The sequence below is a fragment of the Bradyrhizobium sp. Mp19 genome (genome assembly GCF_029952935.1).
GTDB classification, from domain to species: domain Bacteria; phylum Pseudomonadota; class Alphaproteobacteria; order Rhizobiales; family Xanthobacteraceae; genus Bradyrhizobium; species Bradyrhizobium elkanii.
In genome coordinates, this window is sequence record NZ_JASAUT010000025.1 from 1 (window position 1) to 56,180 (window position 56,180).

Sequence of the window (56,180 nt, forward strand, 5' to 3'; positions counted from 1 at the left end):
TGCCATGATGCGAGACCGAAAGCCCTACCTGCAGACCAAACCAACATAACAGTTGCCGGCCTTCGCCGGGACGACGCGAAGGAAGCCGAGCTTCACGTGACCGAAATGGATAGAGACGCGGCCGCGCTCGAGCTATTGCGCGCCCGGCGCTTCAGCATCGGCCTTCACGTCGCGGCCGAAGCGATCCTTGCCGCTGAGCCTGGCCTTGCCGCCATCGAACGACAGCAGCCATCGGCGGTCGGTATCGCCGCCGACCAGACGCAGGTCGATGGCGAATGTCTGGTTGTCCTGCCACGTCCCTTTCAGCGCCATCACGCCGAGCGCCGTTGGCTGACCGAGACGGTAGGCACCGTCGAGCCCGATCGGTCCCGGAAGTGTCGTCGCCGGCTTTGCCGGATCCGGCGTCGCCGTTTCCAGCTCGTAGTGCGCGGGCTGATCGGTCAGATACAGCGTCAGCGCCCGCAAGTTGAAGCCATTGGCCGGGAAGCGCCAGGTCTTGCCGGAGATGGCGGCGGCCGTCTCGGGCACGGCACCGACGGCCGACGGCTTTTCGGTTGCGATATCGCGCAGCGCGCTCGCGAGTCGGTTGCCGCCGACGGAGTTCACCGGCAGCGCCGTGTCGGATTTGACCGCGCCTGAAATCTCATCGGCCATTCTGCCGAACGAGCAGTAGTCGCGCGCGGTCACGACCGTGACGATGTCGAGCGCGGGAAACAGCATGACGAGCTGGCAGCGGTCGCCGACCGCCATGACAACCTGCCGCTGCGGCATCACCCAGAAGAAATTGGCGTAGCGCAACGATGGATCGAACGAGGCGTGCATCTCCGTCGTCGCGTGCCTGATGCGGTCGACCCAGCCGGTCGGCAGCAGCCGCTGCCCGTCCCATTCACCGTTATGCAGATAGAGCAGGCCGATCCTGGCGGCGTCGCGCGGCGCGAGCTGAAGCCCGCCGCCGCCCTGCGTCAGTCCGGGGCCGATGCTGTGCCAGTACGGCGCGGCTATCCCGAGCGGGCGAAACAGTTTCGTCACCGCATAGTCCCGCGCGCTCATGCCGGTGAGCTTGTTGATGATCGCGGCCAACAGCTGCGCATTGCCGGTGTTGTAATAGAACGCCTCGCCCGGCGCCTTCGCCATCGGGCGGTCGAGGATGAACTGGATCGCATCGGGGCTGTGACCCCACTCGATCAGCGAGTCCGGCCGGCCACCCTCGACGCCTTCGGTCCAGGCCATTCCCGAGGTCATGTCCAGCATGGTCTGGACCGTGATCGCCCGCTTGCGGTCGTCGAGATTGGCGATGGTGCGATCGCCGAAGAAATCCACCATGCGATGGTCGAGGCTGTCGAGCACGCCATCCCTGAGCAGCATCGCGACCAGCGTTCCGGTCACTGCCTTGGTGACGGAATTGAAGAGATGCGGGATCTCCGGCGTGTAGGGCGCATAGTAGGCGTCGAGCACGATCCGGCCGTGCCGCGCGATCAGGAGGCTATCGAGACTGTGGTCCGCGCCAAAATTGACGAGCCGCGCCAGCGCGGCGGAATCCATCCCCTGCTCTTCCGGCGTCGAGGTCGGCCACTGCGAGGTCGGCCGCACCGGCTCGGCGGCACCTTGCGCCTGGGCCGCGCCCGACAAAGCCGAGGCTGCAAGCACGAGCCCCGCAAGCATCGGCAGCGCCAAACGTTGAACCTGCATCAGCGTCTCATTGCGACACGGCGGAGAGCCGCACCATCCGCGATCCCTCGCACGCTTGTCAATCGTCGCCACCACCGCGCGCCAATCGGGACAGCGGCAAGCCGTCTAGCGCTGCCGCTGCGCGAGATAGAATCCGGCCAACACAGCGGCCAACCCGGCCGCCTGCAGCGTGGTCGGTGGCTCGCCGATCAGGAGCCATCCCAACAGCAGGGTCAACACCGGCACGGTCGCAGGAAACACGGCTGCGCGGGCAACGCCGAGGCGCTGGATCGACACCGCGAACAAATACATCGCCACGGGCCCGGCCAGGATCCCCTGGGCGATGGCTTGTAGCGCGTTTTCATGCAGGCCGATGGAAGCATCGCGAGCGAGCCCACCCGAGGCGGCATACAGTGGAAACAGCGAGAGCGACAGCACGCTGATGACGCTGGCCACGGAGAACGCCGAGACACGCCAATGGCGCACCAGCGTGGCGAAGCCTGCGAACATCAAGCCGGTCGCAACGAAGATCAAGTCGCCCATCACGGCGCTCGGCCCCATATGGCCGATCGACTCGCTGCCGATCACGGCGAGTCCGACGACGATGACGACAGCGCCGGCTGCCCGCGAGAGCGAGACCGATTCCTTCAGCAAGACGACCGCGAGAAACAATCCACCCAGCGTCGCGCAGGACGGTTGGATCACGCTGCCATGCCCCAGCGGCACGAACATGAAGCCTACATAGCTGATCAGCGACATCACCGGCCCGCCCAGCAGCATCAGCGCCATGCCGCGGCCCCAACCGATGCCGCAGAGGTCGCGGAGGCCGGCGCGCACAACGAGCGGCAGGAAGGCAATGCCCGACCACAGGAAGCGATGCATCAGCAGGTCGACGGGCGTGAACCCGACCTTCAGGCCGTGCCGCGTCGCCACGAAGCCGAGCGCCCAGCACAGCGCCGCACCGAGGCCGCAGGCGACCCCGAGCAGGATGGCTTTCGTATCCGGAAGGGTTTTAGCCTTGGCATTGGCCGGACGTTCGTTCATCGCGAACGACTACGTGAGCTGCCGAGACGGATCAACCCATTGAGGTGCAGGGCTGATTGGCGCAACGCTGCCAGCGTCCGCTTGGGCTGCGCGGTGACGTCACTCCGCGCTGCCGCGATGTCCGCTCTGGCCAAAGGGCGACCTTGCGGCCGGTCGCTCTAGGCGAAGCTGACCTTCACAGACAAGAAGTGCGACTTACTTCCGCGGCTCGACCACCGTCTTTGTCGATCCGTCCGGCGCTGCCTGCATTCCCGGCGGGCTTTGACCTTGCGGACTTTCCGGCGGCGCACCACCCGATCTTGTTTCAAGCGGCCCGGTCCATCCTTGTGGCTGCAATTGACCTTTTTCTTCCGGTGCCGAGCGTCCAGTTGCCGTGTTCACGTCCTTCTCGGGATCGGGCTGGGCTATCGCAAATCCACACGACAACGCCCAGCCAATCGTCGTCATCAGAATGATCCGCATTCGGACCTCCCTTGGCTGATCGTAGCAAACCGGCTGGAGCGGCTTCAGTTCCTTGCCGAAGGAGGCGGCAGAACTGGCGACAGACGATGTCCGCTACGGGTTAAAGGCCGACATCATTCCGCGCCGCCGCGAATTCCATCTTGAGCCAGGAGCTGGCGCTCGGATGTGCGGCATCAATCTTAAGCTGCGGGCGAGCCGCTGCGTTGAGGAAACAGCCGAGGTGCGCCCTCAGGAAGTAACCCGTAAGCCTGGAGCACGCCGTAGACGAGCGCTGCTAGAATGATGAAACCGACGATGCGATTGAGTTTGAACACCTAACCTCGAAGCTCTTCGTTGCCAAACGCGATATTGGCTGAGATGCACCACTCACAGCAAGAGCGTTGAAGTCGCGAAGATCAACGTGGCTTTGTGCAAATGGGCCACCAACGTAAACAAGGCCTTCAGAGATCAGGCGGCGCTGTAGCCGCCGTCGACCACGTGCGATGCGCCTGTCATGAACGACGCCTTGTCCGAGCACATCCAGACCACGGCTTCGGCGATTTCCTCGGGCACGCCGAGGCGACGGACCGGCACCTTGGCGATGATCTCGTCGTAGCGTTCGTCCATCGTCTCCTTGGTCATCGGCGTCTTGATGTATCCGGGATTGACGCAGTTCACGCGGATGCCGTCCTGGGCATATTCGATCGCAGCAGACTTGGTCAGCCCGACGACACCATGCTTGGTCGCGACATAGTGGCCGGACGTCGCGAGGCCGACCAGGCCTGCGATCGACGCCGTGTTGACGACGGCGCCGCCACCGCCCTGTTTGAGCATTTGCGCGATCTCGTATTTCAGGCACAGGAACACGCCCATCAGATTCACCGAGAACATCTTGGCCACCGAGGCCTGCGTGAGCTCATGAATGCGCTGGCCGCGCGGGCCGACGGAGCGCCCGGCAACGCCGGCATTGTTGAACGCGCAATCGATGCGCCCGAATGCCGAAACCGTGCGCGCCACCATGTTCGCGACATCGGCCTCGTCGGTGACGTCGCCCTGGATCGCGATCGACTGGCCGCCGGCGGCATTGATAAGAGCGACTGTCTCGTCGATGCCACCCCTCGAGAGGTCCGACACCGCCACACGCGCACCTTCACGCGCCATCGCGATCGCCGTCGCCCGGCCGATGCCGGAGCCGCCGCCCGTCACCAATGCAGCCTTGCCGTCCAGAATGCCCGCCATGAGAAACTCCTCTAAAGCGCGACGCGATCGGATCGAATCGTCATCGCGCGGTCTTTATTCCTTGTTTGAGCATGATCTCCGCGCAAACGCGGTACCGCGTTTGCCGCGAGGGAAAACCGCTTCGCACTTTTCCGGATCATGCTCTAGCGCTTGCCTTCGATTGCGATCTCGACGAGGTACGGCCGCTGCGCCGCGACAGCCTTTGCAACGGAACCGGCAATGTCGTCGGCCTTCTCGACCCTGACCGCCTCGACGCCCATGCCGGCCGCGAGATGCACGAAGTCGAGCGTGGGGCCGGTGATATCCATGTTCTGATAGGGATGCTGGGTGCCGGCCTCGAAGTTCTGCCGCCAGACGTCCACATTGTGCTTGAGGATGCGGTACTCGCGGTTGGCCAGCACCACGAACACGATCGCAAGCTTGTGGTGCGCGGCAGTCCACAGCGCCTGGATCGCATACATCGCCGAACCGTCACCGGAGATGGCGACCACCGGACGGTCCGGCATCGCGACCTTGACGCCGATCGCGCCGGCGAGGCCCTGGCCGATGCCGCCGCCGCGACCGCCGAAATAATCGCCGAAGCCGCGATAGTCGAAGGCGCGCGCGAGATCGAGGCTTGCCGTGATGCTTTCATCGACGATGACGACATCATCGGGCAGGCCGCGACGCAGCTCCGCCGTGACGCGCGGCATCGCGGTCGGCTGGCGGTCCCAGCTTTTCTCGACCCGCGCGCGGTAGGCCTCTTTCTCCTTCGCCTGCAATTCGGCCAACGCGGCATTGCGGTTCTGCGCAGCTTGCCTGAAGTCCGCGCCCGCCTTTGCACGCACCGCATCTGTCAAGGCACTGACGCTGGCGGCGATATCGCCGACGATCCCGGCATCGAGCCGGTTGTTGAGCGCGAGGCGTTCGGCCGAGGCTTCGATCTGCAGCACGGACGCGCCGCCAGGGATGTGGCCACCAGGCGCAAACCAGATGTCCTCAAAGAACGGACCGCCGATCAGCAGCACGAGATCGGCATCGCCGAGCGCCTTGCGCACCTGCCGGGCGTCGCCGGGAAGCGACTGACGATAGCTCGGATGGCTGGTCGGGAACGGCGCGTGGTGGCGGAGCCCCTCGAACCACACGGTGGCGCCGACCGCTTCCGTGAGCGCCACCAGCGCCTGCTCGCCGCCCGAACGTGCCACGTCGTCGCCGGCGATGATGGCCGGCTTTTTCGACTTCAGAAGCAACGCGACAAGCGCTTCGATGCCGGCCGGATCGGGGCGCGTCGAGCGCCACAGATTATCCGGCGGCGACGCGTCGACCGCGGTCTCCTGTTCCATGACGTCGATCGGCAGCGACACGAACACCGGCCCCTGCGGCGCATCGGTCGCCACCTTGAACGCGCGTCGCATGATCGGCGCGATCTCGTCGGCACGCTCGATCTGCACGCTCCACTTGGTCACCGGCGCCGCCATCGCAACAAGGTCGTGGCCGAGCAGCGGGTTGTTGAGCCGCATTCGGGTATCCTGCTGGCCGGCCGTGACGACCACGGGCGAACCCGCCTTCAGCGCGCCGTAGAGCGAGCCGATGCCGTTGCCGAGGCCGGGAGCGACATGCAGGTTGGCGACGGTGACGCGCCCCGACGCCTGCGCGTAGAAACTGGCGGCGCTGACCGCGACACCTTCATGCAGCGCCATGATGTATTCGAGTTGCGGAAATGCCGGCAGGCTATCGAGCAGCGGCGTTTCGGTCGTGCCGGGATTGCCGAAGATATGACGCACGCCGTGCGACACGAACGATTCCATCAGCACACGACGCCCGCGCATTCGCTCCCTCTCGATTGTTCTGATCCGTTTTGCGCATCATCGGCCGGGGAGCGGCCCATGGCAACCGTGCGAGGCGGTTGGCATCCGCGCGGCCGGCTGCGTCTTCCGCATGGCTTCAAGGCGCGAACGCGCCAGCGAGGCCGCGGCCCTGCCACTTCCGCGGCCAAAGCAGCCACGAATGGAAAGGGCCACCGTTTGGGTGGCCCCTTTGCCTATTTCTTGAGGTTGGCGACAAACAGCTTGGCGGCTTCGGCCTTGGATTCCTGATCGGCCTTGGCGTCGTATCTGAGCGGCAAATTAAACTTCTTGCCGAGCTCGGTAGCCTCGGGATTGGTGAATGCGTGTACCGCGCCGGGATACTCGATGATGCGGTAATCGGCCTTCGCCGCGTCGAAATCCTTCTTCAGCGCATCGTACTGCTCGCGCTTCACGAACGGGTCGTCGGCGCCGTTCAGGATCAGGATCTTCGCCTTGACGGTGCCCGGCGCCGGTGCGGGGGTGTTGAGACCGAGCGAGGCGTGGAAGCCCGCGACGGCGGCGAGATCGGCGCCAGTGCGCGCCATGTTCAGCACCACCGCGCCGCCGAAGCAGTAACCGACGGCGCCGATCCGCTGCGGATTGACCGAGGCCTGCTTGGCAAGTTGCTCGCGTGCGGCGTTGAAGCGCTGCTCCATTACCTTCGGGTTCTTCATCACCGAGCCCGAGAGCGCGCCGGCATCCTTCGGGTTGTCGGCAGTCTTGGCGTCGCCGTACATGTCCGCGATGAAGGCCACGTAGCCCTGCTCCGCGAACTTCCGCGCCTCGTTATGGATATGCGGGGTGATGCCCCACCATTCATGCACCATGACGATGCCGGGCCGCTTGGCCTGGGTCGCGTCGTCATAGACAACGAAGCCCTTCATCGTGGTCTCGCCGTCGCTGTAGGTGACCGGCTCTTCCTTGACCGCTGCGTGTGCGCTCGCGACCATCGCGATGGCGCAGAGTGCTCCCACTATGTTCGTTATGATCGTTCGCATGCTGACCTCCTGCGGGTTTGGCACGACGCGACATTGGCATACCAGCGAATCCCGCGCTAGGCTTGGAAAGCGGAGCCGCTTTGCTCCGCAGGCTGCGCATCATCTCTCGAGCGCGCGTGCGCCCGGCCCGCGGCCGAGCGCGCCGACATTTCTGTCGGTTGCTGATGTGTGAACGACGTTGCGTCAAGCTCAGCGCGTCGCCGTTGCTGCGCTTGTCGCGCTATCGACGAACGCAACCGGCGTTCCCTTCGCGACACCGGCCGCGACGCGCTGCGCGTCCCAGTTGGTGAGCCGGACGCAGCCGTGGGACTCCGCCTTGGAGACCTTGCCGGGATCGGGGGTGCCGTGAATGCCATAGCCTTCTCCCGAGAGGTTGATCCAGACCACACCGACCGGGTTGTTCGGACCGGGCCTGATCGTGAACGGCGTCTTCGATCTGACGCCCTTGAATGCGTATTTTGGATTGTAGCGATAGGTCGGGTTCTTGTTGATCGCCGTCACCTTCAGCGTTCCGCTCGGCGTCGGCTTATCCGCGCTGCCGACCGTCGCAGGATAGAAGCCGAGGAGCTTGCCTGCTGCATCGAACGTGCTGAGCGTCTGCCGCGTCTTGTCGACCTCCACGCGCGCGATCGGCGGCGGCTTTGCGGTATCGACGACGTTCGCAACCGCAATGGTCTCGCCGGCCTTGTCGAACTTCCGGCCCGGATTGAGCGCCTGAAGCAGCGCCTCGCTCATGTGGAATTTCTCCGCGAGCGCTTCGCGCGGACTGGTGTAGCCCAGCGCCGGCAGGCTCTTCATGCTTTCCATCTTCGCGGGGATCCTCTTCACGAACGGCCCCTTCACGTCGGCATCGATGATCGTGTAGCTGACGATCGCAGGCCCGTCGCTGGCGGCGGTGAGGCTGCTCCAGAGCTCCGGCGTTGTCGCCTTGTCGAAGGACAATCCATTCGCCTCGGCAAACGCCCTGAGCGCCTTCTGCGCGTTGTCGCCAAGCTTGCCGTCGATCTCGCCGGGAGAAAAATGCGCGCGGTCGAGCAGGATCTCGAGCCTGGCAACGAAGGCGCTGAGCTGACGACGGTCCGGCAATTTTACCGGCGGCGCCGCCTCGTCGTTGATCGCGGCGGCATCAAGACCCGCGGCCACCGTCGGCGCGGCCGACACAAGCAAAAGGACAAGAGCAAAACGCGCAACGGAAAACGGTCGGAACATCGCGTATCCCAACGTGGCTACCTTCCGTAAAGCTACGGAAAGCCTCGAAGTTCCAATGCGAACAGCGGCGAAGTTCCGCGGCGGAACAGCTGATATCGCGGCTTCGCCGCAATCGACTCGCCAAAAAGTCGCGATCCGAAGTGCATTTGCGCGCAACCCACATCACAATTCAGGTCTCTGGAAGCAAATGCGATTTGTCATCGCGGCGCTTGCCGCGTTTCTTGTCTTGATGCTCGATTTCGATCGTTCGCCCGGCTCGATCAACGCCTCAACCCAAGCCCCGACATTCTCGCGCGACGCGACATCGGACGCCGTTCCGTTCGCCGCGCGCTTTATCGAAAGCGCTGATGCCAGCGAAGCGCCCGCTGCGACGGACGCGGACAAGAGGCCCGCGCCTGCGGCGCAGCCGGGCGACGCCGCGGCCGAGCCGCAGCTGTCCGCGATCGACAAATTCTGCCACAGCCTGAAGGATGCGGCGCAGGCGAGCGAAATTCCCGTTGCGTTCTTTGCGCGGCTGATCTGGCAGGAGAGCCGCTTTCGCTCGAACGAGATCAGCCATGCCGGCGCGCAGGGCGTTGCGCAGTTCATGCCGGAGACGGCGGCCGAAGTCGGGCTCGACGATCCCTTCGGTCCGCTGAAGGCGTTGCCCGCATCCGCAAGACTGCTGCGCAAGCTGCGCGACGATTTCGGCAATCTCGGCCTGGCGGCGGCCGCCTATAATGCTGGCAGCGGCCGCGTCCAGAAATGGCTCGCCCGGCAGAGTGAGCTGCCGCGCGAGACCCGCGACTATGTCCGGATCATCACCGGTACCAAGGCGGAGGACTGGATCGAGCAAGCCGACACGCTCGCCATCCGCATCGACTTGCCGGGCGAAGCGCCGTGTGAAGGCATCGGCGGCCTCTCGAAGGCGAAGGACGTCGCCTTCGTCGCGGCGTCGCCGGCGTCCGCGGTGACGACGATCATCCGCAAGGCCGAGGCCGCGCGAGAGGCGGCAAGGTCGGTCGCCGGCCGCGCGCGCAAGCGGCTCGCGCTCGTGCTCGGGAAGAGCTCGTCGGGCGCGGCCCGGCTCGGCAAGGCGCGCCGGACCGTTGTCGCCGCCAGGGCAAAACCGGCGAAGGGCCGGGCCGTTCACGTCGCCTCGCGCGCACGTTCGTCGAGTTGAGGCCGCGTCACGACGCGTGCACCGCCGCAAATGCGGGCCGGCCACATTTCCGCTCAGGAAACTGAGCGCACTGGTGTATGTTGCCGGTCGTTTTCAGATCGGTTGCTTGCAATTCATTTTCCAGTGGGCGTTGTCATGACGTTGATCGATGGTTTGGGCTATCTGGCGTCGGCGCTTGTGTTGCTGACGTTCTGCATGAGTACGATGTTGAGCCTGCGCGCTGTCGCGATATTCAGCAATCTGGCGTTCATCAGCTATGGATTGGGCGACGGGATCTACCCGGTGCTCATCCTGCATATCATTCTGCTGCCGCTGAACGTGGTGTTGCTGTTCCAGATGGTTCGGCTACTTCGGAAAGCGAAGCGTGCTGCAGCGACGGACCTTTCTCCGAACTGGCTGCAGCCGTTCATGCAGCCGAAGCATCTCAAGGCGGGAGAAACGATCTTCCGGAAGGGCGACGACGCCGACCTGCTGTACATGGTCGTGTCCGGCGAGGTCAGGTTTCCCGAGATCGATCGCGGGGTATCGGCGGGCGAACTGTTCGGCGAGATCGGGCTGTTTTCGCTCGAGCGCCGCCGCACGCAAACGGCGCTCGCTGCGACCGATGTGGATCTGCTCTGGATCAGTGACGGCGCGCTGAGGAAGCTGTGCGAGCGCAACCCGGGACTGTCGCTGTATTTCCTGCGCTTGACGGCGACGAGGATGACGGAAAACGCAGCCCGCGCAATCGGGGTCGGCGCGGTGGCGCCCAATCCGGCGTGATGCGCGCCGCCTCGCTTTGCCGGCGCTACGGCGCTGACGAAGCCGCAAGGCTCGGCAGCGGCGCAAACTGCATCTCAGCAACGGCCGAGCCGGCGTATGCACTGGCGATCAGGATCATGACTCGAATGGCGACGAACATGGTGCCTCCTCAGTCTTGTTGTTGGCCTCTCAATGCCAGAGACTTCTTTCCCGCCGGTGAGGAAAGCTGGTTGCCGCAACCTTGAAGGCATTGGTAAGCGAGCCGTTTACGCAAGCCTCTGTTCATGAGTTGGGAACCGTATCGGCCGATCGACCGGAGCGCTAAACGCGCGGTTCACCGTCGCCGGGCATTGTCCGCCTCAATCAAGAAGGCGCAAGCACAATGCCGATTTTCAGGACGATCCTTGTTGTCGTATCGATTTTTCTTGCCGGTTTGTATGTCTACGACAGCTGCCGCAGTGATGGGCTCGCCATGCCGGTTTCGGTAAACGAAGTCCTTGCACGGCGCTGGCCGGAACCGGACGCGTTTCATCCGACGGCAGCCCCTGTTTCCGTGGCCGCCGGCAACGTGACGCCGGCCGCGCGCGTTAGGGAAACGTTTGCGATGTTCATCCCCAAAGATGCGCGACGCCATCCGATGCAGCGCAGCCTTTAACGGCCACGAGTCAGCCCAGCGATGCGCCGGCCTTGGCGCGGCTTATTCCAAGCGTCACGATGCGCTGCAGGAGATCCGGATAGTTGAGCCCGTCATGTCCGGCGGCCGTCGCGAACTCCTGGCTCTTGGCGATCTCGGGATTGGGATTGGCTTCGATGAAATACGGAACGCCATTGGTGGACAGGCGGAAGTCGATGCGCGCATAGCCGTCGAGCCCCAAGGTCCGGTAGATGCGCTTCGCCAGCCGTTGAATATGGGCGGATAGCTCCGGCGTGAGGTCCTCGGCCGGGCCGTCGACAATCCCCACCCGCTCCTGATAGCTGGTATCGTGCTTGACCTTTTCGGTGGCGATCTGGCGCGCAGCAGGGCCGCCCATGCTGCCGAATTTCAGTTCCCACACCGGCAGCACCCGCAGCCGGTTGTTGCCGAGCACGCCGACATAGAGCTCGCGTCCCTCGATGAACTGCTCGGCGATCGCGGCCGTTCCGATCCGCTCATGGATGAAGGCGACGCGCTCGGCGAGCTTCTCGTCGGTATCGACGATCGACGCCTGCGAGATACCCAGCGATCCATCGCTGCTCAGACTCTTGACGATCAGCGGCAGCTCGAGACGCGGCGGCCGCTTGACCTTGCGGCGCATCGGAAACACGGCGAAGGCCGGCACCGGGATCCGGCGATGGTGCACCAGCGTCTTGGACAGATCCTTGCCGCGCGCCAGGATCAGGCCGCGCGGGTTGCACCCGGTATAGGCGATCTTCATCAGCTCGAGATAGCTCGCGATGTGCTGATCGTACACGACGTCGTAGTGAAACTCTTCCAGCAGCGTGAACACGACGTGCGGCTTGAAGCCCTCGATCTCGTCGCGCACCGGCTTTATTTCCTCCTGCACGCCGAGCGGACGAACCTCATGGCCGGCCGCGCGCAGGGTGCTCACGACGTCGTATTCCGTCTTCCACTCGTTGATCTCGCGCGCGCTGTATCCATCGCTGGAGTCGGGCGGCACACAGTCCGGGTGCATCAGCACCAGAATGCGAAGCTGTTTCATAGCGCGATCCATTTCCGGCGCGACGGGCCGAACAGCGCGTGCATGGTCTTGGCGGTCAGCAGAATGGTGAAGTTCGTCACGAGCTTCTGCTCGGGGCCGACGGCACGCAGATTGAGCTCGCGGCAGCGCGAGATCATGTCGTCGAGCACGGCATCGAGCGTCAACTGGTTCTCGCCCGTCCACCGCGCCACCAGCTGCCTGATCTGGGCGCGGTGCCGCCTGATGAAGGCCGCGGCCGGCGGACGCCGATAATGCCGCGGATCGGCGGAGAACAGCTTGGAGAGATCGCGGTCGTAGGTCTTCGGCGGCGTGAAGGCGTAGAATGCCTGCTTCTTCCTGTAGTGCTCGGCGAGCGTTTGCTTGAGCGTGTGCAGCGGATCGACTCGTTCGCGCGTCGCGAGCAGCGGCCGCTTGCCCGCGATCTCGCCCATCAGTTCGTCGACATATTCGAGCTTCTTCAGTGCGGGCCAGCCGGCATAGCGCGTCCGCCAGTTCGAGCGCGGCCGCAACCACACCGCGAAAGTCTCGGCGAAGTCCTCGTCCGGATGGCTCTGCGCGTACCAGAGCCGAAGATGCTGGACATAATTGCGGCTGGCCGGATTGGGCCGGTAGTAGCGCGGGTAGTGCTGCGACGACGGGCCGAACAGCTGCTGCCAGCGCCGGCGGCGCTGCAGCTGGTAGCCGTGCTGTACGGCATGCCCCGCCTCGTGGCGAAGAATGGCCATGCACTCGGACCACGACGCGCCCTCGACGTCGAGCATCATCTTCTTCTCGAGCTTCATCAGGCGGGGATGGGCGAGGTAGAACGGGATCGCGATGCCGGGCACATCCGCCGGGCTGAACCATTCGCTCGATATCCATGTGTGCGGCCGCAACCGGACGCCGCGCTCCTCGAGCTCTTCATAGAGCGTATTCACACAATCGGCGAGCCAGGTGCCCTCGACGGCAACCCTCAGACGGCTGAGCGGTTGCGCGAGCAACTGCTCGTCCGTCAGCTTTTCCCAGTCAAATTTGTGGCGCTGCATGGGCTTCCAAAGTCTAAAACAAATCGGACTCTGAATGGTGTCATAGGTTGCCGCCGGCAACAACCGCCGGGCCTTCGCGCCGGGCCCCCGGCCAATGTCGGCATCGGGCCGGACCCGGCCCGAGCGTCCGCGTTGGGCGGCGGGCAGCGCGCCGAGCCCGATTCGCCGGCTCAAGGCGACGCTCATCTTGCGTCCTAAGGCTTGACCCAGCGTTGCACGGCCGCGGCCGTATCGGCCGGCCTGGTGTTGAAGCAGATGGCGGCATCGGGGGCGAGCCGGTGCACCAGATTGAGGATCGTCTCGAACAGCAAGAGCCGCTCCGGCGGCTCGCGCAGCCCGGCACCGATCACGACGCAGTCGTAGCGGCGCGCGTTGAGGGCCGCCGCCGTCACGGCTTCCGCCGTATCGCCGAGGTCGATCAGGCAGCTCTCGACGTCGTAGCCGAGCGTCCGCAGGCCCTCGATCTGCGCGTCGAGATAGCTGCGCACCAGTTCGGGCGTGAACTGCGGCATGACGGACAGATCGACGAAGGTCGGGTCGAGGCCGATCGCCAGCACGGATGGCTTCGTCATGGTGACAGTTCCCGGTCCAAAAGGATTTCGTCCGAGCATGCCGCAGGTTTGAGTCGAAATCGCGGACACGACGATCCGCAGCAACCTTGTAGCCCGCATGAGCGAAGCGACACCCGGGGTCGCTCGTGGCAAAGACCCGCATGTCGCTTTGCTCATGCGGGCTACATGGTCTCACTTCGTCGAAATCGCGGAGCCGTCAGCGGCAGCCATGATCCTGCGCGGCACGGGCGGCGATCGCGGCGCGGCGTTTGAGGAACTCACGCTCGCGCGAATTGCCGGCCAGCGCGGCGGCGGCCTCGAACGCGGCATGCGCCTCCGCGAAACGGCTCAGCTTATGCAGCAGATCGCCGCGCACGCTCGGCAGCAGATGATAGGATTGCAGCGCCGGCTCATCCGCGAGGCCGTCGACGATCGCGAGCGCGGCAAGCGGCCCCTCGGCCATGCCGATCGCAACCGCGCGGTTGAGCTCGATAACGGGAGAATCCAGCAGCGCGGCGAGGTCGCCGTACAGCGCGGCGATGCGGCGCCAGTCGGTCGCATCAGGCATGTCGGCCTCGGCGTGGCAGGCGGCGATCGCGGCCTGCAACGCATAGAAGCCGCCGGCGCCGCCGAGCTCGCGGGCGCGCGCCAACGCGAGCTGCCCGCGGCGGATCTGCAGGCGATCCCACCGCGCGCGGTTCTGGTCCATCAGCAGGATCGGTTCGCCGGACGCATCGGTGCGCGCCGCCATCCGCGAGGCATTGAACTCCATCAGCGCCAGCAGGCCATGCGCCTCCGGCTCCGATGGTGCGATCGAGGTCAGCACGCGGCCCATGCGCAGCGCCTCGTTGCAGAGCTGCGGCCGCAGCCATTCGTCGCCGCTTGCCGCGGTATAGCCCTCGTTGAAGATGAGATAGACGACCTCGAGCACGGAGGCGAGCCGCTCCGACAGCTCCTCGCCGCGCGGCGTCTCGTAGGCAAGACCCGATTCCGACAGCGTGCGCTTGGCGCGCACGATGCGCTGCGCGATGGTCGCCTCCGCCTGCAGGAAAGCGCGCGCGATCTCCTCGGTGGTGAGGCCGCAGATCATTCTGAGCGCCAGCGCGGCACGCGCCTCCCGCGACAGGCGCGGATGGCAGGCGGTGAAGATCAGCCGCAGCAATTCGTCACCGATATCGTCGTCGAGCGCGGAATCGAAATCGGGCATGGTGTCCTGCTCCCGCGCCAGATCATGCGCAAGCATGCCGTGCTTTTCGGTCAGCATGCGGTTGCGCCTGATCTGATCGAGCGCGCGCCGCTTGGCGGTTGCCATCAGCCAGGCGCCGGGCTTTTCCGGCACGCCACTGAGCGGCCAGTGCTCGAGCGCAGCGACCAGCGCCTCCTGGGTCAGGTCCTCGGCGAGCGGCACATCGCGCAGCATCCGCGACAGGCTGGTGATCAGCCGCGGCTGCTCGATGCGCCACACACCGAGGATGGTGCGCTTGACGTTGTCCTCCGTCACGCTGGCCTCCGGCATGCGGTCAGCGCGACCGTCAACACTCCATGAAGGGGCGAACCTCGCATGACAATTCCCAGTCCGGCATGTGGTCAAGATGAAGCTGCATGAACTCGACCGCGCGTGCCACGGCCTCCTCCTTGTCCTTCAGCTCGAACACGGCGTAGCCGCCGACCACCTCCTTGGCCTCCATGAAGGGGCCGTCGGTGACGGTGAGCTTGCGATCCTTGATCTTCACCTCCGCGCCCGCGGTGCGCGGCAACAGCGCGCCGGTGTCGAGCATCCGGCCGGCTGCGATCTCGCGTTCGGCGAGCTTGCCGATTGCCTCGCGCAACGGCGGATTCGGCAGCATCGGCTTCTCGGCCACGAGGACATACATGAAGCGCATCGTGCTGCTCCTTTTACGCGCCGCACTGGCCGGCAAAGCCGGCGAAGGGGCGAACCTCGCAGGTGCCCTCCCAGCCCGGCATATGCTCCTTGTGCAGCTGCATGAACTCCACCGCGGCGGCGACCGCCTCTTCCTTGTTGCGGAGCTCAAAGATCGCGTAGCCGCCGATCATCTCCTTGGTCTCGACGAAGGGCCCGTCGACGACGTTGAGCTTGCCGTCGGTGATGCGGACCTGGGCGCCCATCGCGACCGGCAACAGCCCGCCGGTGTCGATCATGCGGCCTGCCTTGATTTCCCGCTCGGCAAGCCTGCCCATCGCCTCCATCAGAGCCGGCGTCGGCGGGCCCGGGGGCTGGGGCGAGGTGACGATATACATGAAGCGCATCGGAAAACTCCTGTTGGGCGAGACGCGGCGATGATCGCCGCAAGACCGGCTCGCTATGGGGAACGACGATCCGGGAGGGGGTGAATCGACAGGGGGCGTGAATTATTTTTTCGGGCAAAAGCAGATCATACCGGCCCCATCGTCGTCCCTGCGAAAGCAGGGACCCATAACCACTGGGTTGAGTTGCTGAAGCGAGCCGTGGCCACAGCCGCGCAAAACCAACCGGCACCGTGGCTATGCGTGCCTGCTCCCGTGCGCAATTGCGCACTAGGCAGGGACGACACGGAGCTTGTGGCAATCCCGTAGCCCGGGTGAGCGAAGCGATACCCGGGAGCCGCGCGAGACACCCGCATATCGCTTGCGCTCATGCGGGCCACGAAGCAGCACCCGACCTACTGCTCCCGCAGCATGATCAGCGGGTCGGCGCTGTCGGGGACGCGGCGCCACTGGGCGTTGTCGTCGGCCTCGAACTGCCAGGTCTCGCCCTTGGCCGACATCAGGATCATCTGGCCGTGGTCGAGCCGCCACATGGTCGGGTTGAAGGAAGCGACCGCCGGATCGCATTTGCCTTTCAGGAACACCTGGAAATTGTCGTTGCCGGCGTCGGTGTTGGTCAGCACCAGCGTGCAGATCGCCTGGCCGTTGCCGCGCACCATCGACCAGTCGCCGATCATCTGGTCCATCGACTTGGCGAGCGAGCGCGCCGCGGCAAGGTTTTGCAGGATATAGACGCCCTCGTTGGTGCGCATGCCTTCGAAGATGCCGGTCTCGACCTCGGTGAAATCGATCACGGCCTCGCCGGCCGCGTTCTGCAGCCGCACGATGTCGCCGAGGCCCCTGATGCTCCAGCCGGTGATGTCCTTGGTGAAGGGCAGCGCGGCGGCGCAAGCGGGCTCGAGCTCGAGCTTGAAGCCTTGCTGCGCCGTATCGCCCTTCAGCGTCACGACGCAGGTCTTGCTGCGCTCGGTGGTGGCGAGCTCCCACTGCCCGATCATGTCCCTCTTCAACGTCGTGACGTCCTGCGCGGCTGCCGGACCGCACGCGGCCAGCAGCAGACACAGCACGGCATTGAAGCGGGACAACGACATCAGCGATCCTTGACCGGCGTTTCGGCAACCGGTGTCAGCGGCGGCTTGCCGGCGAACCAGTTCTTGATGTTGTCGACCACGAGCTGGTCCATCGCGTTGCGCGTGACCACCGAGGCCGAACCGATATGCGGCAGCAGCACGACATTCTGCATCGCCTTCAATTCGTCCGGCACGTTCGGCTCGGCCGCGAACACGTCGAGACCGGCGGCCAGGATGGTGCCTGACTTCAGCGCAGCGACCAGCGCCGGCTCGTCGACCACCGAGCCGCGCGCGACATTGATCAGCACGCCGCGCGGGCCGAGCGCCTTCAAGACGTCGGCATTGATCATCTTCGCCGTCGAGGCGCCGCCCGGCACGATGACGACCAAAGTATCGACCGCCTTCGCCATCTCGATCAGATCGGGATAGTGCTTGTAGGAGACGTCCTTGGACGGATTACGCGAGTGATAGGACACCGGCACCCGCGAGGCTTCAAGGCGGCGCCCGATCGCCTGGCCGATCCGGCCCATGCCGACGATGCCGATCTTGCGGTCGCGCAGCGAGCCGACGCTGAGCGGATAATTCTGGGTCTGCCAGAGCCCGGAGCGCACATAGCGGTCGGCCTTGACGAATTCGCGCAACGTCGCGATCAACAAGCCCATCGCGACGTCGGCGACCTCCTCGGTCAGCACGTCGGGCGTATTGGTGACCACGATATTGTGATCGCGCGCATAGGCGGAATCGACGTGGTCGTAGCCGACGCCGAAGCTGCCGATGATTTCCAGCTTGGGAAACAGCGCCAGCGCGGTCTTGTCGGTCGCCATCGTGTGATAGGTGACGGCGATGCCGCGGATCTTGGCCATCGTCTCGGGCGTCAGCCGCTCGAGGTCGCCGCGGCTCTCGGCGCGGTGCAGCACGTATTGATCGGGAAAGCCGTTTTCGAGGATTGGCCGGATCGGTCCATAGATCAACAGATCGATCTTTTCGGAAGAAATCGGGGCCATCAACTGTCCTTTCCTAACGCGCTTTCGTGCCAACGCCGCAACAACAGGTGCGAAACTAGCGCCAGCAACCCATAGATGACAATCCCGGCCAGCGATAGCAGCAGAAGTGCTGCGAACATGCGGGGAATATTCAGCCGGTAGCCTGATTCAGCGATCCGGAAGGCGAGGCCCGAGCCGGCGCCGGCGCTGCCCGCCGCGATCTCCGCGACCACGGCGCCGATCAGCGACAGCCCGCCGGCGATGCGCAGGCCGCCGAGGATATAGGGCAGCGCCGCGGGCAGCTTGAGGAACAGCAGCGTCTGCAGCTGTGAGGCGCCATAAAGTTGAAACAATCCGGCGAGGTTGCGATCGACCGAGTTGAGGCCGAGCGTCGCGTTCGACAGCACCGGAAAGAACGCCACGATCCAGGCGCAGACGATCACCGCGGTCTGCTGCTGCAGATAGATCAGGAGCAGCGGCGCGATCGCGATCACGGGCGTGACCTGCAGCACCACGGCGTAGGGGAACAGCGAATATTCCAGCCATTTCGACTGGTTGAACAATAGCGCCAGCACGACGCCGCCGATTGCGGCGGCAACGAAGCCTTCGAGCGTGGTCAGCAGCGTGACGCCGAGCGATTGCGACAGCACCGGCCAGTCCGCGACCAGCGTCTTCAGCACCAACAGCGGACTCGGCAGCACGTAAGGTTGGATGCCATAGCCGCGGACGATGGCTTCCCAGAGCACGAGGCCAGCGGCGAACACCGCAAGCGGCAGCAGAAAACGGACGAGAAGTCGGGAGGCCAAGCGGTCTTAGGAAGACAAATATGTCTGGCAACTCCTTGGCTCACAGAACGACATGGCTACGATCCGACTTGAACGCGGCATATTCGGCCGAGGTGCGGAACTCCTCGCCGCGCGGTTCCGGCGAGGTGATGCGAAACTCGGCGCCGATCCGGCCCGGGCGCGCGGTCATCACGATCACACGCTCCGACAGATAGACCGACTCGAACACCGAGTGCGTCACGAAGATGACGGTCTTGTGCAGACTGCGCCACAGCGACAGCAGGTCGTTGTTGAGGCGAAAGCGCGTGATCTCGTCGAGCGCCGCGAACGGCTCGTCCATCAAGAGGACATCCGGATCGGTAACCAGCGCGCGCGCCAGCGACACCCGCATCTTCATGCCGCCGGACAGTTCGCGCGGATAGGCCCTCGCGAACTCCGCAAGCCCGACCTGATCCAGCGCCGCATCGATGCGCGCATCGGCGTCGGTCGTAGGCAGCCGGGCAAGCTTCAGCGGCAGGCGGACATTGTCGCGCACCGTGGCCCACGGCATCAGGGTCGGCTCCTGAAACACGAAGCCGATGCGGTGGCTGCCGCGCTGCTCCGCGCCATGATGCGAGACCTCGACCGTGCCGGCGCTCGGCGTGGCGAGACCTGCAATGAGCCGCAGCGCGGTGGACTTGCCGCAACCGGAGGGCCCGAGCAGCGAGGCGAACTCGCCTCGCCTCACATCGAGGTCGAGCGGCCCGAGCGCCCTCACACCGTTGTCATAGGTCTTGCTGACGCCGCGCAGGCGCACGGCGAGGTTACTGGCATCGGTTTCCAGCACGGCGCTCTCTACCATCGACGGTGGAATAGCGGTGAGCGCAGCCGAGCTGAGAAAGACACCTCTCTACGCGGCGAACAACGTGACGACCGCATAGGAGACTCGGGAGGCAGCGGCGGTCGGCTCCCTCTCCCGCTTGCGGGGGAGGGCTGGGGTGGGGGCTCTCTCCGCGAGTCGTATCGGGGAGAGAGCCCCCACCCGGCCCGCGCTACGCGCGCGCCGGCCTCCCCCGCAGGCGGGAGAGGCGAAGGAAGCCCGCGGGCGAGCTTCACGGACGCCATGCGTGCTTTCTCCTATCAACGGAGAGGTCGACTGCCGATGCTGAAACAGATCGGATCATGGTCAGTTCTTCGGCCGGCGCTCGGCGCCGACCGCCTTGTTGACGAAGCGCAGCGTGTAGCCCTGACGATAGTCGATGGCGCTCTTGACCACGCCGGCACGCACCATCTTGTCGAAGAAGCTCGCCATCCGCTCATCGGTCATGGCGCCGATGCCGTTCTTGATGGAATCGCCGGAATCGACGATGCCGTGCTCGCGCATCTTGGCGACGCAATAGGCGAGCAGCTCGTCGTTCATGTCGGGATTGAGCTTCTTGATCATCGCATTGCCGGCCGAGTTGTCGCCGTAGACGTAGTGGTACCAGCCGACGATCGAAGCATCGACGAAGCGCTGCACCAGGTCAGGCTTCTTGTCGACCAGGTCGCGGCGGGTCTCGATCAGCGTCGAGTAGGAGTTGAAGCCGTAATCGGCGAGCAGCAGCACGTTCGGCTTGAAGCCGGCGGCCTTCTCGACCGCGAAGGGCTCCGAGGTGACGTAGCCCTGCATCGCAGTCTGCTTGTTCACGATGAAGGGCTGCGGGTTGAAGGTGTAGGGCTTCACCTTGTTCTCGTCGAAGCCGTATTCGGACTTCAGCCACTGGAAGTAGCTGGTGATGCCCTCCTTCGAGATCAAAAGCGTGAGCGGCTTCAGATCCTCGATCTTTGTGGCCTTGACCTCGGGATGAGTGAGGAAGACCTGGGGGTCCTTCTGGAACATGGCGGCGACGGCGACCAGCGGCACGTTGTTGGTGACGGCGTCGAAAGTCTGCAGCGAGTTCGCGCTCATGAAGAAGTCGAGCTTGCCCGCGATCAGCAGCATGCGGTTGTTCTCGTTGGGACCGCCGGGCACGATGGTGACGTCGAGGCCGTATTTCTTGTAGGTGCCGTCGGCGAGCGCCTGGAAGAAGCCGCCATGCTCGCCCTCGGCGACCCAATTGGTGCCGAACGAGACCTTGTCCAAGGTCTTGTCTGAGGTCTGCGCCCGCGCCGGGGCGAGCGCCGCGGCAACGCAAAGCGCGGCGGTCAGAAGGCTTGTGGTTAACGCTCGCAGCAAAAAGGCCGGGATCATGGTTGGACTCCGTCGATCATTATGGCCCATGATGGAAGGCGGGAAGACGTGGACCGCGCCCGGAGACGCGAACCCGTTATGATGTTAAACAAACTAGCCTGCAAATCCATCCCGTGAAACGCTTGTATTGAAACGACCGGCTTGATGACTTCTCAGCTTCCGCCCCGCGACTGGACCGCCATCCACTGGCCCGATATCGCCAAGGATACGGCCGCGCGCTGGATCGCGGTGCTGCCGCTGGCCGCGACCGAGCAGCACGGGCCGCATCTGCCGCTCGGAACCGACGTCTTGATCGGCGAGGCCTATCTTTCGCGGGTGCGAGAGTTGCTGCCGGCAACCATGCCCGCCACGTTCCTGCCGTTGCAGCCGGTCGGCATCTCAACCGAGCACATCGATTTTCCGGGCACCTTGACCTTGCCGACCAACGTGGCGCTGAAGAGCTGGATGGCGCTCGGCGAGAGCGTGGCGCGCGCGGGCGTCAGGAAGCTCGTGATCGTGACCAGCCATGGCGGCAATTCCGCCGCGATGCAGCTGGTGGCGCAGGATCTGCGCGCGCACCATCAGATGCTGGTGGTGACCACGAGCTGGTCGCGTTTCGGCACGCCGGACGGGCTGTTCGACGCCGGCGAACTGCGCCACGGCATCCATGGCGGCGCGGTCGAGACCTCGATCATGCTGGCGAAATATCCGCACGCCGTGCGCAAGGATGCGATCGCGGACTTCAAGCCGGCCAGCGTGCAGATCGAGAAGGATCATCGCTTTCTGTCGACGCAGCGGCCGGCGCCGTTCGCCTGGCAGGCGCAGGACCTCAATCCGAGCGGCGCGATCGGCGATGCGACCAAGGCCTCGGCCGAGAAGGGCGAGAAGCTGATCGAGCACGGCGCGCGCGCGTTCTGCGAGCTGCTTGCCGACGTCGACAGGTTCGATCCCAGCGTATTTCGCGGCAGCTGACCCGGCATTGCTTCGCGCGGTCGCAGCACTATCGCATATGGCCTTCAGCGGCCGCACGCGCCCGGCCTCGTGGTTCGAGACGCGCCGCGAGCGGCGCTCCTCACCATGAGGGTCCAGGATTTTGCCGCGAAAAAAGACCTCATCCTGAGGAGCCCGCCAAAGGCGGGCGTCTCGAAGGATGGGCCGCAGGGGCACCGTCCACCAGATTCCCGCATATGATGGCCCCGCGGCAGACGCGACGAAACAATTCGCGAAACCATATTTCCGCCCCGATCTTCGAACCGGAACCGGACAGCCTCCGTCCAACGGGCATGCGGACCACACCGGCGCCGCCCCACAGGATGGAGTATTCCATGTCGATCAAGACCAAGTTCGCCGCCCTCGCCCTCACCGCGCTCGCCGTGACCGGCACGATCGCGTCCACGACGTCGCAGGCTGAAGCGAAGCCCTATGGCTGGGGCTGGGGCGTTGGCGCAGGCCTCGTCGGCGCCGCCGTTGTCGGCAGTGCGATCGCGGCCAGCGACGGCTATTACTACGGCGGCGGCTATCGGCGCTGCGGCTGGGTGCGCCAGTTCGACTCCTACGGCAACTACATCGGCCGCGTGCGCTCCTGCTACTGATCGACTGGTTCTTTAGGACTGCGGATCCTGCGTTCGGCACGGGTCCTCATCCACCCCGTGTCGCAACCGACCCGTCCGGTGATCCCCCCGGGCGGGTCAATTCTTGAACGCAGCGATCACAGATACTTCGCGACCAGCCTGAAATCGCGCAGCACGGCGCGCCCTTTCGGCCCAGATGCCTTCAGCGTCTCCTCCAGGCTGTGACCGATGTGATCGTGGATCAGCGCCTTCTTGGCGCTCTCGATCGCGCTCTCCACCGCCTGCAATTGCTGGGCGATCTGCGCACAGGGCCGGCCCTGCTCGATCATCTCGACGATGGTGTCGAGGTGGCCGTTGGCGCGCTTCAGGCGCCGGGCGATCGCAGCGTGCGGATGGTCGTCGGACATCTGGCTCTCCTATCCTCCCGGGAGGATAATCATGATCCTCCCCGGAGGATAGCGGAATCGGCTTGACAGGCGATTGTCGCGGGCGTAGTGCCCGATGAGCGGAACGTTCGTTCCGCCCCGGGGTTCTAGCCCCGGAAACAAGTCGATCCACGAGCCAGCACAGAAGGCACATGGGCAGTAGCAACTCAGGCGACAGTAGACCGGCGATGCCGGGACTGGTGACGCCGCAACACAGCAAGATTGATCGCGCAGATCTCGCCTGCGTGGACGGGTGGTCGCGCCCAAGCTGACCACTGCTCCTCACCGGCCTGCCGCGACCAGCGGAAGTGGAGGTGAGCGATGTTCGAAAAGCTCGCAAAATTCCGGCAAGCAAGCCCGCGGCGCGTTGCCGCGGCGCATGCCGCCGCCGGCCGCCGTTCATTGCAATGACAACCTGCCGGGCTTTCGCCGCCTGGCCGGCCGCCGCCGGCATCCAACCCCGGCCTGTCATTGGGTCCTGATCGACGGCCGCCTGGAATGCCGGTGGATCGTCGATGATACCAGCGGTGATCTCGATCAGCAGCGACGCGCCGCGGCAAAGCCGCGGCTGTGCGCCTAGGCCGAGGATGAGGGTGGCTTGATAACGACGGTGCTGCCGCTCCTTCTCCCCGTTCTTACGGGGAGAGGGTTGGGGTGAGAGGCCGTCTCCGCGCATGCGGTGATAGCCGAGTTCGCGGAGGCTCTCCCTCACATCTGACGATGCGATCCGACCTCTCCCCGCACGCGGGGCGAGGTGAAGCGGCACCCGCTGCTCGGTCAGAAATAGTCGTCTTGGTTTAGGAGGCCGACATGGACGAAGGACCTAGTCCTCCCGTTGCGCGCCATCGCGGCGCGCCAGCGGGACCATTGAACTGCATCAGATCTGGAAATGCCGCTGCTCACGGTAGCGGAGACGTGCGCGCCTGACGGGGCCTGCGTCCTCCCGCCGTGCCGAAAGGCGGCGAGGAGACGCGAAATGACCGAAAGCAAGACCACACAAACCGCCATTCTCGATAGCGCGCATGCCAGCGACATCCACGGCGCGCTCGGCAGCATCGCTCGCGACGACATCGCGCCGCGCGCGACCTTGCTGGCCCGCCTGAAGACGCTGCTGGCGATCGTCGGCCCCGGCCTGATCGTGATGGTCGGCGACAACGACGCCGGCGCGTTCGGCACCTATACCCAGGCCGGACAGAATTACGGCACCACGCTGCTGTGGACGCTGCTGCTGCTGATCCCGGTGCTCTACGTCAACCAGGAAATGGTGGTGCGGCTCGGCGCGGTCACCGGCGTCGGCCATGCGCGGCTGATTTTCGAGCGCTTCGGCAAGTTCTGGGGCGCCTTCAGCGTCATCGACCTCCTGGTATTGAACGCGCTGACCATCGTCACCGAGTTCATCGGCATCACGTTTGCACTTCACTTTCTCGGCGTCTCGCAGTTCTGGGGCGTGTTGGCCTCGGCTGTTATCGTGATGCTGGCGGTCTCGACCGGCGACTTCCGCCGCTTCGAACGCTTCGGCATCGTGCTGGTCGCAGGCAGCCTGCTGCTGGTGCCCGTGATCTTGATGGTGCATCCGCCGATTGGGCAGATCTCGGCGGACTTCTTCGTGCCGAAGATGCCGCAAGACGCCAAGCTCGGCGAGGTGCTGCTGCTGATCGTCGCCATCGTCGGCACCACGGTGGCGCCGTGGCAATTGTTCTTCCAGCAGAGCTACATCGTCGACAAGCGGATCACGCCGCGTTTCATCCGCTATGAGCGGATGGATCTGTGCATCGGCATCGTGCTGGTCGTGGTCGGCGCGGTGGCGATGATCTCGTTCTGCGCGGCAGTGTTCGCCGGAAAGCCCGAATTCGGCAATTACACCGATGCGCTGGGGACCGCCATGGGCCTCGAGACATATGCCGGCCGGCTGCCGGCGGTGCTGTTCGCCCTCGCGCTGCTCGATGCCTGCATCATCGGCGCTGCGGCAGTTTCGCTCGCGACCGCTTATGCGATCGGCGACGTGTTCGCGGTCAAGCACTCGCTGCACCGCAAGCCGTGGGATGCGAAGGGCTTCTACAGCGTCTATTGCGGACTGATCGTGCTCGCCGCCGTGCTGGTGCTGACGCCGGGCACGCCGCTCGGGCTGCTCACAAATGCGGTGCAGACGCTGGCCGGCGTGCTGCTGCCGAGCGCGACCGTGTTCCTGCTGCTGCTGTGCAACGACCGCCACATCCTCGGGCCATGGGTCAATTCCACCAAACTCAACCTGTTCACCGGCGCGGTGGTCGCGGGGCTGGTGATGCTGTCGGTGATCCTGACCGCGGCGGTGCTGTTCCCCGATCTCGGCGAAGCCTGGATCATCGGCATCCTCGTCGGAGGCAGCCTGCTCGCACTCGCAGTCACCGCGGCCGTCAAGCTGTACGAGATGTCGGCGCGCGGAAACGCGTCGTTCCGCTTCAAGCGCAAACCACCGCTGGTCAACCGAGACAGCTGGCGGATGCCGCCGCTTGATCGGTTGCCGGCGGCGCGGCTCAGCCCGCTGAGCCGGATCTGGATGATCGTGCTGCGCGGCTATCTCGTCGTTGCCGCCGGCCTCGTGCTGCTGCGGATCGTGCAGCTTGCCACGGTGGGGGCGTGACTGCGCTCAGTCGCAGCCGGCGATGGGGCGCGATCATGCTGTTCAAGCTGGCGAGCGCCATCCTGCGCGGCGCGGCCGCGCTCCATCAGAGGCGTGTGGTCTCGGGCGCCGGGCTGCGGACGGCGCTGTCGATGGCGCGGTGTGTTGAACGGGCCGGCGCGCGGGTCGTGCTCGGCAGGACATCGCAGCGGGCATTCATCAGGACAAGGGACAAGGACAATGGTGGCGTCGATTGAACGGTCGGGTCTCGACCGATTTGCCACAGACACGTGGTCGATCGCAGCCGATGTGGCCTGCCGCCTCGCGCTGTTACGCGACTGTCACGGTGGCGTGCAAATCGGAACGGTATTGGGCGCACCTCAGTTGCTATTGCGAATTATTTGCAATAAGCAACCGGGGATGCTAGGTGCTGATCTGGCTTTGGATGGGACGACACAGATCGGACCGGGGACGGCGGGCGATGATTTCAAATCTCGGGTGGCAAGCGGCCGCCAAATCTGCAGTGATGCCGGGCGAAATCGCCACTTGTTCGCGGAAAGCCGCGTCATGACCTGCGTCCGCCTCTTCCGGGTCCAGATCGCCGCCGGCGCCGCGCTCGGTGCGGCAACCTTCGGCGCGCCGGCGACCGCGGCCGATCTGGCCCTCAAATCTCCCGCCGCCAGAGCGGTTTACAGCTGGACCGGGTTCTATGTCGGCGCCCATGTCGGCTATGGCGACGGCACGCTGGGTCCCGGCACCAATCCGATCCTGGAACAGGGCGTGTTCTTTCCGCCCACCATCACCGGCGGGATCGGCGGCTTCCAGGTTGGATACAACAAGGAATTCGCCAACCGCTTCGTGCTCGGCGTCGAGGCGGATGCGACCTTCACCGGCCCGACCGATCTGCCGCGGCGGGTGCTCGGCCCCTTCAATTCGTCGATCGACTATGTCGGCACGCTGCGCGGCCGCGCCGGCTACTCTTTCGGCACCTGGATGCCTTACGTGACCGGCGGTTTCGCCTGGGGCCACAGCCAGGTTCGGGTCAACGACGCCGCGGGCGAGGTGATCTCGGAGCCCGGCCAGTACCAGACCGGCTGGACCGTCGGCGCCGGCGCCGAATTCGCGGTGAGCGGCAATTGGACCGCCAAGGTCGAATACGACTACGTCGACCTGTCGCGCCGCACGCTCGGGCTCAATGATTTCGGCATGCCCGGCGTCAGCATCGACCCGCGCATCCATTTGCTGAAATTCGGCCTCAACTATCAGCTCGGCGACTCGCCATGGTCGGCGACGCCGACGCGCACCGCGCTGCCCGAATCGAGCGACTGGAGCGTGCACGGCCAGACGACGCTGCTGCCGCAGATCTATCCGTCCTTCCGCTCGCCCTATGCCGGCACCAACAGCCTTCCCGGCGCGGGGCAGTTGCAGCAGACCTGGACCACGACGGCGTTTCTCGGCGTGCGGCTCTGGGAAGGCGGCGAGTTCTACTTCAACCCGGAAACCGCGCAGGGCTTTGGCCTCAACGGCACGCTCGGCCTTGCCGGCTTCTCGAACGGCGAAGCCCAGAAGGCCGGCGCGCCGTTCCCGAAGATCCGGCCGCAGCGCTACTACTTCAAGCAGACCTTCGGCTTTGGCGGCGAGCAGGAAGACGTCGCCGACGGTCCCAACCAGATCGCCGGCAAGCGCGACATCGACCGCCTCACGCTCGTGGTCGGGCGCTTTGCGGTCGGCGATTTCTTCGACGGCAATTCCTACGCCAAGGACCCGCGCGCCGATTTCATGAACTGGGCGATGTGGGCGTCCGCGGCCTACGACTTCCCGGCCGACCTGCCCGGCTACACCCGCGGCGCGGTGGTCGAGCTCAACCGCAAGGATTGGGCAGTGCGCGCCGGCGTGTTCCAGGTGCCGAACGCACCGAACAGCGACGTTTTGGTGTTCGACACCGGCGGCGCGGTGGTCGAGTTCGAGGGCCGCTATTCGATCTTCGATCAGCCCGGCAAGCTGCGCGTCGGCGTGTTCGGCAACCGCGGCAACACCGGCAATTACGCCCAAGCGCTCGCGATCGAGGACGCCAATCCGGGGCTCGACATCAACGACGTGATGGCCGGCATCCGCAAGGACAATCTGAAATACGGCTTCTATCTGAACGGCGAGCAGCAGATCGCGACCGATGTCGGCCTGTTCGGCCGCCTCAGCTGGAACGACGGCCGGACCGAGATCCTGTCGTTCACCGATGTCGACCGCAGCGTCTCGGGCGGCGTGTCGATCAAGGGCAGCAGGTGGGGACGGGCGAGCGACACGATCGGTATCGGCGGCGCGATCAACGGGCTGTCATCAGCGCATCGCGACTATCTCGCCGCCGGCGGCCTCGGCCTGCTGATCGGCGACGGCGCGCTGAACTACAGCCCGGAGCGGATCTTCGAGACCTACTACGCCTATCAGGTGAACAAGAACCTGACGCTGACCGCGGACTATCAGTTCATCACCAACCCCGCCTACAACGCCGACCGCGGCCCGGTGCACATCTTCTCCGGCCGCATCCACGGCGAGTTCTGAGGCGCGATACGCCCCGTCGTCCCGGGCAAGCGAAGCGCGACCCGGTACCCATAACCACCGCTGATTGTCGTTAGAGCGAGCTGGGGCGACAGCGAATCCAACCACAAGGTCCTGTGGTTATGGGTCCCGGCTTTCGCCGGGACGACAGCGAGTTTGCATCGCCAGCGCGCAGCTTCTGAATTGGTTTGGGCAGAATTCCCCCTCTCCCCACTCAGATATATGTAGACCCCCCGGGCTTGCCGCAAGCCCGGGGTCATCCCGTAGAACGCGCGCCCAATCGAACGGAGGAGTGCGGGATGCGGGAACATGCTGTCGTGATTGTAGGCGGAGGTCCGACCGGGCTGATGCTGGCGGGCGAGTTGGCGCTGGCGGGAATAGATGTTGCGATTGTCGAGCGGCGCGCGAGGGAGGACCTGATCGGCGCGCGCGCCGGCGGCCTGCACGCGCGCACCATCGAGGTGCTCGATCAGCGCGGCATCGGCGATCGCTTCGTCGCGCTGGGAACGCGCCATCCGGCGGTGCTGTTCCATTCGCACCTTGTTCCGCTTGAGATCACCGACTTTCCGACCCGGCGCAATTTCACGCTGGGGCTGTTCCAGACCCATATCGAGCGCATTCTCGGCGAATGGGTCGGCGAACTCGCGGTGCCGACCTATCGCGCGCGCGAGGTGACCGGCTTCACGCAGAACGAGGCCGGCGTCGGCGTCGAACTATCGAATGGCCAATTGCTCCGGGCGCAATATCTCGTCGGCTGCGACGGCGGTCGGAGCGTCGTCCGCAAAGCGGCCGGCATCGAATTCGCCGGGTGGGATCCGACCATGAGCTGGCTGATCGCCGAGGCCGAGATGTCGGGCGAGCCCGAATGGGGCTTTCGCCAGCACGACACCGGCACCTCGGCGATCGGCAAGGCGGAAGATGGCCGGCGGGTGCGGCTGGTGCTGACCGAGCGGCAACTCGGCACCGAGCGGGAGCCGACCTTGCGCGACGTCAGCGAGGCGCTGGTCGCCGCGTACGGCAGCGATTTCGGCATCCACAGTCCGGTCTGGATCTCGCGCTTCACCGACATGACCCGGCAGGCCGTGACCTACCGCAAGCAGCGCGTGCTGCTGGCCGGCGACGCCGCCCATGTGCATCCGCCGATGGGCGGCCAAGGCCTCAATATCGGCGTGCAGGACGCGGTGAATTTGGGCTGGAAGCTCGCCCAGGTGGTCAAGCAGATCGCGCCGGACAACCTGCTCGACACCTACGAGGCCGAACGGCATCCGGTGGCGCGCCGCGTGCTGCGCAACACCATGGCGCATGTCGCGCTCAACCGCACCGATCCGCACACCAGGGCGTTGAACGAGATCGTCTCCGACCTGCTGCGCATGGACGAGCCGCGCAGAAGCTTTGCCGCGATGATGTCGGGCCTCGACCTTCACTATGATCTTGGCGACGGCCATCCGCTGCTCGGACGCCGCATGCCCGATCTCGATCTCGTCACCGCCGACGGCCCGATGCAGCTCTTCGCGCTGCTGCACCGCGCGCGGCCGGTGCTGCTGAATTTCGGCGCGCCCGGCGGCATCGCCATCGCGGGATGGACCGACCGGGTTCAGCTGGTCGATGCCGCGTATCGCGGCGCATGGGAGCTGCCCGCGCACGGCACGGCTTCGCCGCCGACCGCGGTACTGGTGCGGCCCGATGGCTATGCGGCGTGGGTCGGCGAGCGAACGCAGGCCGGGCTAACCGAGGCGCTGACCAAATGGTTCGGCGCGTCCGCTGGTACGTAGCGAGCGTAGCCCGGATGGAGCGAAGCGTAATCCGGGATCGATCGATCCGCACAGAGCGTGGCCCCGGATTACGCTGCGCTTCATCCGGGCTACGGATTTGCCCCCCTACCCCGCCGGCTGGAACGAATCCGCGCGCGCCATCGCCCAGGCGTCGCGGAAGCGGCGGTCCTGGGTGCCTTCGAGCAGTTCGCCGGGGCGCAGCGTCGGATAGAGCTCGGCGAAGGAAGAGACCTCGGTGGTCGAGCTCCGCTGCGAGAAGTGGATCGGGCGCAGCTCCTTGGTGTGCTCGAGGCCGGCGGCGGCGAGCAGCTCGGTCAGCGCGTGCAGGGTCGAGTGATGGTAGTTGTACACGCGCTCGATCTTGTCGGGCACATAGAGCGCGCGGTTGCGGATCGGGTCCTGCGAAGTGACGCCGGTCGGGCAGCGATCGGTGTGGCAGCTCAGGGACTGGATGCAGCCGAGCGCGAACATGAAGCCGCGCGCGGAATTGCACCAATCGGCCCCGATCGCCATCGCGCGCGCCATATCGAACGCGGTCGCGATCTTGCCGGAGGCGCCGATCTTGATGCGATCGCGCGCGCCGATGCCGACCAGCGCGTTGTGGACGAAATTGACGCCCTCGCGCATCGGCATGCCGAGATGGTCCATGAACTCGAGCGGCGCGGCGCCGGTGCCGCCTTCATTGCCGTCGACCACGATGAAGTCGGGATAGAGCCCGCTCTCGTGCATCGCCTTGCAGATCGCCAGGAATTCCCAGGGATGGCCGATGCACATCTTGAAGCCGGCCGGCTTGCCGCCGGACAGCTTGCGCATCCGGGCAACGAATTCCATCATCTGCAGCGGCGTCGAGAACGCCTTGTGATAGGCCGGCGAGATGCAGTCCTCGCCCATCGGTACGCCCCGGATCTTGGAAATCTCCTCGGAAACCTTCGCCGCCGGCAGCACGCCGCCGTGGCCGGGCTTGGCACCTTGGCTGATCTTGAGCTCGACCATCTTGATCTGGTCGTCGCCCGCGACGCTTGCGAAGAGATCCGGATTGAAGGTGCCGTCGCGGTTGCGGCAGCCGAAATAGCCGGAGCCGATCTCCCAGATGATGTCGCCGCCCATCTCACGATGATACGGGCTGACGCCGCCCTCGCCGGTGTCGTGGGCGAAGCCGCCCTTCTTGGCGCCGGCATTGAGCGCCCGCACCGCGTTCGGGCTCAGCGCGCCAAAGCTCATCGCCGAGATGTTGAAGACCGACGCCGAATACGGCCTGGTGCAGTCGGGGCCGCCGACCGTGATGCGGAATTTCTCCTCGGCACGCGGCTTCGGCGCCACGGAATGATGCATCCACTCATAGCCCTCGCGGTAGACGTCCTCCTGGGTGCCGAACGGCCGCTTGTCGAGCACCATCTTGGCGCGCTGATAGACCAGCGCGCGGGTGTCGCGCGAGAACGGCATGCCGTCCTTCTCGCTCTCGAAGAAATATTGCCGCATCTCCGGGCGGATTTCCTCGAGCAGGAAGCGCATATGCGCCGAGATCGGGTAGTTGCGCAGCACCGCGTGGTTCTTCTGGGTGAGGTCGCGGATGCCGAGCAATGTCAGCGCGCCGAAGATGACCAGCGGAATCAGAACGATCTTGAAGACCTTGTGATCAAAAATTCCGACCAGCAGCAGCAGTGCGGTGACGACGGCGCAGATGGTCAGCACGATGAAGCGTGGCGAGAACGGAAGCAGCATCGTATCCATGAAATTCCTCCGGTCTGGCCAAACACCCTGTCGGCCGCGAGCCTAATCCAACTCGCGGAACAAGTGCACTACGGTTATACGGCCGAGCAGTCACAGATGTGACAACCGCCCGAATGGGCGGGTGCGGATACCGGTCAAATTGAAACGGTATCGCCTTTTGCACTGCAACGGAGCGCAGCGGATGCGATAACCTGCCGTCGCAGGAGCGCGCTGCCAAAATATCGAAAACAACCCCATGCACAGTAGCCGGCGACTGCCGGCGTTCGATACGGCAACTTGACTCGTCGGGCAAATCAGCGGTACTTTTCCATTATCCAGAAATCGTAGAGACGCTTGGTGGCCGCTTCCCTGCGGCCATCCTTCGAGACGTCCGCCATTGAGTCCGCGGTCCCTCCACACGTCGTCCCTGCGAAAGCAGGGACCCATACGCCGCGGCGGACCTTGTTGCAGGGACTCGTCGTTCCAGCACCGCCCAACAATCGGCGGTCGTGGTTATGGGTCCCTGCTTTCGCAGGGACGACGACGAGGATGGATCCCGCTTTTAAAGCGTCACACCGCGCGGTGTGATCACCTGCGCGGCCGTTCACCTAATGCTCGTGCGGCTGCAATTCGTGCGGGATATGCCCGGGCTTCAGGCCGTCGCCCTCAAGCCAGGCGTTGGTGGTGTCCAGCGCCCGGGTGATGTGATCTGCGGTCCGGGAGAAATCGTAGGGCGAGCCGACCAGCGGGCAGAGCGGCGGCACCACGAAATACTCGACATCGGGCGCGATGTTCTCGAGCTCGTTGACGAGCTGCCGCGCGATCAGGAGCGTCAGCGCATGCAGCGCATTGGCGAGCGCGCCGACCGGCGGCGCCTGGTTGGCGCAGGCATGCCCGGTCGGCAGCACGATCAGGCGCTTGGCGCCGTGCCTGACCGCGACGCGGACCGGCGTGTTGCTGGAGATCGCGCCATCGGCCAGGAAACGATCGCGGTAGTGCACCGGCGTGAACGCACCCGGGATCGCGGTCGATGCGACGATCGCCTCGGCTGTCGAACCTTCCGACAGCACCACGCTGTCGCCGCTGATGATGTCTGTGGTGACGATGTGGATCGGGATCCGCGCGTCCTCGAGATTGCGGAACGGGATGTAGTCGTCGATCAGCTTGCGGACGCCGTCATGCGGGATCAGGAAGTCGCGCCGCCACAGGAAGCTCACCAGCGTCCGCCAGGTCACGGGAAACACGTCCTGCCGGTTGAGGCCGCGCCAGATCTCGGCCAGCCGTGCGACGCCCGAGACCGTCGGGTCGCCGGCATAGAACGCGCCGTTCAGTGCGCCGACGCTGGAGCCGACCACCATGTCGGCGACCACGCCATGCGCGGCTAGCGCCTGCAGCATGCCGACCTGGATCGCGCCAAAGCTGCCGCCGCCGGCGAACACAAAGGCGGTCTTCGGTGCATCCGGATCGGTGATGGACAATGTGCTACTCCCTGATCGCCGCGTTCGGGAAACGGCTGCGCGGCGTTGGGGCAGTTATAGCAAGTGAGAAACGGTGCACGCCACCCAACAGGAAACTACCGGGGCCGCAACGGGACTGCGCCCCCTCTCCCGCTTGCGGGGGAGGGCTGGGGTGGGGGTTTCGCCGCTTGCAATCCTCTTCGTGAGGAGAGAGCCCCCACCCGGATCGCATCTATCGATGCGATCCGGCCTCCCCCGCAAGCGGGAGAGGCGAAGAGAGTTCGCGGACATATTCTCGAAATGCAAAAGGCTGGAGCCCGGTGGGGCCCCAGCCTTCGACAAACAAAGAGCGGTGGTTATGGGTCCCGGCCTTCGCCGGGACGACAGCCTATTATGACTGATTAGCGCTCGACGAACGCCTTCTCGATCACGAAGTGACCGGGGGTGTTGCCGCTGCCTTCCTTGAAGCCGCGCGTCTCGAACAGCTGCTTCAGCTCTTCCAGCATCGCCGGGCTGCCGCACATCATGATGCGGTCGGTCTCGATGTCGAGCGGACCCTGATGCAGATCGGTGAACAGCTGGTTGGAGGTGATCAGGTCGGTGATGCGGCCGCGGTTGCGGAACGGCTCGCGCGTCACGGTCGGATAGTACGAGAGCTTCTCGGACAGCAGCGGCCCGAACAGCTCGTCGTCGCGCAGCTTGGCGACCAGCTCCTCGCCATAGGCGAGCTCGGAGACCTGGCGGCAGCCATGCACCAGCAGGATCTGATCGTAGCGATCATAGACCTCGGGGTCCTTGATCAGGCTGGCGAACGGCGCGAGGCCGGTGCCGGTCGACAGCAGCATCAGCCGCTTGCCGGGAATCAGGTTGTCGGTGATCAGCGTGCCGGTCGCCTTGCGGCCGACCAGGATGGTGTCGCCCTCGCGGATCTTCTGCAGCTTGGAGGTGAGCGGGCCGTCCTGCACCTTGATCGAGAAGAACTCGAGCTCTTCCTCGTGATTGGCGCTCGCCATCGAATAGGCGCGCAGCAGCGGCCTTCCGTCGACCTCGAGGCCGATCATGGCAAACTGCCCGTTCTGGAAGCGGAAACCGGAATCGCGGGTCGCCCGGAAGCTGAAAAGCGTATCGGTCCAGTGCTGAACGGAAAGAACTTTCTCTCGATAGAACGCGCTCATGGGTTTTCGTTTTCTCGACTGACCAGAATTAGAATGGTTTGACTCTATTGGCGCATGACCTGTTCGGAAAACCGGTGCCCACTTTTCCGGGTCATGCTTAGACTGCTCGCGACGGCGCGGAAGTGGCCGAAATCACTGAAGATCTCGCGTGTCCATTGCGCCAATGCAGGAGATAGTCAAGATCAACTGGCGCGCAATTGCGATCTCAGAATGGCAGTCGTTCGATTTCGCGCAGAGGTTCAACCGCGTCATCGTTAACACGTGGGACTGCAGGTAATTTACTTGCTGAGATCGGCATCGATCTGGCAATTAATTGCTACGAAAACCGCGGTGAAGGGAAAATGATCTCGTGGTCCTGATCAGCCAGCGAATCTTCCTGGAAACCATCAAAAAATATTGTTTGGCGCACGCGATTGCCGTCGAGGTGCAGTCCGGCGGCTGGCTGGTCACCATGACCAAGGGCAACGCGCGGCGGCTCGCGATCGGCTACGACGTCGGGCTGAACAGCGCGGTCGCGCATCAGGTCGCCAATGACAAATCGGCCTGCGCGGACGTGCTGGCATCGGCCGGCGTTCCCGCCATTCCGCACATGCTGTTTTTGGGTGCGAAGTTCAGCAAGCACATTCCGGGATCGGACTCGCTGGACGCGATACAGCGTCTGCTCGAACAGCATCCGCGGGGGCTGGTCGTGAAGCCCAATGAGGGGACCTCCGGCGAGCTTGTCTTCCGCGTGACGACGCGAGCGCAGCTGGAGACGGCGGTTGCGCGCATCCTTGCCGCGCATCCAAGTCTTGCCATCTCGCCCTACGCCGAGATCGCGGACGAGGTACGCGTGGTGCTGCTCGATGCGCGCGCGCTGATCGTCTACGGCAAGACGCGCCCGTCGGTGGTTGGCGACGGCATCCAGTCGCTGCGCGCGCTGGCGCAGGCGAACGCGACGGCCGAGCAACTCAAGGCCATCACCGAGGATTTCGATGCCGCCGCGCTCGACGCCGTTCCGCCCGCCGGCGAACGGCTTCTGCTCAACTGGCGGCACAACCTCGATGCCGGCGCGGAGCCCGTGCTGCTCGCCGATGACGCGACGCGCGAGGCCTGCGTCGCGCTCGCGGTCAGGGCCGCGCAAGCTGTCGGCATCCGCTTCGCCTCGATCGACGTCGTGCGCACGGAGGGCGTGTGGAAAATTCTCGAGGTGAATTCCGGGGTCAAGATGGAAGCGCTGGGGCGCCGGCATCCGGCGCTGGTCGAGGCGGCCTATTCGGCGGCGCTGGACGAAGTGTTCGCGTAGCGTCTCCCCGCCCGATGACGCGGGCTCGACGGCGCTATCCTGCACTATGAGCGCCCGATCAGCCTTGCGGGTGCTCCTTTTCATAGGCGGCGACGATCAGTTCCGATTGCTCAATCTGTGCCGTGAGACGGTCGATCTCGGCTTGCGTCTCTGGAAACACGTCAGCCCCCGCCGTATTTCCGGATTGCAATTCCGCGATCAGCTCCCGGTTCTTCGCAATCTGCTCCCGGTGCCAATCGATTTCAGGATCGTCTTGCATGGGCCACCCGTCGGCGAGAACTACGACGCCAGCTCTCGCAGCAGCATGGGTGGATAAACCGGCTTCTCGAAAAACTTGACGCCCTCGGGCAGCGCGCTGTCCGGGGGCCGGCCCGAGATGACAAGTACGCGCACGCCCGGGTCGCAATCGAGGGCCAAACGAGCAAGCTCGACGCCATCCATTTTGCCCGTGAGTTTGATGTCGGTGACCACCAGCGACGGATGACGCATCTTGATGGCCAGCGCTGCCGTCTCGGCGTCCTCGCACTGGATGACGTCGAAATGACCTTCCTGCAACAACAGCGCAATCATGTCGCGCTGGATCGTGTCGTCTTCAACGACAACGGCTATTTGTCGAATTGGCCTCGCGTATCTCATGGCAACCTCCAAACAACCAACCAGTGTTAACGAATGAGGATGTTTATGGTTCTGGTTCCCGCTTCATGAGGGACTGCTCCGGCGGACCTTTGCAGGTTCCGGGCGGAACAACTTTGGAGGTTTCAGCGTCATTGATGGGCGACCAGCCGGACGAGCCGAATGGTTCGGGCCTGAGCAAGGGGATTCTTGCGACATAGTGCCAGGAGGCAAAGCTCATGAAGAACGCGGTGCAGTCGGATCAGGATACTTGCGAACCCCACGGAACTGACGTGACGGCTGGCGCGACAGGCTATGTGTCCTCTCGACGATTGATTGAGGATCAGGCCCTTGAACGACCCGCGCTCGTCAAGCCGCCCAGGATGCCGCACGAGACGACCGATCCGCTTCGCGCTCGCCTGCCGCACGACGTCATCTCCGAAATGGAAGCAGAGCTGAAGCAACAGGTCGATCGACTTGTCGCCGAACGACATTAGCCGCTGAAGCGACGAGCGCGCAGACTTCAACAACCGAATCTTGCCTGCCGATGGTGCTCCAGAGATCGCGGCGCGTGGACACTCGAAGAAAGATCCCGCCGGATCGACGGAGTTTTGATGGGTGCGATTGGAGCGATTCTTGGGCGCGCGATTTTCCAGGTCATGGTTGTTCTGGCGGCGGTCGGCATCGTTGCCCTCGCATGTATGGCGGTTCGCGGCGGCTGACGCGGGGGCTGTGGTCCGGCTGGCACCGTCATTTTGATCCATTCAGCGCCTTGCTCATCCCGTGCAAGGGAGTACGCTTCCGTACATTGATTGATCCGGACACAGATTATGCGCAAACTTCTTTTGGGCCTTCTCGCAGTCGCGGCGTTCGCCGTCGCCTTCAACCCTCCGGCCGCCAACGCCGTGTTTTGGCGCGGCGTCACGGCCCCGACGAATATCGACATCCACGGCTACCCGATCATCAAGGAGCCGCCTCCGAGCACATGCCAGCTGATCCACGTGAACGGATACTGGGTCCGGCAGTGCCTGGAGTTGTCGCGGCGCTATTGGCGGTGACGCGCGCCAGACTTCCCGACCTCTCCCCGCAAGGGGCAGGGTTATCGCATATGCCCCTTGGCGACCGCGCAAGTGCTGGGCCTCGTGGTTCGAGACGCGCCGCAAGCGGCGCTCCTCACCATGAGGGTCTACTATTGTACCGCAAAACAAGACCTCATCCTGAGGAGCCCGCCGAAGGCGGGCGTCTCGAAGGATGGCCACGAGGGCACCGCGACGAAATGCGATAGCCCTGCCGCAAGGGGAGAGGCCGAAATTCGCGGCTAGTTCGACCCGCCCGGTGAATCGTCGAGCGCCTTGAAGGCCTCTTCGAGCTGCGGCGACAGCGCGACGTTGAGCTTCTCGCCGGTCGGCAGCCGGGCGACGAACCATTTGTTGTAGAGCGGGACGATGTCGCGGTTCGAGGCGAGCCTGCGGAACGCGCGCTCGACCACGTCCTTCATCTGCGGCTCGCCCTTGCGGTACATGATGCCGTAGGGATCGTAGGACAGGTAGTCGCCGGTGACGCGGAATTTGTCCTGCGACTTGTGCCGTGCGATCAGGCCGTAGAGCAGGATGTCGTCGGTCGCGAACGCGTCCGCCTTGCCGTCCGCCAGCATCTGGTAGGACTGCTCGTGGTCGGGGGCGGTGACGATGTTGAGGCCGAGCTTTTGCTTGGCGTCGACATTGTGCATCGCCTGCTCGTTGGTGGTGCCCTTGGTCACCACCACCGTCTTGCCCTTGAGGTCGGCGACCTGGGTGACCCCCGAGGCCTTCGGCACCATCAGCTTGGTACCGGCCACGAACATCAGCGGCGAGAACGCGACCAGCTTGCCGCGCTCGGCATTCGCCGTGGTCGATCCGCATTCCAGGTCGATCTTCTTGTCGACGACCGCCGGAATGCGGTCGTCGGAGGTGACCTTGACGTAGTCGACCTTGAGATTGGCGTCGTCGACCTCGGTCCCGATCTCCTCGACGATCGCATCGCACAGCTCGAGGCTGTAGCCGATCGGCCGGTTGGAGTGATCGAGGAACGAGAACGGCGGCGAGCTTTCGCGATAGCCGATCCGCACCGTGTGCGTGGCCTTGATGTTGGCGAGCGTCGGGCTGAGCCCCTCGCCCGCCGGCTGTGCAGACGCCGGTGCGGCGAGCAGGCTTGCCGCCAGCAGACACGCCGACAGCAGGCATGTCGACAGCAGAGGCGCCTCAGCCCGTATCGGCCTCCAGCGGGCGCGATGCATGCATCCCTCCCCTCAATGGCCGGCCATCACGGCGCCGGGCACCGCATCCTGCGGCACCGCGTCGTCGGGCCCGAGCTCGTGCTCGGCCTTCAATTCACCCTCCCACTTCGCGACCACGGCGGTCGCCAGCGAGTTGCCGATCACGTTGGTGGCGCTGCGGCCCATGTCGAGGAAGGTGTCGATGCCCATGATCATCAGCAGGCCCGCCTCGGGGATGTTGAACTGCGCCAGCGTCGAGGCGATCACCACCAGCGAGGCGCGCGGCACGCCGGCAACGCCCTTCGAGGTGATCATCAGCGTCGCCAGCATCGCGAGCTGCGTGCCGACCGACATCTCGATGTGGTAGGTCTGCGCGATGAAGATGCTCGCGAAGGTGCAGTACATCATCGTGCCGTCGAGGTTGAAGGAATAGCCGAGCGGCAGCACGAAGGCCGAGATGCGCGAGGAGGCGCCGAACCTGTTCAGCCCCTCCAGCGTCTTCGGATAGGCCGCCTCCGACGAGGCGGTCGAGAACGCGATCATCAGCGGCTCGCGGATCAGCCGTAAGAGATGGCTGTAGCGTGGCCCGATCACGATGAACCCGACGACGACCAGGATGCCCCACAGGATCAGGAGCGAGAGATAGAAGCCGCCCATGAAGACGATGAGCTTCCAGAGCACGCCGAGGCCGTTCTTCGAGACGGTCGCCATGATCGCGGCCCACACCGCGAGCGGCGCGAACAGCATCACATAGCCGGTGACCTTGAGCATGATGTGCGCGAGGTCGTCGATCAGGCTCATGATCGGCTTGGCCCGCTCGGGCATCGCACCGAGCGCAACCGCGAAGAACACCGCGAACACGACGATCTGCAGAATCTCGTTCTGCGCCATCGCGTCCGCGATCGAGGTCGGGATCAGATGGGTGAGGAATTTTTCGATCGAGAACGCCGACACCGGCAGCCCGGTCGACTGCGCCTTGTCGGGCAGCGTGCCGGGGAAGTTGGCACCGGGCTGCAGCAGGTTGACCATCACGAGGCCGAGCAGCAGCGAGACGAAGGAGGCGGAGACGAACCAGCCCATGGTCTTGGCGAAGATGCGGCCGAGCTTGGCGCCGCTTCCCATATGGGCGATGCCGCCGACGAGGGTCGCGAAAACCAGCGGCGCGATGATCATCTTGATCAGGCGCAGGAACAGCATCGCGATCAGGTTGACGTCTGCTGCGATCTCGGCACGGCTGTCAGGAAAGTAGTTGAAGACAATCGTCCCCATCGCGATGCCAAGGACCATCGCAATCAGGATATACTGCGTAAACCTGCTGGACATTCTCTTACCCCCGTAGTTCCCGGCGGAGGGCAAGTGTGGCAGATTTACGCAGCTACGCAACACGCTTCGCGTCCAACGCGACTTTGCCGAAACGTTCCCGTTGTGGAATGCCAGCGCGCGGACTAGCGTTCATGCAGCGCACAATCTGTGCAAGGCGCTGCGCGCGCCGCAGTCAATTGCATGCGAAACGACCAACGCCAAGGGAAGGCAAAGGGGGAGACACCAATGAACGACACCGTCAATCGCCAGATCCTGCTTGTCGAAAAGCCGACCGGCAAGCTTGGCCCCGAGCATTTTCGCCTGACCAAGGGGACGATCCCCGCACCGAAGGACGGCGAGGCGCTGGTGCGGACGCGTTACATCTCGCTCGATGCGGCCAACCGCGCCTGGATGCACGGCGCCACTTACCGCGCTGCGGTGGAAGCCAACACCGTGATGGCTGGCGGCAGCATCGCCGAGGTGGTGTCGTCGAATGACCCGAGCTTGAAGCCGGGCGACATCGTGTTCGGCGACACCGGCTGGCAGGACTACGCCGCCGTACCCGCCAAGCATCTCGCCAAAATGCCGAAGCTCGAGCCGATGACGCATCTGCTCAGCGTCTACGGCATCGCCGGCCTGACCGCCTATTTCGGACTGCTCCACGTCGGCAAGCCCAGGGAAGGCGAGACCGTGGTGGTGTCGGCGGCCGCGGGCTCGGTCGGCTCGATCGTCGGCCAGATCGCCAGGATCAAGGGCTGCCGCGTCGTCGGCATCGCCGGCGGCAAGGACAAGTGCCATTGGCTGACGAGCGAGCTCGGCTTCGACGCCGCGGTCGACTACAAGGACGGCGCCACCTACAAGGCGCTGCGCGCGGCGGCGCCCAAGGGCATCGACGTCTATTTCGACAATGTCGGCGGCGACATTCTGGAAGCCTGCCTGGCGCAGATGAACAATCGCGGCCGGATCGCCTGCTGCGGCGCGATCTCGCAATATGACGGCGTCCCCTCCGCGCACGGCCCGCGTGGCGTGCCCGGCCTGATCGTGGTGAAGCGGCTGATCATGCAGGGCTTCATCGTGATGGACTACATGGACCAGCGCGACGCCGCGCTCGCCGACCTGCAGTCCTGGGTCGCCTCGGGCAAGCTCAAGGTGCAGGAGGACGTCATCGACGGCATCGAGAACACGCCGCAGGCGCTGATCGGCCTGCTCGCCGGCGAAAACCGCGGCAAGCGCATGGTGAAGGTGTAGGCAAAAGGAAACGCTGGAAATTCCGTCATCCTGAGGTGCGCGCTCTTGCGCGCCTCGAAGGATGCACGGCCCGGATATCGCGGCTCGGAGACAGCCGGGCCGTTCGCCCTTCGAGACGGCCGCTTCGCGGCCTCCTTAGGGTGACGGAGATAGATTTTGGTGCGCGGTCCTAATGTGCCGTGCCCGACGCCTGCGATGCGGGTTGCGGCGCGGCGGTCTTGCCTTTCTTCGCCTTGCGCCAGTTCTCGAAACTCTGCACCACGACGAAGAACGCCGGCACGAACAGCACGGCGAGGCAGGTCGAGGCGATCATGCCGGAGAACACGGTGATGCCGATCGACTTGCGGGCGTTGGCGCCGGCGCCGGTCGCGATCACCAGCGGCAGCACGCCGAGGATGAAGGCAAACGACGTCATCAGGATCGGCCGGAATCGCGCGCGCGCCGCGTCGATCGCCGAATCCAGCACCGACCGCCCGTCGCGCAGATGACGCTCCAGCGCGACCTCGACGATCAGGATCGCGTTCTTGGCCGACAGCGCGATCAACAGGATGGTGCCGATCTGGGTGTAGAGGTTGTTCTCGATATTCAGGCTCAGCAGCACCAGCGTCGGGCCGAGCAGCGACAGCGGCACGGCCAGGATCACCGAGATCGGCGCGTACCAGCTCTCATATTGCCCGGCGAGCACGAGATAGACCAGGAGCAGCGCCAGCGCGAACACATAGTAGATCTGGCTGCCGACCTCCTTCTCCTGGTACGACATCGCCGTCCACTCGAAGCCCGAGCCGGGCGGCAGCGTCTTTGCCGCGATCTCCTCCATCAACGCCATCGACTGGCCGGACGAGTAACCCTGCGCCGGCAGCCCGATGATGGAGGCGGATGGATAGAGGTTATAGAGGCTGATCAGCGACGGTCCGATCGAGGGCGTGATCTTGGCGACCGTGCCGAGCGGGATCATGTCGCCGTTGCTGTTGCGTACCATCATGTTCTCGATGTCGCGCAGGCTCAGGCGGTACTGTGCCTCGGCCTGGGTATAGACCTGGAAGGTGCGGCCGAACTTGGTGAACTGGTTGACGTAGCTGGCGCCGAGATAGGTCGACAGCGCCGCGAAGATCTGGTCGGGGGTGACGTGCAGGGTCTGCGTCTTGATGCGATCGACGTCGACGTCGAACTGCGGCACCATCGAGCGGAACGACGACTGGACCCGCTGCAGCGCGCTTTGGGTCTGCGCATTGGCCACGATCGCGCCGGTGACCGCCTGCAGCTTGCCGTAGTCGGCATTGCCGTCGCGCAGCTCGACCTGCATGGCAAAGCCGGCGGCGTTGCCGATGCCCTGGATCGGCGGCGGCGGGATCACCAGGATGCGCGCCTCCGGGATCACCGCGAGCTTGTCGTTGAGCCCGTAGACCAGCGAACGCAGATCCTCGCCCGGCCCGCGCGCGCCCCAGTCCTTCAGGATCAGATAGGCGACGCCGGCATTGGCGAGGCTCGAGGAGTTGTCGAGCGCGGAGATGCCGGCGATGCTGACCACCTGGTCGACGCCGGGGGTCTTGCCGGCGATCCTGGTGACCTCGTCGAGCACGTGCTGGGTGCGGTCGAGGGCCGCGCCGTCGGGCAATTGCACCGCGGCGAGCAGATAGCCTTGGTCCTCGATCGGAATGAAGCCGGTCGGCACCCGCGACAGGCCGTAGCCGGCAAGCCCGATGATGACGAGCGCAACGGCGACCGAGGTCTTGGCATGCCCGGCGATGCCGCTGACCAGCCGTGTATAGCCGCGCTCCAGCCGGTCATAGACCGCGTTGAAACCGCGATAGAAGAAGTTGCGCTGCTCGGGCGGAGCGGGAGGACGCAGCCATAGCGCGCACTGTGTCGGCTTCAGCGTCGCGGCGTTGACGGCGCTGAGCAGCGCGGTGGCGGCGATCACCAGCGCGAATTGCGCGTACATCCGCCCGGTCAGCCCGGGCAGGAACGCCGCCGGCAAAAACACCGAGATCAAGACCAGCGTGATGCCGACGATCGGCGCGAACAATTCGTCCATCGCCTTGATCGCGGCGTCGTGGCCCGACATGCCGCGCTCGATATTGTGCGCCGCGCCCTCGACCACGACGATGGCGTCGTCGACCACGATGCCGATCGCCAGCACGATCGCAAACAGCGTCGAGAGATTGATGGTGAAGCCGAGCGCGGCCATGGCCGCGAACGCGCCGATGATCGTGACCGGCACGGTGGTTGCCGGCACCAGCATCGCCCGCCAGTCCTGCAGGAAGACCAGGATCACGACCAGCACCAGGAGGCCGGCTTCGAACAGGGTCTTGTAGACCTCCTCGATCGAAGCGTTGACGAATTTGGTGGTGTCGAACGGCGTGTCGTATTTGATGTCCTGCGGGAACTGCTTGGCGAGCTCCGCCATCTTCTTCTCGACGGCCTTCTCGACCTGCAAGGCATTGGCGCCCGGCGACTGGAACACGCCGATGCCGGTCGCGGGCTTCTGGTTCAGCGAGAATATCTGGCTGTAGGTCTGCGCGCCGAGCTCGACCCAGCCGACGTCGCGGACCCGGGTGACGTCGCCGACATTGCCTGACTTGACGATGATGTCCTCGAACTGGCTCTTGTCGTCGAGCCGGCCGTTGACATTCAGCGTGTACTGGAACGCCTGGCCCGCCGGCGTCGGCGGCGCGCCGACCTGGCCGGCGGTGACCTGCTGGCTCTGCTGCTGGATCGCCTGGATGACGTCCTGCGGCACCAGCCCGCGCACCTGCAGCTTGTTCGGATCGAGCCAGACCCGCATCGAGTATTGCCCGGCGCCGAACACCGTGACGTTGCCGACGCCCGAGAGGCGGGACAGTTCGTCCCGGATGTTGATGGTGGCGTAGTTCGACAGGAACAGGCTGTCATAGGTCTTGTTCGGCGAGGTCAGCGTCACGAACAGCAGGATCGAGGTCGACCGCTTCTGGACCGTGACGCCCTGGTTCTGCACCGAGGTCGGCAGCTGCGACAGCGCGCTGGAGACACGGTTCTGCACCAGCACCTGCGCGAAATTGAGGTCGGTGCCGATCTTGAAGGTCACCGTCAGCGTATAGGTGCCGTCGGCGCCGCTGTAGGACTGCATGTACAGCATGTCCTCGACGCCGTTGACCTGCTGCTCGATCGGCAGCGCCACGGTGTCGACCACGGTCTTGGCCGAGGCGCCGGGATAGCGCGTCGTCACCTGCACCGTCGGCGGCACCACGTCGGGATATTGCGCGACCGCGAGATTATACAGCGCCACGCCGCCGATCAGGATCATCAGGATCGCGATGACGTTGGAAAGGACCGGGCGCTCGATGAAGAATTTCGAGATCATGGCGCGTGCGTCCTATTTGGCGGCTGTCGGCGCCGCGTCGGCCTTCTGCACCTGCGGATCGACCTTCTGCCCGGGGATCGCGCGTAGCAATCCGGCGGTCACGACGCGGTCATCCCCCTTCAGGCCGCTCTCGATGACGCGCAGCCCCTCATCGAGCGGGCCGGTCGTCACCTTGCGCTGCTCGACCACATTCTCGGCATTGACGACCAGCACGTAGCGGCCGGCCTGGTCGCTGCCGATCGCGACGTCAGGCACCAGCAGCGCGTTGTCCTGCTTTTCGAACGGCACGCGAACGCGGACATAGAAGCCGGGCAGCAAGGTCCGGTCCGGATTTGCGAACACGCCGCGGACCGCGAGCGTGCCGGTCGACTGGTTGAGGGTCGGCGAGATGTAATCGAGCTTGCCCTTGTGCGGAAAGCCGGTCTCGGTCTGCAGGCCGACCTCGACCGGCAACTGCCTGAGTTCGTTGACCGTCAGGCCACGACGGCGCGCTTCATCCCGCACCCGCTGCACGTCCTGTTCGTTGACGTTGAAATTCACATAGATCGGGTTGAGCTGCACGATGGTGGCAAGCTGGGTCGGCGACGCCACGCCGACCAGCTCGCCGACCGAGACCAGGTGATTGCTGACGATGCCGTCGAACGGCGCGGCCACGTTGGTGTAGCCGTAGTTGACCGCCGCGATCTTGGTGTTGACCTGGGCCTGCTGCAGGCTGGCCTGGGCGTTGTCCCGGGTCGACGTCGAGGTATCAAGGGTCGCCTGCGAGACCGCCTGCCGCTGCACCAGATCGGTCTGCCGCTTGAAGTCGAGCTCGGCCTGCTTCAGCGTCGCCTGCGCGCCGACCTCTGCGGCCTGCGCCTGTTCCAGCTTCAGCTTGTAGGTCTCCGGCTCGATCGTGAACAGCGTGGTCCCCGCCTTCACGAAGGAGCCGTCCTGATAGTTGATCGTCTGCAGGAAGCCCTGCACGCGCGCGACCAGATCGACGGTCTGGATCGGCGCGGTGTTTCCGGTGGCGTCCAGATAACGTGTGATGGCGCGCTGCACCGGCGGCGCAACCTCGACCTTGGGCGGCGGCGGCGCAACAAAACTGTTTTGCTCGCAGGCACTTAAACTGACGAAGGCCGATACGACGAACGCGACGCGCGCAAGCGGTGCATTTCGCACCCGCACAAAATTGCTCTGACCGAAATGTGCCGACGCGCGCGCATGCCTCATTTCCGAGCCTCGATTCAAATGACTTAATTTAAAGATCTCGTGACGGGCAAAAAATCCGGCTGCTTCATCCATAGCAACAATCCGCTTGCAGCGGAACTCGAAAGCGAAAATGATGTCGCGCCGAGGTTGTTACAACAAGACTTTTTCAGAACTCAGTTCAGTTGAGCCGGATGCCTCCGGCGCGACCAGAGGATTTATTCAGATGATCAATGCGTTGACACGAGCAACGAAGCTGTCCGCATGTCTTGCGCTTGCGGCATTCATGAGCACCGCACCGGCCTTGTCGCAGGCGCCGACCCAGGCGCAGCGCGACGCCATCAAGTCGCAATGCCGCAACGACTACATCGCCCACTGCTCCAGCGTACCGCCGGGCGGCGAAGCCTCGCTGCAATGTCTGCAGAAGAACATGGCAAGCCTCGGCGCGGGCTGCGCCAGCGCGGTGAAGGCCGTCGAAGCGCCGGCCGCCGCACCGAAGGCAGACACCGCGCCGGCGGCGGCCAAGACCGAAGCTGCTCCCGCGGCAACGGCCAAGCCTGCCACCGAAGCCGCCGCACCGAAGGCGGCCGGGACGCCGTCCAACGCGCAGATCTCCGCGATCCGCAGCGCATGTCGATCCGATTATCCCAAGGTTTGCGCGGGCGTGCCGACCGGCGGCGCGCCGGCGCTGCAGTGCCTCGAAAAGAACAAGGGCAAGCTTTCGCCGGCCTGCGAGAAGGCCGTGGCCGCCGCTGGTGGCGGTGCCGCCGCGCCGGCCGCGGGCGCTGCAGCGACGACGGCAGCACCAGCCGCGGCGCCGGCCGTAATCGCGTTGCGGCCGCTACGGCCGCGCGAAGAGCTTCTCGTGCTGCGCTCGGCCTGCGGCGCCGACGTCCGCTCGATCTGTGGCGGCGTCCAGCCGGGCGGCGGGCGGATCGTGCAGTGCCTGGCGACCAATGCGGGCTCGCTGTCGCCGGCGTGCCGCGACGTGCTGGCGCCGTTCGCGGCGCGGTAATCCTGTTGTCACGCGATCGACCGGAAAAGGGGAGCGAACAATGCTGCGCATTATCCTGACCGCTGCGCTGCTCTGCGGCGCAACCGCCGTCTACGCTCAGGAGCTGACATCAGCACAACGCGACGCCTGCATGGGCGATTACGAGAAGTTTTGCAAAAGCGTGACGCCCGGCGGCGGCCGCATCATCGCCTGTCTCGCCAAGCAGAGCGACAAGCTGGCGCCCGCCTGCAAGAAGGTGCTGGCGGAAGCGGAGAAGAAATAGCCGCGCAGGCGGTGAGACGACATGTGCCCGGCGATTTGCCGGGCACGGAACCGTAGCACCTTGTTGTCATCTACGGGCCAAGCATACCTCACCCGGGAGAGGGAATTTCATGCGTTCAATATTGCTGATCGCCGCAGCCCTGCTGTCCTTTGCCGCGACCATGACCTTTGAGTCCTCCGATGCCAACGCAGTCGTCTGCGCACGCGGCGTCTATCGCGCCGGCTGCGCCGGTCCCAACGGTGCGGTCGTCGCCCGCAAACCCGTCGCCGCCGGCTGCCGCTGGGTGTGGGTCGGCGGGGTCAAGGTCCGCCGCTGCTACTGAGACTTTCAGCCCCAGGCGGCTAGTCGCCGCGCGCATTTTCCCTCTGGCGTTCCCGCCAGAGGGCGACTAGTCTGAACCCAAATTGTAAGTACACTGTCAATCTGGGAGGCAGACGTTGCGGATCGCCGTGATCGGCGGAGGGCCCGGTGGGCTCTATTTCGCCTATCTCTGGAAGAAGCGTCATCCCGACGCCGAGATCGACCTGTTCGAGCAGAACGCGGCCGGTGCCACCTGGGGCTTCGGCGTGGTGTTCTCCGAGCAGGCGCTGGACTTCCTGCGCGCCGACGACCCCGAGACGGTCGACGCCATCGCCCCGCTTATGGAGAGCTGGAAGAACATCACCCTCAATCTGCGCGGCGAGAGCGTCGAGATCGACGGCGTCGGGTTCTCCTCGATCGGCCGGCTGGCGCTGCTGACGATCCTGCAACAGCGCGTCCGCAGCACAGGCGTCACGCCGCGCTTCGACACCGTGGTGCAGTCGGTCGACCAGCTCAGGGGTTACGACCTGATCGTCGCCGCCGACGGGCTGAACTCGATGGTCCGCCGCGGCTTCGAGGCCACCTTCGGCGCGTCGGTCTCGCATTCCTCAAACAAGTTCGCCTGGTACGGCACCACGAAAACCTTCGCGACGCTGTCGCAGACCTTCGTGGCGACCGAGCGCGGCAGCTTCAACGCCCATCACTATCGCTATGCGAAGGACATGAGCACCTTCCTGGTCGAGTGCGATGCGGCGACCTGGGCGGCCTACGGCTTCGCCGACAAGAGCGTCGAGGAGTCGCAGGCGATTTGCGAAGACGTATTCGCCGCGACGCTGGACGGCCACCGGCTGATCTCGAACAAATCGGTGTGGCGCAATTTCCCGTGGATCTGGAACGAGCGCTGGTCGCACGGCAACATGGTGCTGATCGGCGACGCCTTGCATTCGGCGCATTTCTCGATCGGCTCGGGCACGCGGCTTGCGATCGAGGATGCGATCGCGCTGACCAAGGCGCTGGAGACCGAGAGCGGCATCGCCGCCGCGCTTGCCCGCTACGAGAGCGAGCGCAAGCCGATCGTGAAGAAGCTCGTCACCGCGGCGCGGACCAGTGCCGACTGGTACGAGCATTTCCCCGCGCACATGACGCTCGATCTGATGGATTTCGCCTACAGCTACATCACCCGCTCCGGCCGGATCGACGACGCGCGGCTGCGCGCGATGTCGCCCACCTTCATGGCCCGCTACGCAGCCGCAAAGGGACAATCATGACCGGGATCGCTGACCAGGTTCCACTGGACAATCCCGGTGCGCGCGAGATCGGCTTTACGATCCCCGAGCGCTACAATGCGAGCTGCATCCTGTTCGACAATCTCGGCAACGGGAATGCCGAGCGCCTGGCGCTGACCGGCCCGGCCGGCACGCGGACCTATCGCGAGCTCTGCACTGAGGCCGCACGCTGGGGCCACGCCTTCCGGTCGCTCGGGCTGCAGCGCGGCGACCGCGTCCTGCTGTTCCTCGACGACACCCCGGCCTATCCCGCGGCATTTTTCGGCGCGGTGCGCGCCGGCTTCGTGCCGCTCTTGATCAACACGCTGACGACGCCCGAGCTGCTGCAATTCTACCTGTCCGACGCCGGCGCGCAGGTCGCGGTCACCGATGCGGAATTCTGTGCGCGCTTCAACGCGGAAGCCTGCAAGGACACGCCGCTACGCACGCTGGTCGTGGTCAACGGCGCCGCCGGCGATCACGCCGTCGCCAAGGCGCGCAACGCCGACGAATGGCTGCAAGGATTTCCGATCGAGCTCGACGCGGCCGACACCCACCGCAACGAGATGGCGTTCTGGATGTATTCGTCGGGGTCGACCGGCCGTCCCAAGGGCATCGTGCATCTGCAGCACGACATGGCCTATAGCGAGCGCGCCTTTGCCCGCAACGTGCTGAAGCTAGAGCCCGGTGACATCTGCTTCTCGGTGCCGAAGATCTTCTTCGCCTACGGTTTCGGCAATTCGATCACGTTTCCCTTCTCGGTCGGCGCCGCGACGCTGCTGCTGCCCGGCCAGCCGAAGCCGGCCACGATCTTCGCGGCGATCGGACAATATCGGCCGACCGTGTTCTTCGGCCTGCCGACGCTCTACATCTCGCTGACCAAGGCCGAGGGCGCCGAGCAAACCGATTTCTCCTCGCTGCGGATGGCGGTCTCGGCTGCCGAGGTGCTGTCGGCCGATGTGTTCAACGGCTGGAAGCGGCTCACCGGGCTCGAGATCATCGAAGGCCTCGGCTCGACCGAAGTGCTGCACGTCTATCTCAGCAACCGCGCGGAGCGAAAGAAGCTCGGCGCCGCCGGCCTGCGCGTGCCCGGCTACGAGATCATGCTGCGCGACAGCGACGGCCGCGAGGTCGGCGACAATGAGGAAGGCATCTTGTGGGTGCGCGGCGATTCCGCGACGCCACTGTACTGGAACCGGCCGGACAAGACCGCCGAGACCGTGCGCGAGGACGGCTGGATCTACACCGGCGACCGCTTCATGCGCGACAGCGACGGCTTCCACTTCTTCCGCGGCCGCGCCGACGATCTGATCAAGATCTCCGGCCAGTGGGTCTATCCGCTCGAAGTCGAGCTCTGCCTCGCCGATCACCCCGACGTCCGCGAATGCGCCGTCTACGCCGCCGAATTGCCTGACCGGCGCATGACGCTGCGCGCCGTGGTTGTCATGAACAAGGCCGGCTTCGACACGGCCGAAGCGACGCGGCGGCTGCAGGATTACGTCAAGACAAAGCTGTTGCCGTACAAATACCCGCGCGAGGTCAAATTCATCGACGAGCTGCCGAAGACCGGCACCGGCAAGATCGACCGGCAGGCGGTGATGCGGATGTGAGTGCGCCAGACTGCGCAACACTGCCGCCACACATTCGATGTCGTCCCGGCGAAAGCCGGGACCCATAACCACAAATGTGTGTGGCGCGAGGGCTGGAGCCCCAACCTGCCACAACAGCAGCCATCGGTGGTTATGGGTCCCGGATCGCGCTCGCTACGCTCGCTTGTCCGGGACGACGAGCAAGTAGCTGCCCCGCCATCCAGCCACACATTCAATGTCGTCCCGGCGAAGGCCGGGACCCATAACCACAAATGTGTGTGGCACGAAGGCTGGGGCCCCAGCCTGCCATCACAACAGCCTTCGGTGGTTATGGGTCCCGGTTCGCGCTCGCTACGCTCGCTTGTCCGGGACGACGAGCATTAGCTGCCCGCCATCCAGCCACACATTCGATGTCGTCCCGGCGAAGGCCGGGACCCATAACCACAAATGTGTGTGGCGCGAAGGCTGGGGCCCCAGCCTGCCATAATAACAGCCTTCGGTGGTTATGGGTCCCGGATCGCGCTTCGCTTGTCCGGGACGACGAGGGAGAATGCGGCGAGCAGCCGCGTGTATCGACTGCCGGGCAGTTACGCCTTTAGCCCGGTGCCGCCATACAGCCACGCGATATCGTCACACCACTCGGCCTGCGACTTCGCGCTCATGATCGCGTTGCGGATGCGGGCGTGCTCACCTGCGGGATGGTAGACGTGTTCGCCGATCGCGCGTGACATCAGTTGCACGCGCGCGGTGCGCGGGAAGCGTTGCGCGCTGTAGGCTTCGAGCGCCGCTGTCTGGTCATCGTAACTGGCCAGCATGTGCGACAGGCAGACCGCGTCCTCCATCGCCTGGCAGGCGCCCTGCGCGAAATATTGCAGCATCGGATGCGCGGCGTCGCCGAGCAGCACCACGCGGCCGTCGATCCATTGCCCGTTCGGATCGCGGTCGCACAGCACCCAAAGCTTCCAGTTGGTGCCGTGGCGGATGATGTTCTGCGCCCGCTCGTGGACATGGGTAAAACCCTTCATCACCTCGGCTTCGGAGACCGGCTTGCCCGCGACCGGCTCCGGCGCATTGTTGTGATAGGTGACGACGAGGTTGAACACCTTCCAGCCCGACAGCGGGTAATGCACGATGTGGCATTTCGGGCCGGCCCACAGCGTGGCCGCGTTCCAGCGCAGATCCTCCGGCATCCGCTCGGTCGGAATCACCGCGCGATAGGTCGTGTGGCCGGAGACGCGCGGCGGACCGTCCGCCGTGACCTGCTTGCGGATGTTCGACCACAAGCCATCGGCGCCGATCAGAAGACGGCCGCTGATCCGCTCGCCACCCGCGAGCTTTGCCGTCACGGACGAGCCATCCTGCTCGTAGCCGATCACCTCGCTGGACACGCGTAGCTCGATCAGTTCGTGGCTTTGGCACGCGCGCAGGAACACGCCGTGCAGATCGCCGCGGTGCACGACGGCATAGGGATTGCCGAACCGCGCGCGAAACGCATCGCCGAGATCGATATGGGTGATCTCGTCGGCGGTCAGCGCATCCATCAGCCGGAGCTGATCGATATAGACGGCCATGTTGCGCGCGGCCTCGCCGACGCCGAGATAGTCGAAGGCGTGGAACGCGTTCGGGCCGAGCTGGATGCCGGCGCCGATCTCACCGAGCGCGGCAGCCTTCTCCAGCAAGATGGAGCGGATGCCCTTCTGCGCGAGGCCGAGCGCCACGGCGAGGCCGCCGATGCCGCCGCCCGCGATCAGGACAGGTCTCGTCTCCGCCATCAGCCCGACCTCCCGAGATGTTCGAGCGCGTCCTCGGCGCGCAGCGGCACCCGCGACGCCTCGTTGTTGAGGTCGACGAGCTGGGTCAACAGCGCCAGCAACGTCTTGCGGTCGGCCGGCTTCAACGGCTGCAGCATCCGCGCCTGTGCCTTGTCGACCGAGGGCATGATATCGCTCAGCACCGCCGCGCCGGCCTTGGTAAGATGGAGCAGCTTGACCCGCTTGTCCTCGGGCGCCGGCTTGCGCACGATGAACTCCTTGGCCTGCAGCCGCTCGATCACGTTGCCGAGCGTGGAGCGGTCGAACGCGATCACCGCCGAGAGCCTTGTGGCGTCGATGCCGGGATGGGTCGAGATCGTGACCAGCGCGGCATATTGCACCGGCGTCAGGTCGAACGCCTTGCACTCCTCGATGAACAGCGCGACCGCGATCTGCTGCATCCGCCGGAACAGATAGCCGGGCGCGGTGTAGACCGCGTCCATCGTGACGGGCGTTGGCTTGTTATTCGGCATCGGGCTGCTTGTCCGGGGCGGCGTCGGCAAACGCCTTGACCTGTTTGGCCGCGGCCTCGGCCTTGAGCAGGCGCGGATAGGCCGAGACGTCGACGCCGAAGCGCCGCGCATTGGCGAGCTGCGGCACCAGGCAGAGATCGGCCAGCGTCGGCTGGTTGCCAAAGCAGAACGGCCCGGACTCCGCCGCAATGAGGGTCTCGCAGGCCGACAGTCCCTCGCGATTGGCCCAGGCCGCCCATTCCGTCACCTGCGCTTCGGGCAGGCCGAGCTGACGCAGCCGCGCCAGCACCTTCAAATTCTGCACCGGATGGGTGTCGCAGGCGATCGCCTGCGCAAACGCCCGCACCTTGGCGCGCCGCAGCGGATCGTTCGGCAGCAGCGGCGGGTTGGGATTGGTCTCGTCGAGCCATTCGATGATCGCGAGCGACTGGGTGAGGATCGCGCCAGCATCGCTTTCCAGGGTCGGCACCAGCCCCTGCGGATTGATCGCGAGATAGGCCGGCGCGCACTGCTCGCCCTTGCGCAAATGATGCGGCAGATGCTCCGACGTGAGCCCCTTCAGATTGAGGGCGATCCGGACCCGGTAGGACGCGCTGCTCCGGAAATAGCCATGCAGCTTCATCGGAACCTCCCTTGCATTGTTCTGCTTTGACGCGTTTTCTTCACGCGAACCGGTATCCACTTCGCTCGAAAACGCTTTGGCTTGATTGACGCTAGCCATATTGTCAGTATACTGTCAATTAAATTGCACCAACAAGAATGATGGGAGGCTTGCCATGGAAGCCGTGCAGAAGACCCCTGAGCGCGAGGCGTTCTACAAGAAGATCGACGGCCAGAACCTCTCGGCGCTGTGGAACGTGATGAACGATCTGATCACGCCTGAGCCGAGGAGCGCCTGCCGTCCGCACTTATGGAAGTTCGACCAGATCCGCGACTACATGAACGAGGCCGGCAAGCTGATCACGGCCAAGGAGGCCGAGCGCCGCGTGCTGGTGCTGGAAAATCCCGGCCTGCGCGGCCAGTCCAAGATCACGACATCGCTGTTCGCGGGCGTGCAGATGGTGGTGCCGGGCGACATCGCCCCCGCCCATCGCCATGCCCAATCGGCGCTGCGCTTCGTGCTCGAGGGCAAGGGCGCGTTCACCGCCGTCGACGGCGAGCGCACCGCGATGTCGCCGGGCGATTTCGTCATCACCCCGTCGATGACCTGGCACGACCATTCCAACGAAACCAATGAGCCGATGTTCTGGCTCGACGGGCTCGACATCCCGATGGTGCAGTTCTTCGACTGCTCGTTTGCCGAAGGCGCCAAGGAGGACCAGCAGTCGATCTCCAAGCCGGCCGGCGCGAGCTTCGCGCGCTACGGACACAATCTGCTGCCGATCGACCAGAAGCGGACGTCGAAGACCTCGCCGATCTTCAACTATCCCTATGAATACACCCGCGAGGCGCTGGAGAAGGCCAAGGTTAGCGACGAGTGGGATGCCTGCCACGGCCTGAAGCTGAAGTTCTCCAATCCCGAGACCGGCGATTTTGCGATGCCGACCATCGGCACCTTCATCCAGCTGCTGCCGAAGGGTTTCAAGACCGCACGCTATCGCGCAACCGATGCGACCGTGTTCGCCGCGATCGAGGGCAAAGGCCGCACAAGGGTCGGCGACCAGACCTTCGAGTGGGGACCGCGCGATTTGTTCGTGGTGCCCAGCTGGCACTGGGTCACCCACGAGGCCGATGCCGACTCCGTGCTGTTCTCGTTCTCCGACCGCCCGGTGCAGCAGAAGCTCGACCTGTTCCGCGAGGACAGGGGCAACGCGTAACGATCGTCTGCGCAAGGCACGCAGCGCCCACCCCACGTCGTCCCGGCGAAGGCCGGGACCCATTACCACCAATCTCGATTGGTTGAACGCGTTGGGGCCCCAGCCTTTTTCTAACAACCACGCCCCGTGGTTATGGGTCCCGGCTTTCGCCGGGACGACACCTTGGATGTGGCGGGCAGCGCGCCTCACCGCCAGTGCAGCAGGCGCGTCTCGAGCAAATTGATCAGCTTCCCCACCACGAGCCCGAACAGCGACAGGATCACGACGCCGGCGAGCAGCTGATCGGTCTGCATCAGATTGCCGGCCTGCAGCACGAAGGCGCCGATGCCGTATTGCGCGCCGATCATCTCGGCGCTGACCACGAGCAGCAGCGCCACCGACGTGGTGATGCGGAAGCCGGCGAGGATCGAGGGCAGCGCGCCGGGCCAGATCACGCGGCGCACGATGGCGTGGAACGGCACGTTGAAGCTTTGCGCCATTCGGATCAGATTGCGCGGCACCGCATCGACGCCGCTATAGACCGAGATCGCGGTCGAGAAGAACACGCCAAGCGCAATGGTCGCGATCTTCGGCTCCTCGCCGATCCCGAGCCAGAGGATCAGGAGCGGCAGCAGCGCGATCTTCGGAATCGGAAACAGCGCCGAGATGAAGGTGATGCCGACGCCGCGCGCCATGGTCGACAGCCCGATCGCAAAGCCGACCACGACGCCGGCGGCCGTGCCGATGAGCCAGCCGGTGCCGATCCGCATGATCGACCACGACAGGTGCTGCCACAGCGCGCCCGACATCGCGAGCTCGGTGATCGCAACCGCGATCGCCGACGGCGCCGGCAGGAACAGCGGATTGACCCACCCTGCGCTGCCGGCGAGCTGCCAGACCGCGATCACCAGCGCGAGCGCGATCCAGCCGGCATGTCGGCTGCCGCCAGGCGTGAAGCCGGCGCCGCGAAACGCGACCGGGCGCGTCGCCTCCGCCGATTGGTCTTTCGTTTCCCGCGGCGCGCGGTCAAGCATGCTGGACCTCGCGTTCGGCATCGATCGCCTCCTTCCGGATCAGCGACCACAGCTCACCCTGCAGCGCGGCCATCGGCCCGCGTGCGTCCGTCGTGCCGCGCTCGGCGCGCGTCATCGGGATGGTCACGATTTCCCGGATGCGGCCAGGGCGGCGCGACAGCACCACGACGCGATCGGCGAGCCGCACCGCTTCCTCGAGATTATGCGTGACATAGACCGCGCCCATCGCGCCGTCGGCGAGCAGACGCACGAAATCCTCCATCAGGAGCTCGCGGGTCTGCGAATCCAGCGCCGACAGCGGCTCGTCCATCAGCAGGATCGCGGGGCGAACCGCGAGTGCCCGCGCAATGCCGACGCGCTGGCGCATGCCGCCGGACAGCTGCTTCGGATAGGCGGCGCGAAAATCCGACAGCCCGGTGCGACGCAGCGCATCGTCGACCACGGCGCGGCGCTCGCCGGCACCGAGCGGCGTGTGCAACAACGGAAACGCGACGTTCTCCTCGACCGTGTTCCACGGCAGCAGGGCAAAGTCCTGGAACACGAAGGTCAGCGGATTGAGGCTATCAGCCGGCGCCGCGCCGCGCAGCTCGGCGGCGCCTGCAGCTGGCCGCAGCAAGCCGCCAAGAATGGAAAGCAGCGTGCTCTTGCCGCAGCCGGACGGACCAACGATCGCGACGATCTCGCCGGCGCGAACCGTGAAGGAGACGTCGTCGAGCACGTCGAGCGCGCCGAAGCGATGGCTGATATGGTCGGCGATCAGGTCCATGGCGTCATGAACTCACTGCCAGACCCGTCACCCCCGCGCAAAGGCTTTGCCTTTGTCGCTGGAGGAGCCGCGCAGCGGCGTCTCGAAGGGTCGACGGCCCGGATGTAGCAGCTCGGCCGTCGACCCTTCGAGACGCGCGCAAGGGCGCGCTCCTCAGGGTGACGGGGTCAGAGTGGTGCGCGCGGCTCATCATCAATCCGCCTTCACATAATCCTTGGCGATGATCGCATTCGCGTCAAAGCCCTTATCCACAAAGCCCTGCCCCTGCAGCCATTTGATCTGGTTGTCGAGGTTCTTCACGTCGAGCTTGCCGTCGGGATCGATATAGGCGCAATTGCCGACCACCTGCGCGACCGGCAGGTTGGTGTATTTGGCGATGATCTCGAGCAGCGGCTTGGTCTTGTCGTTGATCGGCGCCACGCCGTCCTTGATCGCAGTCAGGATCACGTCGTGATATTCGTGGTCGGCACGGGTGAGCGC

The 56,180-nt window shown here is 65.0% G+C and carries 54 protein-coding genes (1 of these 54 running past the window's edge); 20 read left to right on the plus strand and 34 right to left on the minus strand.

Annotation, left to right across the window (positions count from 1 at the left end):
• Positions 1-132: 132 nt before the first annotated feature.
• From QJT82_RS25020 to QJT82_RS25050, 7 genes are all read right to left on the minus strand, one after another.
• Positions 133-1,689: a serine hydrolase gene (locus QJT82_RS25020; protein WP_035631904.1), complete on the minus strand. Its 1,557-nt coding sequence runs from the start codon at positions 1,687-1,689 to the stop codon at positions 133-135.
• Between the two features lie 105 nt (positions 1,690-1,794).
• Positions 1,795-2,712, minus strand: a complete 918-nt coding sequence (locus tag QJT82_RS25025; RefSeq protein ID WP_028341781.1) for a DMT family transporter — start codon at positions 2,710-2,712, stop codon at positions 1,795-1,797.
• A gap of 195 nt (positions 2,713-2,907) precedes the next feature.
• A complete protein-coding gene (locus QJT82_RS25030; RefSeq protein ID WP_155258580.1) occupies positions 2,908-3,174 on the minus strand; it encodes a hypothetical protein in 267 nt (88 codons plus the stop codon).
• 447 nt (positions 3,175-3,621) lie between these two features.
• Positions 3,622-4,392, minus strand: coding sequence for a glucose 1-dehydrogenase (locus QJT82_RS25035; protein WP_028341782.1), 771 nt, complete (start codon positions 4,390-4,392; stop codon positions 3,622-3,624).
• Positions 4,393-4,535: 143 nt separating this feature from the next.
• Positions 4,536-6,200, minus strand: coding sequence for a thiamine pyrophosphate-binding protein (locus QJT82_RS25040; RefSeq protein ID WP_080686801.1), 1,665 nt, complete (start codon positions 6,198-6,200; stop codon positions 4,536-4,538).
• Between the two features lie 212 nt (positions 6,201-6,412).
• A complete protein-coding gene (locus QJT82_RS25045; RefSeq protein ID WP_245288771.1) occupies positions 6,413-7,216 on the minus strand; it encodes a dienelactone hydrolase family protein in 804 nt (267 codons plus the stop codon).
• A 189-nt stretch (positions 7,217-7,405) separates the two neighbouring features.
• Positions 7,406-8,425 carry a L,D-transpeptidase family protein gene (locus tag QJT82_RS25050; protein ID WP_035631905.1) on the minus strand — a complete coding sequence of 340 codons (1,020 nt, stop codon included), beginning with the start codon at positions 8,423-8,425 and terminating at the stop codon, positions 7,406-7,408.
• A gap of 187 nt (positions 8,426-8,612) precedes the next feature.
• Here QJT82_RS25050 and QJT82_RS25055 point away from each other — a divergent pair, with 187 nt between their 5' ends.
• From QJT82_RS25055 to QJT82_RS25065, 3 genes are all read left to right on the plus strand, one after another.
• The gene (locus QJT82_RS25055) at positions 8,613-9,587 is read left to right on the plus strand and encodes a transglycosylase SLT domain-containing protein (protein ID WP_028341786.1); all 975 of its coding nucleotides are present in this window, start codon (positions 8,613-8,615) and stop codon (positions 9,585-9,587) included.
• 153 nt (positions 9,588-9,740) lie between these two features.
• Positions 9,741-10,349, plus strand: coding sequence for a cyclic nucleotide-binding domain-containing protein (locus tag QJT82_RS25060; protein ID WP_245288772.1), 609 nt, complete (start codon positions 9,741-9,743; stop codon positions 10,347-10,349).
• Between the two features lie 361 nt (positions 10,350-10,710).
• Positions 10,711-10,983, plus strand: a complete 273-nt coding sequence (locus QJT82_RS25065) for a hypothetical protein (protein ID WP_028341788.1) — start codon at positions 10,711-10,713, stop codon at positions 10,981-10,983.
• A gap of 10 nt (positions 10,984-10,993) precedes the next feature.
• Here the strand turns inward: QJT82_RS25065 and QJT82_RS25070 are convergent, their stop codons facing one another.
• From QJT82_RS25070 to QJT82_RS25120, 11 genes are all read right to left on the minus strand, one after another.
• Positions 10,994-12,028 carry an ATP-grasp domain-containing protein gene (locus tag QJT82_RS25070; RefSeq protein WP_028341789.1) on the minus strand — a complete coding sequence of 345 codons (1,035 nt, stop codon included), beginning with the start codon at positions 12,026-12,028 and terminating at the stop codon, positions 10,994-10,996.
• Positions 12,025-13,053: a putative zinc-binding metallopeptidase gene (locus tag QJT82_RS25075; protein WP_028341790.1), complete on the minus strand. Its 1,029-nt coding sequence runs from the start codon at positions 13,051-13,053 to the stop codon at positions 12,025-12,027. The genes QJT82_RS25070 and QJT82_RS25075 overlap by 4 nt, the downstream gene beginning before the upstream one ends.
• Positions 13,054-13,247: 194 nt before the next feature.
• Positions 13,248-13,625 (minus strand): hypothetical protein, encoded by a 378-nt coding sequence (locus tag QJT82_RS25080; RefSeq protein ID WP_028341791.1) that lies wholly within the window; start codon positions 13,623-13,625, stop codon positions 13,248-13,250.
• Between the two features lie 196 nt (positions 13,626-13,821).
• Positions 13,822-15,105, minus strand: a complete 1,284-nt coding sequence (locus QJT82_RS25085) for a sigma-70 family RNA polymerase sigma factor (protein WP_028341792.1) — start codon at positions 15,103-15,105, stop codon at positions 13,822-13,824.
• A 31-nt stretch (positions 15,106-15,136) separates the two neighbouring features.
• Positions 15,137-15,487 (minus strand): YciI family protein, encoded by a 351-nt coding sequence (locus tag QJT82_RS25090; protein WP_028341793.1) that lies wholly within the window; start codon positions 15,485-15,487, stop codon positions 15,137-15,139.
• 13 nt (positions 15,488-15,500) lie between these two features.
• On the minus strand, positions 15,501-15,872 hold the full coding sequence (locus tag QJT82_RS25095; protein ID WP_028341794.1) for a YciI family protein: 372 nt from the start codon (positions 15,870-15,872) through the stop codon (positions 15,501-15,503).
• 392 nt (positions 15,873-16,264) lie between these two features.
• The gene (locus QJT82_RS25100; RefSeq protein WP_028341795.1) at positions 16,265-16,960 is read right to left on the minus strand and encodes an AprI/Inh family metalloprotease inhibitor; all 696 of its coding nucleotides are present in this window, start codon (positions 16,958-16,960) and stop codon (positions 16,265-16,267) included.
• Positions 16,960-17,943 carry a 2-hydroxyacid dehydrogenase gene (locus QJT82_RS25105; RefSeq protein ID WP_028341796.1) on the minus strand — a complete coding sequence of 328 codons (984 nt, stop codon included), beginning with the start codon at positions 17,941-17,943 and terminating at the stop codon, positions 16,960-16,962. The genes QJT82_RS25100 and QJT82_RS25105 overlap by 1 nt, the downstream gene beginning before the upstream one ends.
• Positions 17,943-18,728 (minus strand): ABC transporter permease, encoded by a 786-nt coding sequence (locus QJT82_RS25110; protein ID WP_281446660.1) that lies wholly within the window; start codon positions 18,726-18,728, stop codon positions 17,943-17,945. Before QJT82_RS25110 ends, QJT82_RS25105 begins: the two co-directional genes overlap by 1 nt.
• A 40-nt stretch (positions 18,729-18,768) precedes the next feature.
• Positions 18,769-19,548 (minus strand): ABC transporter ATP-binding protein, encoded by a 780-nt coding sequence (locus tag QJT82_RS25115; protein WP_281446661.1) that lies wholly within the window; start codon positions 19,546-19,548, stop codon positions 18,769-18,771.
• Between the two features lie 324 nt (positions 19,549-19,872).
• Positions 19,873-20,916, minus strand: coding sequence for an ABC transporter substrate-binding protein (locus tag QJT82_RS25120; protein WP_028341799.1), 1,044 nt, complete (start codon positions 20,914-20,916; stop codon positions 19,873-19,875).
• A 144-nt stretch (positions 20,917-21,060) separates the two neighbouring features.
• On the opposite strand from QJT82_RS25120, the gene QJT82_RS25125 reads away from it, so the two are divergent.
• The gene (locus tag QJT82_RS25125; protein ID WP_028341800.1) at positions 21,061-21,867 is read left to right on the plus strand and encodes a creatininase family protein; all 807 of its coding nucleotides are present in this window, start codon (positions 21,061-21,063) and stop codon (positions 21,865-21,867) included.
• Between the two features lie 353 nt (positions 21,868-22,220).
• Complete coding sequence (locus QJT82_RS25130) at positions 22,221-22,487, plus strand: hypothetical protein (protein ID WP_028341801.1); 267 nt, start codon at positions 22,221-22,223, stop codon at positions 22,485-22,487.
• A gap of 116 nt (positions 22,488-22,603) precedes the next feature.
• Here QJT82_RS25130 and QJT82_RS25135 read toward each other — a convergent pair whose 3' ends face one another.
• The gene (locus tag QJT82_RS25135) at positions 22,604-22,873 is read right to left on the minus strand and encodes a metal-sensing transcriptional repressor (protein WP_016840607.1); all 270 of its coding nucleotides are present in this window, start codon (positions 22,871-22,873) and stop codon (positions 22,604-22,606) included.
• 397 nt (positions 22,874-23,270) lie between these two features.
• Between QJT82_RS25135 and QJT82_RS25140 the strand changes: the two genes are divergently transcribed.
• From QJT82_RS25140 to QJT82_RS25160, 5 genes are all read left to right on the plus strand, one after another.
• The gene (locus QJT82_RS25140) at positions 23,271-23,471 is read left to right on the plus strand and encodes a hypothetical protein (protein ID WP_028341802.1); all 201 of its coding nucleotides are present in this window, start codon (positions 23,271-23,273) and stop codon (positions 23,469-23,471) included.
• A gap of 396 nt (positions 23,472-23,867) precedes the next feature.
• Positions 23,868-25,511 carry an NRAMP family divalent metal transporter gene (locus QJT82_RS25145; protein ID WP_028341803.1) on the plus strand — a complete coding sequence of 548 codons (1,644 nt, stop codon included), beginning with the start codon at positions 23,868-23,870 and terminating at the stop codon, positions 25,509-25,511.
• 35 nt (positions 25,512-25,546) lie between these two features.
• Positions 25,547-25,747, plus strand: a complete 201-nt coding sequence (locus QJT82_RS25150) for a hypothetical protein (RefSeq protein ID WP_155258581.1) — start codon at positions 25,547-25,549, stop codon at positions 25,745-25,747.
• Between the two features lie 310 nt (positions 25,748-26,057).
• Positions 26,058-28,046: a carbohydrate porin gene (locus tag QJT82_RS25155; RefSeq protein ID WP_035631923.1), complete on the plus strand. Its 1,989-nt coding sequence runs from the start codon at positions 26,058-26,060 to the stop codon at positions 28,044-28,046.
• A gap of 296 nt (positions 28,047-28,342) precedes the next feature.
• Positions 28,343-29,815 carry an FAD-dependent monooxygenase gene (locus tag QJT82_RS25160; RefSeq protein WP_028341806.1) on the plus strand — a complete coding sequence of 491 codons (1,473 nt, stop codon included), beginning with the start codon at positions 28,343-28,345 and terminating at the stop codon, positions 29,813-29,815.
• A gap of 105 nt (positions 29,816-29,920) precedes the next feature.
• Here the strand turns inward: QJT82_RS25160 and QJT82_RS25165 are convergent, their stop codons facing one another.
• The 3 genes from QJT82_RS25165 to QJT82_RS25175 form a co-directional block, all read right to left on the minus strand.
• Positions 29,921-31,546, minus strand: a complete 1,626-nt coding sequence (locus QJT82_RS25165; RefSeq protein WP_028341807.1) for an FMN-binding glutamate synthase family protein — start codon at positions 31,544-31,546, stop codon at positions 29,921-29,923.
• A 587-nt stretch (positions 31,547-32,133) separates the two neighbouring features.
• Positions 32,134-33,003 carry a patatin-like phospholipase family protein gene (locus QJT82_RS25170; RefSeq protein ID WP_028341808.1) on the minus strand — a complete coding sequence of 290 codons (870 nt, stop codon included), beginning with the start codon at positions 33,001-33,003 and terminating at the stop codon, positions 32,134-32,136.
• Positions 33,004-33,383: 380 nt separating this feature from the next.
• A complete protein-coding gene (locus tag QJT82_RS25175; RefSeq protein WP_024581583.1) occupies positions 33,384-34,157 on the minus strand; it encodes a ferredoxin--NADP reductase in 774 nt (257 codons plus the stop codon).
• Between the two features lie 349 nt (positions 34,158-34,506).
• Between QJT82_RS25175 and QJT82_RS25180 the strand changes: the two genes are divergently transcribed.
• Positions 34,507-35,442 (plus strand): RimK-like protein, encoded by a 936-nt coding sequence (locus QJT82_RS25180; protein ID WP_028341809.1) that lies wholly within the window; start codon positions 34,507-34,509, stop codon positions 35,440-35,442.
• Between the two features lie 58 nt (positions 35,443-35,500).
• Here the strand turns inward: QJT82_RS25180 and QJT82_RS25185 are convergent, their stop codons facing one another.
• Positions 35,501-35,701, minus strand: coding sequence for a hypothetical protein (locus QJT82_RS25185; protein WP_028341810.1), 201 nt, complete (start codon positions 35,699-35,701; stop codon positions 35,501-35,503).
• Positions 35,702-35,721: 20 nt separating this feature from the next.
• The gene (locus tag QJT82_RS25190; protein WP_028341811.1) at positions 35,722-36,078 is read right to left on the minus strand and encodes a response regulator; all 357 of its coding nucleotides are present in this window, start codon (positions 36,076-36,078) and stop codon (positions 35,722-35,724) included.
• Positions 36,079-36,293: 215 nt separating this feature from the next.
• Here QJT82_RS25190 and QJT82_RS25195 point away from each other — a divergent pair, with 215 nt between their 5' ends.
• Together QJT82_RS25195 and QJT82_RS25200 are read left to right on the plus strand one after the other, a co-directional pair.
• Positions 36,294-36,551, plus strand: coding sequence for a hypothetical protein (locus QJT82_RS25195; protein ID WP_155258582.1), 258 nt, complete (start codon positions 36,294-36,296; stop codon positions 36,549-36,551).
• Positions 36,552-36,884: 333 nt separating this feature from the next.
• Positions 36,885-37,112 (plus strand): hypothetical protein, encoded by a 228-nt coding sequence (locus QJT82_RS25200; protein ID WP_028341812.1) that lies wholly within the window; start codon positions 36,885-36,887, stop codon positions 37,110-37,112.
• Between the two features lie 260 nt (positions 37,113-37,372).
• On the opposite strand, the gene QJT82_RS25205 is transcribed toward QJT82_RS25200, so the two are convergent.
• Complete coding sequence (locus tag QJT82_RS25205; RefSeq protein ID WP_051447946.1) at positions 37,373-38,329, minus strand: amino acid ABC transporter substrate-binding protein; 957 nt, start codon at positions 38,327-38,329, stop codon at positions 37,373-37,375.
• A gap of 12 nt (positions 38,330-38,341) precedes the next feature.
• Positions 38,342-39,631 (minus strand): dicarboxylate/amino acid:cation symporter, encoded by a 1,290-nt coding sequence (locus QJT82_RS25210; RefSeq protein WP_028336266.1) that lies wholly within the window; start codon positions 39,629-39,631, stop codon positions 38,342-38,344.
• Positions 39,632-39,856: 225 nt separating this feature from the next.
• On the opposite strand from QJT82_RS25210, the gene QJT82_RS25215 reads away from it, so the two are divergent.
• Complete coding sequence (locus QJT82_RS25215; protein ID WP_028341815.1) at positions 39,857-40,858, plus strand: NADP-dependent oxidoreductase; 1,002 nt, start codon at positions 39,857-39,859, stop codon at positions 40,856-40,858.
• A 169-nt stretch (positions 40,859-41,027) separates the two neighbouring features.
• On the opposite strand, the gene QJT82_RS25220 is transcribed toward QJT82_RS25215, so the two are convergent.
• Entirely contained in the window at positions 41,028-44,198 is a 3,171-nt protein-coding gene (locus QJT82_RS25220) for a multidrug efflux RND transporter permease subunit (RefSeq protein ID WP_028341816.1), read from the minus strand.
• Between the two features lie 12 nt (positions 44,199-44,210).
• Entirely contained in the window at positions 44,211-45,413 is a 1,203-nt protein-coding gene (locus tag QJT82_RS25225) for an efflux RND transporter periplasmic adaptor subunit (RefSeq protein ID WP_245288773.1), read from the minus strand.
• Positions 45,414-45,615: 202 nt separating this feature from the next.
• Between QJT82_RS25225 and QJT82_RS25230 the strand changes: the two genes are divergently transcribed.
• From QJT82_RS25230 to QJT82_RS25250, 5 genes are all read left to right on the plus strand, one after another.
• Entirely contained in the window at positions 45,616-46,404 is a 789-nt protein-coding gene (locus QJT82_RS25230) for a cysteine rich repeat-containing protein (RefSeq protein WP_028341818.1), read from the plus strand.
• Between the two features lie 40 nt (positions 46,405-46,444).
• Positions 46,445-46,666 (plus strand): cysteine rich repeat-containing protein, encoded by a 222-nt coding sequence (locus tag QJT82_RS25235; protein ID WP_028341819.1) that lies wholly within the window; start codon positions 46,445-46,447, stop codon positions 46,664-46,666.
• Between the two features lie 109 nt (positions 46,667-46,775).
• Positions 46,776-46,988, plus strand: a complete 213-nt coding sequence (locus tag QJT82_RS25240) for a hypothetical protein (protein WP_028341820.1) — start codon at positions 46,776-46,778, stop codon at positions 46,986-46,988.
• A gap of 115 nt (positions 46,989-47,103) precedes the next feature.
• Positions 47,104-48,234, plus strand: coding sequence for an FAD-dependent monooxygenase (locus QJT82_RS25245; RefSeq protein WP_028341821.1), 1,131 nt, complete (start codon positions 47,104-47,106; stop codon positions 48,232-48,234).
• Positions 48,228-49,841: a benzoate-CoA ligase family protein gene (locus QJT82_RS25250; protein WP_155258584.1), complete on the plus strand. Its 1,614-nt coding sequence runs from the start codon at positions 48,228-48,230 to the stop codon at positions 49,839-49,841. Before QJT82_RS25245 ends, QJT82_RS25250 begins: the two co-directional genes overlap by 7 nt.
• A 566-nt stretch (positions 49,842-50,407) precedes the next feature.
• On the opposite strand, the gene QJT82_RS25255 is transcribed toward QJT82_RS25250, so the two are convergent.
• Genes QJT82_RS25255 through maiA form a run of 3 tightly spaced genes read right to left on the minus strand, consistent with a single transcriptional unit; the run spans position 50,408 to position 52,726 of the window.
• Positions 50,408-51,592: a 3-hydroxybenzoate 6-monooxygenase gene (locus QJT82_RS25255; RefSeq protein WP_028341823.1), complete on the minus strand. Its 1,185-nt coding sequence runs from the start codon at positions 51,590-51,592 to the stop codon at positions 50,408-50,410.
• Positions 51,592-52,104 carry a MarR family transcriptional regulator gene (locus QJT82_RS25260; RefSeq protein WP_028341824.1) on the minus strand — a complete coding sequence of 171 codons (513 nt, stop codon included), beginning with the start codon at positions 52,102-52,104 and terminating at the stop codon, positions 51,592-51,594. The genes QJT82_RS25255 and QJT82_RS25260 overlap by 1 nt, the downstream gene beginning before the upstream one ends.
• Positions 52,094-52,726, minus strand: a complete 633-nt coding sequence (gene maiA / locus QJT82_RS25265) for a maleylacetoacetate isomerase (protein ID WP_028341825.1) — start codon at positions 52,724-52,726, stop codon at positions 52,094-52,096. The genes QJT82_RS25260 and maiA overlap by 11 nt, the downstream gene beginning before the upstream one ends.
• A gap of 154 nt (positions 52,727-52,880) precedes the next feature.
• On the opposite strand from maiA, the gene gtdA reads away from it, so the two are divergent.
• The gene (gtdA, locus tag QJT82_RS25270; protein ID WP_028341826.1) at positions 52,881-53,921 is read left to right on the plus strand and encodes a gentisate 1,2-dioxygenase; all 1,041 of its coding nucleotides are present in this window, start codon (positions 52,881-52,883) and stop codon (positions 53,919-53,921) included.
• Positions 53,922-54,106: 185 nt separating this feature from the next.
• Here the strand turns inward: gtdA and QJT82_RS25275 are convergent, their stop codons facing one another.
• The 3 genes from QJT82_RS25275 to QJT82_RS25285 form a co-directional block, all read right to left on the minus strand.
• Complete coding sequence (locus QJT82_RS25275; RefSeq protein WP_028341827.1) at positions 54,107-54,934, minus strand: ABC transporter permease; 828 nt, start codon at positions 54,932-54,934, stop codon at positions 54,107-54,109.
• Positions 54,927-55,700 (minus strand): ABC transporter ATP-binding protein, encoded by a 774-nt coding sequence (locus tag QJT82_RS25280; protein WP_028341828.1) that lies wholly within the window; start codon positions 55,698-55,700, stop codon positions 54,927-54,929. The genes QJT82_RS25275 and QJT82_RS25280 overlap by 8 nt, the downstream gene beginning before the upstream one ends.
• 192 nt (positions 55,701-55,892) lie before the next feature.
• A protein-coding gene (locus tag QJT82_RS25285) for an ABC transporter substrate-binding protein (protein ID WP_028341829.1) crosses the window boundary here: on the minus strand, positions 55,893-56,180 show its end. Its footprint extends 717 nt past the window's final position; the window shows 288 of its 1,005 coding nt (coding positions 718-1,005); its start codon lies beyond the right edge, outside the window — the gene reads right to left on this strand; its stop codon occupies positions 55,893-55,895.

What these genes read in the sequence shown, in the direction of transcription:
- QJT82_RS25145 (WP_028341803.1), top strand. Translation starts at nt 23,868, where the DNA reads ATGACCGAAAGCAAGACCACACAAACCGCCATTCTCGATAGCGCGCAT.
- QJT82_RS25275 (WP_028341827.1), bottom strand. Translation starts at nt 54,934, where the DNA reads ATGCTTGACCGCGCGCCGCGGGAAACGAAAGACCAATCGGCGGAGGCG.
- QJT82_RS25255 (WP_028341823.1), bottom strand. Translation starts at nt 51,592, where the DNA reads ATGGCGGAGACGAGACCTGTCCTGATCGCGGGCGGCGGCATCGGCGGC.
- QJT82_RS25175 (WP_024581583.1), bottom strand. Translation starts at nt 34,157, where the DNA reads ATGAGCGCGTTCTATCGAGAGAAAGTTCTTTCCGTTCAGCACTGGACC.
- QJT82_RS25030 (WP_155258580.1), bottom strand. Translation starts at nt 3,174, where the DNA reads ATGCGGATCATTCTGATGACGACGATTGGCTGGGCGTTGTCGTGTGGA.
- QJT82_RS25075 (WP_028341790.1), bottom strand. Translation starts at nt 13,053, where the DNA reads ATGCAGCGCCACAAATTTGACTGGGAAAAGCTGACGGACGAGCAGTTG.
- QJT82_RS25105 (WP_028341796.1), bottom strand. Translation starts at nt 17,943, where the DNA reads ATGGCCCCGATTTCTTCCGAAAAGATCGATCTGTTGATCTATGGACCG.
- QJT82_RS25115 (WP_281446661.1), bottom strand. Translation starts at nt 19,548, where the DNA reads ATGGTAGAGAGCGCCGTGCTGGAAACCGATGCCAGTAACCTCGCCGTG.
- QJT82_RS25210 (WP_028336266.1), bottom strand. Translation starts at nt 39,631, where the DNA reads ATGTCCAGCAGGTTTACGCAGTATATCCTGATTGCGATGGTCCTTGGC.
- QJT82_RS25190 (WP_028341811.1), bottom strand. Translation starts at nt 36,078, where the DNA reads ATGAGATACGCGAGGCCAATTCGACAAATAGCCGTTGTCGTTGAAGAC.
- QJT82_RS25160 (WP_028341806.1), top strand. Translation starts at nt 28,343, where the DNA reads ATGCGGGAACATGCTGTCGTGATTGTAGGCGGAGGTCCGACCGGGCTG.
- QJT82_RS25050 (WP_035631905.1), bottom strand. Translation starts at nt 8,425, where the DNA reads ATGTTCCGACCGTTTTCCGTTGCGCGTTTTGCTCTTGTCCTTTTGCTT.
- QJT82_RS25025 (WP_028341781.1), bottom strand. Translation starts at nt 2,712, where the DNA reads ATGAACGAACGTCCGGCCAATGCCAAGGCTAAAACCCTTCCGGATACG.
- QJT82_RS25150 (WP_155258581.1), top strand. Translation starts at nt 25,547, where the DNA reads ATGCTGTTCAAGCTGGCGAGCGCCATCCTGCGCGGCGCGGCCGCGCTC.
- QJT82_RS25035 (WP_028341782.1), bottom strand. Translation starts at nt 4,392, where the DNA reads ATGGCGGGCATTCTGGACGGCAAGGCTGCATTGGTGACGGGCGGCGGC.
- QJT82_RS25080 (WP_028341791.1), bottom strand. Translation starts at nt 13,625, where the DNA reads ATGACGAAGCCATCCGTGCTGGCGATCGGCCTCGACCCGACCTTCGTC.
- QJT82_RS25235 (WP_028341819.1), top strand. Translation starts at nt 46,445, where the DNA reads ATGCTGCGCATTATCCTGACCGCTGCGCTGCTCTGCGGCGCAACCGCC.
- QJT82_RS25220 (WP_028341816.1), bottom strand. Translation starts at nt 44,198, where the DNA reads ATGATCTCGAAATTCTTCATCGAGCGCCCGGTCCTTTCCAACGTCATC.
- QJT82_RS25070 (WP_028341789.1), bottom strand. Translation starts at nt 12,028, where the DNA reads ATGAAACAGCTTCGCATTCTGGTGCTGATGCACCCGGACTGTGTGCCG.
- QJT82_RS25240 (WP_028341820.1), top strand. Translation starts at nt 46,776, where the DNA reads ATGCGTTCAATATTGCTGATCGCCGCAGCCCTGCTGTCCTTTGCCGCG.
- QJT82_RS25200 (WP_028341812.1), top strand. Translation starts at nt 36,885, where the DNA reads ATGCGCAAACTTCTTTTGGGCCTTCTCGCAGTCGCGGCGTTCGCCGTC.
- maiA (WP_028341825.1), bottom strand. Translation starts at nt 52,726, where the DNA reads ATGAAGCTGCATGGCTATTTCCGGAGCAGCGCGTCCTACCGGGTCCGG.
- QJT82_RS25100 (WP_028341795.1), bottom strand. Translation starts at nt 16,960, where the DNA reads ATGTCGTTGTCCCGCTTCAATGCCGTGCTGTGTCTGCTGCTGGCCGCG.
- QJT82_RS25055 (WP_028341786.1), top strand. Translation starts at nt 8,613, where the DNA reads ATGCGATTTGTCATCGCGGCGCTTGCCGCGTTTCTTGTCTTGATGCTC.
- QJT82_RS25090 (WP_028341793.1), bottom strand. Translation starts at nt 15,487, where the DNA reads ATGCGCTTCATGTATGTCCTCGTGGCCGAGAAGCCGATGCTGCCGAAT.
- QJT82_RS25065 (WP_028341788.1), top strand. Translation starts at nt 10,711, where the DNA reads ATGCCGATTTTCAGGACGATCCTTGTTGTCGTATCGATTTTTCTTGCC.
- QJT82_RS25215 (WP_028341815.1), top strand. Translation starts at nt 39,857, where the DNA reads ATGAACGACACCGTCAATCGCCAGATCCTGCTTGTCGAAAAGCCGACC.
- QJT82_RS25185 (WP_028341810.1), bottom strand. Translation starts at nt 35,701, where the DNA reads ATGCAAGACGATCCTGAAATCGATTGGCACCGGGAGCAGATTGCGAAG.
- QJT82_RS25135 (WP_016840607.1), bottom strand. Translation starts at nt 22,873, where the DNA reads ATGTCCGACGACCATCCGCACGCTGCGATCGCCCGGCGCCTGAAGCGC.
- QJT82_RS25120 (WP_028341799.1), bottom strand. Translation starts at nt 20,916, where the DNA reads ATGATCCCGGCCTTTTTGCTGCGAGCGTTAACCACAAGCCTTCTGACC.
- QJT82_RS25260 (WP_028341824.1), bottom strand. Translation starts at nt 52,104, where the DNA reads ATGCCGAATAACAAGCCAACGCCCGTCACGATGGACGCGGTCTACACC.
- QJT82_RS25225 (WP_245288773.1), bottom strand. Translation starts at nt 45,413, where the DNA reads ATGAGGCATGCGCGCGCGTCGGCACATTTCGGTCAGAGCAATTTTGTG.
- QJT82_RS25020 (WP_035631904.1), bottom strand. Translation starts at nt 1,689, where the DNA reads ATGCAGGTTCAACGTTTGGCGCTGCCGATGCTTGCGGGGCTCGTGCTT.
- QJT82_RS25280 (WP_028341828.1), bottom strand. Translation starts at nt 55,700, where the DNA reads ATGGACCTGATCGCCGACCATATCAGCCATCGCTTCGGCGCGCTCGAC.
- QJT82_RS25045 (WP_245288771.1), bottom strand. Translation starts at nt 7,216, where the DNA reads ATGCGAACGATCATAACGAACATAGTGGGAGCACTCTGCGCCATCGCG.
- QJT82_RS25165 (WP_028341807.1), bottom strand. Translation starts at nt 31,546, where the DNA reads ATGGATACGATGCTGCTTCCGTTCTCGCCACGCTTCATCGTGCTGACC.
- QJT82_RS25205 (WP_051447946.1), bottom strand. Translation starts at nt 38,329, where the DNA reads ATGCATCGCGCCCGCTGGAGGCCGATACGGGCTGAGGCGCCTCTGCTG.
- QJT82_RS25195 (WP_155258582.1), top strand. Translation starts at nt 36,294, where the DNA reads ATGAAGAACGCGGTGCAGTCGGATCAGGATACTTGCGAACCCCACGGA.
- QJT82_RS25140 (WP_028341802.1), top strand. Translation starts at nt 23,271, where the DNA reads ATGCCGCCGCCGGCCGCCGTTCATTGCAATGACAACCTGCCGGGCTTT.
- QJT82_RS25125 (WP_028341800.1), top strand. Translation starts at nt 21,061, where the DNA reads ATGACTTCTCAGCTTCCGCCCCGCGACTGGACCGCCATCCACTGGCCC.
- QJT82_RS25095 (WP_028341794.1), bottom strand. Translation starts at nt 15,872, where the DNA reads ATGCGCTTCATGTATATCGTCACCTCGCCCCAGCCCCCGGGCCCGCCG.
- QJT82_RS25130 (WP_028341801.1), top strand. Translation starts at nt 22,221, where the DNA reads ATGTCGATCAAGACCAAGTTCGCCGCCCTCGCCCTCACCGCGCTCGCC.
- QJT82_RS25040 (WP_080686801.1), bottom strand. Translation starts at nt 6,200, where the DNA reads ATGCGCGGGCGTCGTGTGCTGATGGAATCGTTCGTGTCGCACGGCGTG.
- QJT82_RS25230 (WP_028341818.1), top strand. Translation starts at nt 45,616, where the DNA reads ATGATCAATGCGTTGACACGAGCAACGAAGCTGTCCGCATGTCTTGCG.
- QJT82_RS25155 (WP_035631923.1), top strand. Translation starts at nt 26,058, where the DNA reads ATGACCTGCGTCCGCCTCTTCCGGGTCCAGATCGCCGCCGGCGCCGCG.
- gtdA (WP_028341826.1), top strand. Translation starts at nt 52,881, where the DNA reads ATGGAAGCCGTGCAGAAGACCCCTGAGCGCGAGGCGTTCTACAAGAAG.